59 protein-coding genes and 1 pseudogene (1 of these 60 only partly in view) are annotated in these 57,671 nt (G+C 36.7%); 17 read left to right on the forward strand and 43 right to left on the reverse strand.

The window, feature by feature from the left end:
- The 4 genes from dnaX to amvA form a co-directional block, all read right to left on the reverse strand.
- The coding region (gene dnaX / locus F886_RS20575) for a DNA polymerase III subunit gamma/tau (protein WP_005306438.1) at positions 1-1,321 on the reverse strand (1,321 nt) is incomplete at its 3' end.
- Between the two features lie 122 nt (positions 1,322-1,443).
- The gene (cpaB, locus tag F886_RS13840) at positions 1,444-2,079 is read right to left on the reverse strand and encodes a metalloprotease secretion chaperone CpaB (RefSeq protein ID WP_005306440.1); all 636 of its coding nucleotides are present in this window, start codon (positions 2,077-2,079) and stop codon (positions 1,444-1,446) included.
- Positions 2,080-2,101: 22 nt separating this feature from the next.
- Positions 2,102-3,883, reverse strand: a complete 1,782-nt coding sequence (cpaA, locus tag F886_RS13845) for a metalloendopeptidase CpaA (protein WP_005306442.1) — start codon at positions 3,881-3,883, stop codon at positions 2,102-2,104.
- A gap of 266 nt (positions 3,884-4,149) precedes the next feature.
- Positions 4,150-5,628 carry a multidrug efflux MFS transporter AmvA gene (gene amvA / locus F886_RS13850; RefSeq protein WP_005306444.1) on the reverse strand — a complete coding sequence of 493 codons (1,479 nt, stop codon included), beginning with the start codon at positions 5,626-5,628 and terminating at the stop codon, positions 4,150-4,152.
- 125 nt (positions 5,629-5,753) lie between these two features.
- Between amvA and F886_RS13855 the strand changes: the two genes are divergently transcribed.
- Positions 5,754-6,332: a TetR family transcriptional regulator gene (locus F886_RS13855; RefSeq protein WP_005306446.1), complete on the forward strand. Its 579-nt coding sequence runs from the start codon at positions 5,754-5,756 to the stop codon at positions 6,330-6,332.
- Between the two features lie 47 nt (positions 6,333-6,379).
- Here F886_RS13855 and F886_RS13860 read toward each other — a convergent pair whose 3' ends face one another.
- The 3 genes from F886_RS13860 to F886_RS13870 all read right to left on the reverse strand — a co-directional run bounded on the left by F886_RS13860 (position 6,380) and on the right by F886_RS13870 (position 10,031).
- Positions 6,380-7,639, reverse strand: coding sequence for a serine hydrolase domain-containing protein (locus tag F886_RS13860; protein ID WP_005306448.1), 1,260 nt, complete (start codon positions 7,637-7,639; stop codon positions 6,380-6,382).
- A 71-nt stretch (positions 7,640-7,710) separates the two neighbouring features.
- Positions 7,711-8,565, reverse strand: coding sequence for a MaoC family dehydratase (locus F886_RS13865; protein ID WP_005306450.1), 855 nt, complete (start codon positions 8,563-8,565; stop codon positions 7,711-7,713).
- Between the two features lie 74 nt (positions 8,566-8,639).
- On the reverse strand, positions 8,640-10,031 hold the full coding sequence (locus F886_RS13870) for a 3-oxoacyl-ACP reductase (protein ID WP_005306452.1): 1,392 nt from the start codon (positions 10,029-10,031) through the stop codon (positions 8,640-8,642).
- 235 nt (positions 10,032-10,266) lie between these two features.
- On the opposite strand from F886_RS13870, the gene F886_RS13875 reads away from it, so the two are divergent.
- Positions 10,267-11,838 carry an acetyl-CoA C-acetyltransferase gene (locus F886_RS13875; protein ID WP_005306454.1) on the forward strand — a complete coding sequence of 524 codons (1,572 nt, stop codon included), beginning with the start codon at positions 10,267-10,269 and terminating at the stop codon, positions 11,836-11,838.
- Between the two features lie 66 nt (positions 11,839-11,904).
- On the opposite strand, the gene aceI is transcribed toward F886_RS13875, so the two are convergent.
- Positions 11,905-12,339, reverse strand: coding sequence for a chlorhexidine efflux PACE transporter AceI (gene aceI, locus F886_RS13880; protein ID WP_005073799.1), 435 nt, complete (start codon positions 12,337-12,339; stop codon positions 11,905-11,907).
- Between the two features lie 90 nt (positions 12,340-12,429).
- Here aceI and F886_RS13885 point away from each other — a divergent pair, with 90 nt between their 5' ends.
- From F886_RS13885 to leuE, 3 genes are all read left to right on the forward strand, one after another.
- Positions 12,430-13,323 carry an HTH-type transcriptional regulator AceR gene (locus F886_RS13885; protein ID WP_005306456.1) on the forward strand — a complete coding sequence of 298 codons (894 nt, stop codon included), beginning with the start codon at positions 12,430-12,432 and terminating at the stop codon, positions 13,321-13,323.
- A gap of 131 nt (positions 13,324-13,454) precedes the next feature.
- On the forward strand, positions 13,455-14,444 hold the full coding sequence (tal, locus tag F886_RS13890; protein ID WP_005306458.1) for a transaldolase: 990 nt from the start codon (positions 13,455-13,457) through the stop codon (positions 14,442-14,444).
- Between the two features lie 73 nt (positions 14,445-14,517).
- Positions 14,518-15,168 (forward strand): leucine efflux protein LeuE, encoded by a 651-nt coding sequence (leuE, locus tag F886_RS13895; protein ID WP_034591201.1) that lies wholly within the window; start codon positions 14,518-14,520, stop codon positions 15,166-15,168.
- 51 nt (positions 15,169-15,219) lie between these two features.
- Here leuE and F886_RS13900 read toward each other — a convergent pair whose 3' ends face one another.
- Positions 15,220-15,693 carry an Lrp/AsnC family transcriptional regulator gene (locus tag F886_RS13900; RefSeq protein ID WP_004791690.1) on the reverse strand — a complete coding sequence of 158 codons (474 nt, stop codon included), beginning with the start codon at positions 15,691-15,693 and terminating at the stop codon, positions 15,220-15,222.
- 186 nt (positions 15,694-15,879) lie between these two features.
- On the opposite strand from F886_RS13900, the gene F886_RS13905 reads away from it, so the two are divergent.
- Complete coding sequence (locus F886_RS13905) at positions 15,880-17,052, forward strand: benzoate/H(+) symporter BenE family transporter (protein ID WP_005306462.1); 1,173 nt, start codon at positions 15,880-15,882, stop codon at positions 17,050-17,052.
- Positions 17,053-17,124: 72 nt separating this feature from the next.
- Here F886_RS13905 and F886_RS13910 read toward each other — a convergent pair whose 3' ends face one another.
- The 5 genes from F886_RS13910 to F886_RS13930 form a co-directional block, all read right to left on the reverse strand.
- Entirely contained in the window at positions 17,125-17,844 is a 720-nt protein-coding gene (locus tag F886_RS13910; protein WP_005306464.1) for an MgtC/SapB family protein, read from the reverse strand.
- A 15-nt stretch (positions 17,845-17,859) separates the two neighbouring features.
- A complete protein-coding gene (mgtA, locus tag F886_RS13915) occupies positions 17,860-20,622 on the reverse strand; it encodes a magnesium-translocating P-type ATPase (RefSeq protein WP_005306466.1) in 2,763 nt (920 codons plus the stop codon).
- A 544-nt stretch (positions 20,623-21,166) separates the two neighbouring features.
- Positions 21,167-21,610 (reverse strand): RDD family protein, encoded by a 444-nt coding sequence (locus F886_RS13920; RefSeq protein WP_005306468.1) that lies wholly within the window; start codon positions 21,608-21,610, stop codon positions 21,167-21,169.
- Between the two features lie 261 nt (positions 21,611-21,871).
- Positions 21,872-22,045, reverse strand: coding sequence for a hypothetical protein (locus tag F886_RS19970; protein WP_005306470.1), 174 nt, complete (start codon positions 22,043-22,045; stop codon positions 21,872-21,874).
- Between the two features lie 176 nt (positions 22,046-22,221).
- Positions 22,222-22,449: a hypothetical protein gene (locus tag F886_RS13930; protein WP_004791683.1), complete on the reverse strand. Its 228-nt coding sequence runs from the start codon at positions 22,447-22,449 to the stop codon at positions 22,222-22,224.
- Between the two features lie 290 nt (positions 22,450-22,739).
- On the opposite strand from F886_RS13930, the gene F886_RS13935 reads away from it, so the two are divergent.
- Positions 22,740-23,183, forward strand: coding sequence for a universal stress protein (locus tag F886_RS13935; RefSeq protein WP_005306472.1), 444 nt, complete (start codon positions 22,740-22,742; stop codon positions 23,181-23,183).
- Positions 23,184-23,443: 260 nt separating this feature from the next.
- Entirely contained in the window at positions 23,444-25,030 is a 1,587-nt protein-coding gene (locus F886_RS13940; protein ID WP_005306474.1) for an ATP-binding cassette domain-containing protein, read from the forward strand.
- A 65-nt stretch (positions 25,031-25,095) separates the two neighbouring features.
- Here F886_RS13940 and F886_RS13945 read toward each other — a convergent pair whose 3' ends face one another.
- The 3 genes and pseudogenes from F886_RS13945 to F886_RS13950 form a co-directional block, all read right to left on the reverse strand.
- Entirely contained in the window at positions 25,096-25,524 is a 429-nt protein-coding gene (locus F886_RS13945; protein WP_005306476.1) for a hypothetical protein, read from the reverse strand.
- Between the two features lie 34 nt (positions 25,525-25,558).
- Positions 25,559-25,645: pseudogene (locus F886_RS20675) on the reverse strand (hypothetical protein); the annotation flags it as partial.
- 48 nt (positions 25,646-25,693) lie between these two features.
- A complete protein-coding gene (locus F886_RS13950; protein ID WP_005306478.1) occupies positions 25,694-26,806 on the reverse strand; it encodes an OmpW/AlkL family protein in 1,113 nt (370 codons plus the stop codon).
- A gap of 381 nt (positions 26,807-27,187) precedes the next feature.
- On the opposite strand from F886_RS13950, the gene F886_RS13955 reads away from it, so the two are divergent.
- On the forward strand, positions 27,188-27,694 hold the full coding sequence (locus tag F886_RS13955) for a GNAT family N-acetyltransferase (protein WP_005306479.1): 507 nt from the start codon (positions 27,188-27,190) through the stop codon (positions 27,692-27,694).
- Between the two features lie 91 nt (positions 27,695-27,785).
- Here F886_RS13955 and F886_RS13960 read toward each other — a convergent pair whose 3' ends face one another.
- The 4 genes from F886_RS13960 to F886_RS13970 all read right to left on the reverse strand — a co-directional run bounded on the left by F886_RS13960 (position 27,786) and on the right by F886_RS13970 (position 30,107).
- Positions 27,786-28,148 carry a NirD/YgiW/YdeI family stress tolerance protein gene (locus F886_RS13960; RefSeq protein ID WP_005306481.1) on the reverse strand — a complete coding sequence of 121 codons (363 nt, stop codon included), beginning with the start codon at positions 28,146-28,148 and terminating at the stop codon, positions 27,786-27,788.
- A 248-nt stretch (positions 28,149-28,396) separates the two neighbouring features.
- Complete coding sequence (locus F886_RS13965; RefSeq protein ID WP_005306484.1) at positions 28,397-28,684, reverse strand: hypothetical protein; 288 nt, start codon at positions 28,682-28,684, stop codon at positions 28,397-28,399.
- Positions 28,685-28,953: 269 nt separating this feature from the next.
- A complete protein-coding gene (locus tag F886_RS19980; RefSeq protein ID WP_004643213.1) occupies positions 28,954-29,085 on the reverse strand; it encodes a hypothetical protein in 132 nt (43 codons plus the stop codon).
- Positions 29,086-29,237: 152 nt separating this feature from the next.
- Positions 29,238-30,107, reverse strand: a complete 870-nt coding sequence (locus tag F886_RS13970) for a LysR family transcriptional regulator (protein ID WP_004791662.1) — start codon at positions 30,105-30,107, stop codon at positions 29,238-29,240.
- A gap of 225 nt (positions 30,108-30,332) precedes the next feature.
- Between F886_RS13970 and F886_RS13975 the strand changes: the two genes are divergently transcribed.
- Positions 30,333-31,187, forward strand: coding sequence for a DMT family transporter (locus F886_RS13975; protein ID WP_005306489.1), 855 nt, complete (start codon positions 30,333-30,335; stop codon positions 31,185-31,187).
- Between the two features lie 53 nt (positions 31,188-31,240).
- Here the strand turns inward: F886_RS13975 and F886_RS13980 are convergent, their stop codons facing one another.
- The 3 genes from F886_RS13980 to F886_RS13990 all read right to left on the reverse strand — a co-directional run bounded on the left by F886_RS13980 (position 31,241) and on the right by F886_RS13990 (position 32,839).
- Positions 31,241-31,504 (reverse strand): hypothetical protein, encoded by a 264-nt coding sequence (locus tag F886_RS13980; protein WP_005306492.1) that lies wholly within the window; start codon positions 31,502-31,504, stop codon positions 31,241-31,243.
- Between the two features lie 177 nt (positions 31,505-31,681).
- Positions 31,682-31,924, reverse strand: coding sequence for a hypothetical protein (locus F886_RS20580; RefSeq protein WP_034591202.1), 243 nt, complete (start codon positions 31,922-31,924; stop codon positions 31,682-31,684).
- 600 nt (positions 31,925-32,524) lie between these two features.
- On the reverse strand, positions 32,525-32,839 hold the full coding sequence (locus F886_RS13990) for a winged helix-turn-helix transcriptional regulator (RefSeq protein ID WP_004791654.1): 315 nt from the start codon (positions 32,837-32,839) through the stop codon (positions 32,525-32,527).
- Between the two features lie 110 nt (positions 32,840-32,949).
- Between F886_RS13990 and F886_RS13995 the strand changes: the two genes are divergently transcribed.
- Positions 32,950-33,366, forward strand: a complete 417-nt coding sequence (locus F886_RS13995; RefSeq protein WP_005306496.1) for a carboxymuconolactone decarboxylase family protein — start codon at positions 32,950-32,952, stop codon at positions 33,364-33,366.
- A gap of 85 nt (positions 33,367-33,451) precedes the next feature.
- On the opposite strand, the gene F886_RS14000 is transcribed toward F886_RS13995, so the two are convergent.
- From F886_RS14000 to F886_RS14025, 6 genes are all read right to left on the reverse strand, one after another.
- A complete protein-coding gene (locus F886_RS14000) occupies positions 33,452-34,024 on the reverse strand; it encodes a lysozyme (RefSeq protein ID WP_005306499.1) in 573 nt (190 codons plus the stop codon).
- Positions 34,025-34,039: 15 nt separating this feature from the next.
- Positions 34,040-34,549: a hotdog fold domain-containing protein gene (locus F886_RS14005; protein WP_005306502.1), complete on the reverse strand. Its 510-nt coding sequence runs from the start codon at positions 34,547-34,549 to the stop codon at positions 34,040-34,042.
- Positions 34,550-34,734: 185 nt separating this feature from the next.
- On the reverse strand, positions 34,735-34,935 hold the full coding sequence (locus tag F886_RS14010) for a hypothetical protein (RefSeq protein ID WP_004791647.1): 201 nt from the start codon (positions 34,933-34,935) through the stop codon (positions 34,735-34,737).
- A 107-nt stretch (positions 34,936-35,042) separates the two neighbouring features.
- On the reverse strand, positions 35,043-35,312 hold the full coding sequence (locus F886_RS14015; protein ID WP_005306505.1) for a hypothetical protein: 270 nt from the start codon (positions 35,310-35,312) through the stop codon (positions 35,043-35,045).
- A 291-nt stretch (positions 35,313-35,603) separates the two neighbouring features.
- Positions 35,604-35,978: a TonB C-terminal domain-containing protein gene (locus F886_RS14020; RefSeq protein ID WP_005306508.1), complete on the reverse strand. Its 375-nt coding sequence runs from the start codon at positions 35,976-35,978 to the stop codon at positions 35,604-35,606.
- Between the two features lie 149 nt (positions 35,979-36,127).
- Positions 36,128-36,352 (reverse strand): hypothetical protein, encoded by a 225-nt coding sequence (locus F886_RS14025; protein WP_005306511.1) that lies wholly within the window; start codon positions 36,350-36,352, stop codon positions 36,128-36,130.
- A gap of 268 nt (positions 36,353-36,620) precedes the next feature.
- On the opposite strand from F886_RS14025, the gene F886_RS14030 reads away from it, so the two are divergent.
- The 3 genes from F886_RS14030 (at position 36,621) to F886_RS14040 (ending at position 40,319) form a co-directional block, all read left to right on the forward strand.
- A complete protein-coding gene (locus F886_RS14030; RefSeq protein ID WP_005306514.1) occupies positions 36,621-37,343 on the forward strand; it encodes a type 1 glutamine amidotransferase in 723 nt (240 codons plus the stop codon).
- A 113-nt stretch (positions 37,344-37,456) separates the two neighbouring features.
- Entirely contained in the window at positions 37,457-37,978 is a 522-nt protein-coding gene (locus F886_RS14035) for a hypothetical protein (protein ID WP_005306517.1), read from the forward strand.
- A gap of 151 nt (positions 37,979-38,129) precedes the next feature.
- Positions 38,130-40,319 (forward strand): TonB-dependent receptor family protein, encoded by a 2,190-nt coding sequence (locus F886_RS14040; RefSeq protein WP_034591203.1) that lies wholly within the window; start codon positions 38,130-38,132, stop codon positions 40,317-40,319.
- A gap of 70 nt (positions 40,320-40,389) precedes the next feature.
- Here F886_RS14040 and F886_RS14045 read toward each other — a convergent pair whose 3' ends face one another.
- The 10 genes from F886_RS14045 to pepN form a co-directional block, all read right to left on the reverse strand.
- The gene (locus tag F886_RS14045) at positions 40,390-40,944 is read right to left on the reverse strand and encodes a TetR/AcrR family transcriptional regulator (RefSeq protein ID WP_034591204.1); all 555 of its coding nucleotides are present in this window, start codon (positions 40,942-40,944) and stop codon (positions 40,390-40,392) included.
- Between the two features lie 571 nt (positions 40,945-41,515).
- The gene (locus tag F886_RS14050; protein ID WP_005306526.1) at positions 41,516-42,073 is read right to left on the reverse strand and encodes a chorismate mutase; all 558 of its coding nucleotides are present in this window, start codon (positions 42,071-42,073) and stop codon (positions 41,516-41,518) included.
- A 78-nt stretch (positions 42,074-42,151) separates the two neighbouring features.
- Positions 42,152-42,838, reverse strand: coding sequence for an SDR family NAD(P)-dependent oxidoreductase (locus F886_RS14055; RefSeq protein ID WP_005306529.1), 687 nt, complete (start codon positions 42,836-42,838; stop codon positions 42,152-42,154).
- Between the two features lie 11 nt (positions 42,839-42,849).
- Positions 42,850-43,611, reverse strand: coding sequence for an SDR family NAD(P)-dependent oxidoreductase (locus F886_RS14060; protein WP_034591351.1), 762 nt, complete (start codon positions 43,609-43,611; stop codon positions 42,850-42,852).
- A gap of 7 nt (positions 43,612-43,618) precedes the next feature.
- On the reverse strand, positions 43,619-44,305 hold the full coding sequence (locus F886_RS14065; RefSeq protein ID WP_005306534.1) for a glutathione S-transferase family protein: 687 nt from the start codon (positions 44,303-44,305) through the stop codon (positions 43,619-43,621).
- A 228-nt stretch (positions 44,306-44,533) separates the two neighbouring features.
- On the reverse strand, positions 44,534-45,553 hold the full coding sequence (locus tag F886_RS14070; RefSeq protein ID WP_005306537.1) for a Csu type fimbrial protein: 1,020 nt from the start codon (positions 45,551-45,553) through the stop codon (positions 44,534-44,536).
- On the reverse strand, positions 45,544-48,003 hold the full coding sequence (locus F886_RS14075; protein WP_005306540.1) for a fimbria/pilus outer membrane usher protein: 2,460 nt from the start codon (positions 48,001-48,003) through the stop codon (positions 45,544-45,546). Before F886_RS14075 ends, F886_RS14070 begins: the two co-directional genes overlap by 10 nt.
- A 9-nt stretch (positions 48,004-48,012) precedes the next feature.
- Positions 48,013-48,717 carry a fimbrial biogenesis chaperone gene (locus tag F886_RS14080; protein WP_005306543.1) on the reverse strand — a complete coding sequence of 235 codons (705 nt, stop codon included), beginning with the start codon at positions 48,715-48,717 and terminating at the stop codon, positions 48,013-48,015.
- Between the two features lie 73 nt (positions 48,718-48,790).
- Positions 48,791-49,327, reverse strand: a complete 537-nt coding sequence (locus F886_RS14085; RefSeq protein WP_212749664.1) for a Csu type fimbrial protein — start codon at positions 49,325-49,327, stop codon at positions 48,791-48,793.
- A 581-nt stretch (positions 49,328-49,908) separates the two neighbouring features.
- A complete protein-coding gene (gene pepN, locus F886_RS14090) occupies positions 49,909-52,515 on the reverse strand; it encodes an aminopeptidase N (protein ID WP_005306548.1) in 2,607 nt (868 codons plus the stop codon).
- Positions 52,516-52,834: 319 nt separating this feature from the next.
- Between pepN and F886_RS14095 the strand changes: the two genes are divergently transcribed.
- The 3 genes from F886_RS14095 (at position 52,835) to thiM (ending at position 55,264) form a co-directional block, all read left to right on the forward strand.
- Positions 52,835-53,092, forward strand: a complete 258-nt coding sequence (locus tag F886_RS14095) for a hypothetical protein (RefSeq protein ID WP_005306552.1) — start codon at positions 52,835-52,837, stop codon at positions 53,090-53,092.
- A gap of 152 nt (positions 53,093-53,244) precedes the next feature.
- Positions 53,245-54,402 (forward strand): hypothetical protein, encoded by a 1,158-nt coding sequence (locus tag F886_RS14100; RefSeq protein WP_005306555.1) that lies wholly within the window; start codon positions 53,245-53,247, stop codon positions 54,400-54,402.
- A gap of 34 nt (positions 54,403-54,436) precedes the next feature.
- Entirely contained in the window at positions 54,437-55,264 is an 828-nt protein-coding gene (thiM, locus tag F886_RS14105) for a hydroxyethylthiazole kinase (protein ID WP_005306557.1), read from the forward strand.
- A gap of 29 nt (positions 55,265-55,293) precedes the next feature.
- On the opposite strand, the gene F886_RS14110 is transcribed toward thiM, so the two are convergent.
- From F886_RS14110 to F886_RS14120, 3 genes are all read right to left on the reverse strand, one after another.
- A complete protein-coding gene (locus F886_RS14110; protein WP_034591205.1) occupies positions 55,294-56,145 on the reverse strand; it encodes an AraC family transcriptional regulator in 852 nt (283 codons plus the stop codon).
- A gap of 81 nt (positions 56,146-56,226) precedes the next feature.
- Positions 56,227-56,586, reverse strand: a complete 360-nt coding sequence (locus tag F886_RS14115; RefSeq protein ID WP_005306564.1) for a 5-carboxymethyl-2-hydroxymuconate Delta-isomerase — start codon at positions 56,584-56,586, stop codon at positions 56,227-56,229.
- Between the two features lie 43 nt (positions 56,587-56,629).
- On the reverse strand, positions 56,630-57,671 hold the 3' portion of the coding sequence (locus F886_RS14120; RefSeq protein ID WP_005306567.1) for an AAA family ATPase. The gene runs 671 nt beyond the window's last position; only the last 1,042 of its 1,713 coding nucleotides appear in the window; the start codon falls outside the window, past its right edge — the gene reads right to left on this strand; it ends in the stop codon at positions 56,630-56,632.

A 57,671-nucleotide genomic window follows, 5' to 3' on the forward strand; every position in this document is an offset into this window, starting at 1 on the left:
GTTCAGGTTCAGGTTCAGGTTCAGGTTCAGGTTCAGGTTCAGGTTCAGGTTCAGGTTCAGGTTCAGGTTCAGGTTCAGGTTCAGGTTCAGGTTCAACCATAGCGGGTTGGCTAATAACTTCAACTGGCTGCACAGCACTTACAGGAGCAATATCTTGAGCTATTTGCTGAACTTGCTGATTCACCACAACTTGCTGATTTTGTTGAACAGGCTCTGACACTACAATTTCATTAGGCGCTAAAGGACGGAATGCCAATAAGCGTAAAATGCACATTTCAAAACCTTGTTCTTGCGTCACGGCAAGTTGTAGGTCAGATCGCCCTTTACATGCAATTTGATAATACAGTTGTAAATCTTGAGCAGAAATTAGCTTGGACAGTTGCATGATTTTACGATTGATTTCATCGCTATATTTCAAACTCAAATCAGGCAGATATTGCAAAATTGCCAATTCATGCAATGTCGAAATCAACTGATCAAGTACAAGTGAAACATCGAGCGCTTGATGTCTAAATTGTAATAAAAGCTGACTAACTTTTTCACGTTGGTTCTGATGAATTGCTAGAATCAAATCATAAATAATGGTGCGGTCAATTAGACCGAGCATTTCTTTAACATCTTGATGCTGTACAGCACCCTGACCATAGGCAATTGCCTGATCGGTTAAAGATAATGCATCACGCAATGAACCTTGAGCAGACTCGGCAATTTGCCAAATTGCATCTTGGTCAGAAACAATCTGTTCTTTTTCAAGAATTGCGCCAAGATGCTTTGTAATTTCATCAACAGCTAAAGGGCGCAATGTAAATTGCAAACAACGTGAAATGACCGTAATTGGTAGCTTTTGTGGATCAGTCGTTGCAAATAAAAATTTAACGTGTTCTGGTGGTTCTTCTAATGTTTTTAATAACGCATTAAAGGAATGCGTAGATAACATATGTACTTCGTCAATCAGGTAAACTTTAAAACGACCTTGCGTTGGCGCATAAGGAACGTTGTCTAAAAGTTCACGCGTATCTTCTACTTTTGTTCTTGAAGCAGCATCAATTTCAATCAAATCAATAAAACGGCCTTCGTTTACCGCTTTACAAGTTGCACAGACTTCACATGGTGTAGAGGTCACACCTGTTTCACAGTTTAAACACTTGGCTAAAATACGTGCAATTGTGGTCTTCCCCACACCACGCGTTCCTGTAAATAAATAAGCATGGTGTAGACGACCGCGTTCCAATGCACTGCTTAATGCACGAGAAACATGGTTTTGCCCCACTAACTCATTGAAATTACGTGGACGGTATTTTCTAGCAAGTACTTGATACATGTATGCTCCTTGTTACAGGCATAAGCATACTTTGTTTTTAAAAGAGAGTGAACGCATAAAGCTCATATCCGTACAGATAAACTGCGAACTATACTCTTTTCTCATCGGAACCATTTATTTGACTAAGGGTGATCATGATGTAACTCCTGATCAGTGACTCCATCATCCATCGTCTGTACTAGCCCTACACCATCTTTAACTTCAGCCGAATAATTTCCTTTCTCGGTAAAAATTTGCATGATCGTATAGTGGTCTTTTTGACTTTGGGTGATGGTAAAGAAATTCTGATTTGGATCTCCCTGATCAAATTTCCCTGTCCACCGAACAATATCTTGGTCAACAGGTTCAATCTCTACAATTTTTCCTGTGCGGTTAATTCCATATTCCAACATTTGAAACTTAACAGTATCACCTACTTTTTTGAGTTCAATCACGTTTGGATCATACTTAATCACCATGCCTTGTCCATTTTTAATCAATGGAAAATTAACATTAGAAGGTAGCTGATCCTTTTCTATCTCATTAAAAACAATTTGTTGCTTAGATAATCTTTCTTTCTCTGACGGACTCAGATTCATTGTATTTTGACGAGAAAAACCATTCTGACTTTCAACTTGCTTTAAGCTAACTTCACTTTTCAGGCTATCTGTAGATGATGTTAAAGCAGAAGAACTTTGCTGTGAAAATGCAAGCCAGATGAGAACTGCTAGCGCTAAACAAGCGATAGCAGTTCCTATTAACAATTTATTTTTTTTCATTATTTATAGCTAAGAATAGAGATTAGTTATATAGAGAAATTTTCTGTGCATTTAGGTTAATAACACTCACCGCATCAATTTTTCCTTCCTCACCCAAACGGACACCATATTTAGGGTTGTATAAGTATGGGCTAGAGTAAAAATTAATATTATTACCACCCATCGCAGTACTTCCTAAAGGATGGGCAAAGCCTGAACCAATATTAGTTGAACCATTATGGTATAGGCCAAGATTATGTCCTACCTCATGACGCATCGCAGCAAAAGAACAACCTGCAATATCATTTGCACCAATCATGTTATATGAAGATGCATTAATCCATGCCCAGCCACAACCACCATCGCCTGGTTCATTGCCTTGATAATAGACGCCATCAGCCAATACACGTTTACGCTCATTTTGTACGGTCGTGTCATCACGTCCAAAAGAAATCGCTTCTTTTAAAGTTGCAGCAGGTATTTTATAAGTTAAATAGCCCACATCTCTTAAGTAAAAACGTGCATTCGAATTTTCAGCAGTTAAATTCGTTAAATTTACGCCTTCAATCATTCTCAATTTTGCAGCGCTGTCTCCTAAAATTGAATTTACTTCTGGGCTAGAAACCAACAACATATCAATTGTATAGCTATCTACTGTCCAACCTTGAGCGGTGTAAATAAAACGGCGGTTTTCACCATTTTTAATTGCAGTAGACAAGCCATTAGCAGCATTAATATAGGTGTCGGCCGATGCATTCGACACAATAACCACCTTATCCCCGACTTGAGCTTTAACTGGCAGTTGTAAGGTTGGCTGCCAATTTGTGGTAGAAAATTTTACCTTTAAAGCGGGTTGAGTCATATTCGGTAAAATTGCAGGAATTGTTGCCGATGAATCAATCACCTTCGTTGGTGAAGAGATCAGCTGCCAATATCCTTTATCACTGACATACATAAACTCATATTGATCGCCTGTTTTTAGCGTTAAAGTCGCTTGGCTATTAACATTGGTATTATTAATTTTTGCAGACCAAGTCGCTGTAGACTTGATAATAATTCTATCTCGATCACTTGCACTCGCAGGTAGAGTGAAATTAGAAACCCAATTTCCATCTCCAAATGAAACTTCCGTTAGCGGGCTACTTACCGCAGCTAAAGAAGTTCCAATTTGCTGAACATTTAGCTTCTGAGGTTTTATATATTCTGGCACCCATTTTCCTAAAGCAGAATAATATTTAAACCAATATTCAGAGCCATTTTTTAATGTAAAACTGCTTGGAAATAGTAAATTTGTTTTATCAATCTCCGAGCTTGTACTTGCCGTAGAAACAATTTGTACGGTTGTTCCATCACGTACATCACTCGGTAATGCAATGGTTTGTGCCCATTTGTCATTTTGAATAAGTATTTTTTGCATGGATGCAGTGGTTAATGGAACGACTTCATAAGTCGCACCATTGGTAGGACTCACTGTTGCTAACTGAGCGATCCATTTATTTTGACTGCTATTAAAGATGAATTGATAAACATCCCCACTATTTATCTTCAACACTTCTAAAGGAATATTCGTATTAGAAGTATCTAAATAACTACTATAAGCGGCACTAGAACGAACTGTAATCTTGTCCGAATTATTAGCGCTTACCGGTAAAGAGAGATTTTTGACCCAATTCCCATTTGCTAAAGAAAATTCTAAATCTGAATAACCAGATGGAATTGATCCACTATTATTATTCTGATTTGGTGAAAGTACAGTTGCGGCATATACAAGTGAAGACGCAACAATTGCTCCAATAATGAGTGATGTTTTTAATTTAAAATTCACAGCAGCCTCTTTTATTTGTTTTTAGATTTTCGAATAGCAGATTAACAAACCATTTTTTTACAGTCAATTTTCGATCAACTCATTTTTCATTAAATTTCAATTACATGAATATTGAATCATTTTGAAATAAAAACATGAAACCTATTAAAGAATAATTTATTTATGAGAATTAAATAACCAATTTTTGATATGAAGAAAATATTAAAAAAGATATTTAAGGATAAAAAGAAAGATCATCTCTCTTTTTATCCTCTATTTTGAATTTCTTAATTTACTTTCTTTGGAAAGCTAAACCAGACAAATACAGTTAAAAGGAAGAAACAAATGGCGGAGATTATAAGCACCCAACTATGCGCATAGCTAAAAGCTTGCTGAGCAACTGCTATCAATTGCTCTCCCAAAGGGCTTTCAAGGTTAGAAGCTAATTGCATGGTTTCACCAATCGAGATACTCGCTTTTTCAATTAAGTTCGACGGAAGCTCTGCTGGCAAAATAATTGAGCGACTATAAAACCAAGACAACATTAACCCGAAAATAGCGACACCTAAACCAGCTCCAAGCTCGTAGGCCATACCTTCAATCGCCCCTGCTGCACTTGCCTTTTGAGGTGGGACGGATGACATAATGGCGGCAGTTGAAGCCAATAAGGCAATTTCGATGCTAAAGCCTAAAAAGACCATACACGTCCACGCTAAAAAGTGATCGGTCGAAAAGTTAAGCTGGGCAAGCCCCCATAGACTAAATCCACTTATTAAAATACCAACAGTAGATACAAGTCTTAGTCCCCATTTATTTAAACAGATTCCAGCTAATGGACCACCTAAACTAATCGCGATCATGAATGGAATAATAAACATGGCTGCCTGTAATGGTGAAAACCCATGTACAAACTGCAACTCTTGAGACAAGAGTAATTCAAAACCAACCAAAGCAATCATGGAAACAACAGCCATAACAATGCTGGTAGAAATCACTGGATGTTTAAATAACTCCAAATCAATCATTGGCGTGGTCGTTCTTTTTTGGCTTCGAATGAAATGTATTAATGTACTTACACCCACTACAAACATCACGACTGTAAGTACCGAGAAGTTGTACATCGCCGATTTGATTGAATAGATGAGGCTTAAAATGGCTACAACCAAAATTAAAGCTTGCCCTAAATTAATTGGCTGATCAGTTTTCACTTGTTGTTTTGGAATGATCATCGCGATCATGACTAGAACGACTAAAATAATCGGGATATTGATGAGGAATACTGCTCCCCAATGGAAATGTTCTAGTACAAATCCACCAACCAATGGACCAAAAGCTGCTCCGCCACCACCCACTGTAGACCAAAGACCAAGTGCAAAATTCCTCTGCTTTTCTTCGGTAAAAGCATTACGGATGCCTGATAAAGTGGCAGGAATAAGCATTGCTGCCCCTAGACCTAAAACAGCACGGGAAGCAATTAAGGCGTAAGCTGTTGGAGAAAAAGCCGCAGCTAAGGAACCGACTCCAAAAATTGCAGTTCCAATAAATAATAATTTTTTAAAGCCAATACGATCACCAAGTGCACCCATCGGCAAAATCAAACCCGCCATAATCAGTGAATAAATATCAATGACCCATAAAAGCTGATTGGCAGTTAAATTCAATGCTGCACTTAAAGATGGTGTTGCAACATGCATCACCGTTGCATCAATCGTAACTGGTAAATATATAAGGACGATAATTGTCAGGATTAACCATTTTTTTTGCATAACGCTCTTCAATATCCAAAACTTGGACACGTGTTCAAATCATGGTTATTATATACACAATTGGACACTTGTCCAACTTTTAGTTTTAATGTAATTTGTGTCGAATTCAGTCAGGTGAAAGAAACATGGCCTATCTTAATCGCGATCAACGCAGAGAAATGATTCTGCAAGCAGCCATGCAAGTTGCTTTGGCTGAAGGTTTTACAGCTATGACGGTACGCCGAATCGCAACAGAAGCACAAACATCAACCGGACAAGTTCACCACCACTTTTCTTCGGCATCTCATTTAAAAGCTGAAGCTTTTTTAAAGCTGATGGAACAGCTTGATGAAATTGAACAAACCCTAAAAACGACTAGCCAATTTCAAAGGCTATTCATCTTATTAGGCGCAGAAAATATAGATAGACTTCAGCCCTATTTACGCTTATGGAATGAAGCTGAACTCTTGATTGAACAAGATGTTGAAATACGAAAGGCTTATAACCTTGCCATGCAGAATTGGCATCAAACAATTGTGCAAGCGATTGAATCTGGCAAAAAAGAAGGTGAATTTAAAAATATATCTAATTCAACAGACATAGCTTGGCGGCTCATTGCCTTTGTGTGCGGATTAGAAGGTATTTATCAACTTGGTTTACAAGGTTTAGCTGAAGAAGATTTTAAGCGTCATACTGAAGCGATTATTCGCCTAGAATTATTATAAATATAGAAGCTGGCATTAATTAAAATACCAGCTTTGCAACACTAAAATTAGAACCAGCCTTTACGACCTTTTAAAATTTGGTCAGTGCAACGTAAGGCTTCTTGAGTAAGCCCCCACAAACGATAATCACCCGTGATTGAACCAATCTGGAAGTTATGAGTATAGGCAAAACTCAGGTCGCGCTCAGGATCGCACCACGCCCCTGAACCATTGTAACCAATATGTCCAAAGCCATTTTTAGCGCGTTTACCCATAGTAATAATGCGGTGATATCCTAAACGCCAATTCATTGGAATTGGCATGACTCGATCACGTGCATAACTTTGAATGGTACTGAGTTCTTTAAATACTTCTGGGCGAATGAGTTGCTGCCCTTCCCATTCGCCTTGATTTGCCAGCATCGCATAAATTTTAGCAAGACTATTTGCAGTAAACGTGCCGTTCGCCGCTGGAATGACTGCTTGCAATCCTTCATCACTAAAGAAACTAAAATGCTTCATTCCTTTTGGAATCATAGCATCCTGAAAATCTTGCGGGTCTTGTCCAGTCCATGTAATCATTTTTTCAGAGAGTGAACTCTTGCGTGCTTGAGGCTTTTTAGGTTTTTCAACTTGGGGAGCCGCTGGTTTTTCAGGTTTTGGTTGAATAATTAAACGTGCTACACGGTCTAGCTCACTTGCAGGCGTACCAAAATAAGCGCCGTCTAACTGCAGAGGCTCAACGAGATATTTTTGCATGAGCTGATCTAAAGATTGACCAGTTGCTTTTTCAAGTACTCCACCGACAAGCCAGCCAAATGTTAAAGCTTGATAAGCATTACCCTCTCCTGCAAGGAATCTAGGCTTAGTCGCTGCAATCACATTTAACATATGAGACCAGTCGAGCATTTCCCTCGCACTTTCAAGAATATTTCGAATATCAAACATACCACTTTGATGGCTTAGGACATGACGTAAAGTCATTTGCTCTTTTCCATTTTGAGCAAACTCAGGCCAATAAGTCGCAATCGGTTTGTCGTATTCTAAAAAACCTTCACTTACTAAAATATGCGCTAAAGTTGCAAGTACACCTTTACCTGTAGAATAGCAAACTGCCAAAGTTTCAGGTTGCCAAGCTTCATTTTGTGATTTTAGACCGGTGTAGATATCTACAACTTTCTGGCCTCTAAAATAAACCGCTAATGCAGCTCCACCTTGTCCTGTTCTAGCATCTTGAAGACGGCTAAATTGGTGGGCTAAATCAATAAAACGTTCATCTAAAATACCGTGATAGTTATGGGTATCGGCCAGTAAAATCTCTTTAATCACATGAAGTTCCTTGCATTTTTTGTTATTTTGCTTAAAAGCAGCCCAAACATCTGTTCAGGCTGCTGATATTTTTATAATGCTTTTACAGTTCCTGCAACATGCGGTTTTTGTGATTTCGCATTACGAATCAAGAAATCAGTCTTTTTATCTGCATTGGCAGTTAAAAACTCAACTTTTGATGGTAAGAACATTGGTAGCTTAAACCATACATCTGCTTCATAAGCATTTGGTAATTCGAGGTTCGCTAGTGCTTTAGCTTTACTCCACATACCATGTGCAATTGCTTGCTTAAAGCCAAAAGCTTTTGCAGTAATGGCATGAATATGAATTAAGTTAAAATCACCAGACACTTTCGCATAACGGCGGCCTGTGTTTTCTAAAATATCCCACTCTGCCTTTGGAACATAAGCTGGCGCTTGTTCTTCTTTGGCTTTCTCACCCACTCTTTTCTCGACTTTTTGACGAGATAAATAAGTCGTTAAGCCTTCCATCACCACTTCATTGCCAACTTTAGCCGTGGTAATAAAGTCAAACTGGACACCTTTATCATGCGGCTTTAATTCCCCAAATTTGCATGACAAGGTTAGTTTTTCAGTTACACCAATTGGTCTGGTTTGTTTAATCTGGTTACGAATATGAACTAAACCTAAAATTGGAAATGGAAAGGCTTCTGCTGTCATCATGTGCATTTGCAAACTTTGAGAAAGCACAGCCAAATAAATTGCCGGTACAAAGCCATTATTTTGAAAGCCACATACTTCGTTATAAGCTTTAAGATGACTCTGATCAATTTCTAGAGTATCTACCACATATTCAACTTGCGGTAAGATTTTTGGACCTTTCGGCTTTTTAAAAATTAAACCTTGTACCACTTTTGGGTAAGCTAATGCCGCTTTTGGTAGCTGGCTAAAATGACGAGTATTCATACCTAACCTTTTATAATTTATAGATTCTTGAATAAAAAAGGGATGCACAAGCACCCCTTTTTAGCTAAAAGTGCTTAAGCGCCCAACAAGCTTTGACCACACACACGTACAACGTTGCCGTTTACACCTGTAGAAGCAGTTGATGCAAACCATGCAATTGTTTCTGCTACATCAACAGGTAAACCGCCTTGTTGCATTGAGTTCATACGGCGACCAGCTTCACGAATTGCAAATGGAATCGCAGCAGTCATTTGAGTTTCGATGAAGCCAGGTGCTACTGCGTTAATGGTAATACCATTTTTTAAGATAGGTGCAGTAAATTTCACTAGACCAATCACACCAGCTTTAGATGCAGCATAGTTGGTTTGACCAAGGTTACCAGCAATACCACTAATTGATGATACACAAACAATGCGGCCATTTGCATTTAGACCATCGTTTTCTAACAAGTAGTCATTTACACGTTCAGCAGCAGACAAGTTAATGTTAATTACTAAGTCCCAAAGCTCTGGCTTCATGTTTGCCAAAGTTTTGTCACGAGTAATACCTGCATTATGAACGATAATATCTAAACCGCCTTGTTTTGCCGCAGCAGCCTTAATTTTTTCACCAGCATCAGCAGCAGTAATGTCAATTGCCAATGTAGAACCACCAATGTCAGCCGCTACACGGTCAAGGTCAGCTTGTTGTTGTGGTACGTCTAAACAAATAACATGAGCGCCATCACGTGCAAGCACATGTGCAATTGCTTCACCAATACCACGGCTTGCACCAGTTACTAACGCAGTTTTTCCAGCAAGTGGTTTTGCCCAATCAACATCAACTACATCTGCTTTAGATACACGAATTACTTGACCAGATACATACGCTGAACGTGGAGAAAGCAAGAAACGTAAAGTTGATTCAAGGTTTGCAGCAGCACCTTCGTCAACATAAACAACTTGAGCAGTAATACCCTTTTTAAATTCTTTACCTACAGATTTGATAAAGCCTTCAAGTGCACGCTGAGCAATCGCTTGTTTTACAGTTTTTGCAGTTTCAGGCGTTGTACCAATCACAATCACTCGACCAGAAGTCGCAACTTGACGTGCAATCGGGTTAAAAAATTTATAAAGTTCGTTTAACTGTTCTGAGTTTTGAATACCAGAAGCATCAAATACAACTGCTTTGAATTTTGATTCTTTGTCGCCTGCATTGAATGGTCGTAAATTTAAACCAACTTTTGCAGCTTCTTGTTGTAATGCAACATTATTGCCTACATAGCTGTCAGCATGAATATTGCTAAGTACTTGTGCAATCGCACCAGACAATACACTTGACGGCGCTGCGCCAACCAATACTGCACCATTCACTACTGGCTGAGCACTTTCAAAACGCTCTAATGCAACTGGCGATGGTAAACCCAGATTTTTAACAACAAATTTACCAATAGGAGATTGTGTAAATGCTTGGTATTGATCAGTCATGATTATTATCTCTCAAAGAAATGAATTTTCTACGACAGGCTTCATTATGTTATGAGATGAATAGCAACAATATGAAATCAGTCGTTCATTAGAGTTACTCCAAATCATACTTGAGTTCATCTTTGGATGTCTTGACCTGAATGCTATCTACAATGTCATTCTAGTCAATACAGGTCTATTTGAATTGTGTTAATGTAGCTTATAAGAATATCGTTAATATGCTTGGAAAAGCCTTATGAGCAAGACAACTCAAGAAAATCCAGCAGTCGAGAATTCTGCTGAGGAAAAAGTGTCAAATACATCAAAGCCGGCTTCTAACACGGCTAAGCGTAACAGCACAACTCCTAAAGCAGCAACTAATACTCCAAAAACGACACGTACTCGTTCAACGACTGCACCTGCACGTAGCCCTCGTAATAAGAGCGCTGCTACAGCAACCCCATCTACATCTTCTAATAATGTAGCTGCAGCACCAAAAGCAACAAAAACCAAAACTTCTGTTCAACAGGATAAAACCATGAGCCAAAACACTGTTCGCCGCGTTGCAATTATTGGTGGCAACCGTATTCCATTTGCACGTTCAAATACTGCTTATTTTAAAGCGTCTAATTCTGACATGCTGACAGCAGCATTGAATGGTTTGGTTGAGCGCTTTAACTTACAAGGTAAGCGTATTGGTGAAGTCGTTGCGGGTGCTGTTTTAAAACATAGCCGTGACTTCAACATGACTCGTGAAGTTGTATTGAGCACAGATCTTGCTCCTGAAACTCCTGCTTATGACATTCAAATTGCTTGTGGTACAGGTTTACAAGCAGCTTTTGTTGTTGCAAACAAAATTGCACTTGGTCAAATCGACGTAGGTATTGCAGGTGGTGTAGATACAACTTCTGACGCACCGATTGCTGTAGGTGATGGCTTACGTAAAGTTTTACTTGAGCTCAATGTTGCTAAGACTGGTAAAGACCGTCTTAAAGCATTAACAAAAATTGATTTTAAAAAGCTACTTGATGCGCCAAGCAATGGTGAACCACGTACTGGCCTTTCAATGGGTGAGCACCAAGCAATTACTGCTTTAGAATGGGGTATTACTCGTGAAGCGCAAGACGAGTTAGCTGCAAGCAGCCATCAAAAACTTGCTGCTGCTTATGAACGTGGTTTCTTTGATGACCTAATCACTCCATTCTTAGGTCTTAACCGTGACAACAACTTACGTGCAGACAGTACAGTTGAAAAACTTGCCAAATTAAAACCAGTTTTCGGTAAAGGCGAAACTGCAACAATGACAGCAGGTAACTCAACTCCGTTAACTGACGGTGCTTCTGTTGTATTGCTTGCTTCTGAAGAATGGGCAAAAGAAAACGGTCATGAAGTTTTAGCTTATCTTTCTTTCTCTGAAACAGCGGCTGTGGACTTCATTGGTAAAAATGGCCCTAAAGAAGGCTTACTGATGGCTCCTGCTTATGCAGTCCCTCGTATGCTTAAGCGTGCAAACCTTAAACTTCAAGATTTTGATTTCTACGAAATTCATGAAGCATTTGCATCTCAAGTGTTATCTACATTGAAAGCTTGGGAAGATGAAAAATTCTGTAAAGAACGTCTTGGTTTAGATGCACCTTTAGGTTCAATTGATCGTTCTAAACTGAACGTAAATGGTTCATCTCTAGGTGCAGGCCATCCATTTGCTGCAACTGGTGGTCGTATCTTGGCAACTGCTGCTAAATTGATTAATCAAAAAGGTTCAGGTCGTGCATTAATCTCGATCTGTACAGCAGGTGGTGAAGGCGTTGTAGCAATCGTAGAGAAATAATTTTACGATTCACCTTTAAAAAAAAAGCACCCTGATGGGTGCTTTTTTAGTTTAATAACTTAATTTTTAATGAAGTGATGCTGCTTTAGCATCAGGGAAAAATTTGTCTTCGATATGGTCATAACACCACTGGAAAATAAAGGTATAAACCAAAATACATAAAGTTAAACCAATATCTAAAATAAGTGCATCAATGACACTCATCTGGAGCATATATGCAATCATCGGTACTGTTGCAATCAACAAGCCACCTTCAAAACCAATCGCATGTAAAATCCGTACAGGGATCGTTCTTTCCCAATTATATTTATGCTCTACTTTTTCGAAATAGTGGTTAAAAATCATATTCCAGAAAACAGAAACAACTGCCATAAACACACCGAGTGTACCGGTTACATCCATTGGCATATCAAAAATAAAGCTTAATGCAATCGCAATGATGACCAATAAAATTCCTTCATAACTGATTGCATGAATGAGCCTTCTCTTGGAAATCAACATTTTTAAATACTCAATAATAACTTGGATAATGTGCATTTTATTTTTATAATATTGATTAATCCAATCAGGTTCTTTCAGTTTTTTTGACAGATGAATATTAATCAAGAACAACTACTCATGTTTCAGGCCGTGATTGAAACCGGCTCTTTTTCAGCAGCAGCACGTAAACTTGGAAAAGTTCCTTCGGCTGTAAGCATGTCTATTGCCAACTTAGAAATTGATCTGGACTTAACTTTATTTGACCGTAAAGGTCGTGAACCCGTCCCTACTGACCAAGCACGGGTGTTATACGAAAAGACATCTCAGCTTTTAATTGAGATGAATCAATGGAAACAACATGCTCACGCGTTAAGTACAGGGTTAGAAGCCAATTTAACTCTTGTGATTGTCTCTGAACTTTTACACACCAATTGGACCGACTATATTTGTCTTTTAGAGAGTCGTTTTCCAGACTTACAAATTAATATTGTGTCTGCTCCTCAAGAAGATGCACTTCAAATGTTATTAGATGGCTCTGCCCAACTTGCACTGATGTTTGAACGCGAACACCTAGATAACAGAGAACAATTTGTAGAACTTAAACGTGAGGCTCTAATTCCGGTTATTTCAAATAGCCATCCCCTCGCAAGTCAAAATCAGGTTTCTTATGAACAAATCCTTACTACACGACAAATTGTAGTTGCAAGCCGAGATGAGACTTTAAAACCTGAATTGCTATTTTCGAAACATTATTGGCGTACAGACAACCACCACTCTGCTTGTTTAATGATTTTACGCAATCTAGGTTGGGGTGTTCTTCCTCAAGAAATGTTTAAAGAAAACCCCGAACTAAAAAACAAGCTTAAAGTATTGGATTTATTAGATTTCACCCCAAGATTTGAATATTACGTCGACTTAGTGTGGAGCCGTGAAAGTGAACTCGGTGCGGCTGCCAGATTTCTAATTGAATATATCCGTAAGCAACGAATGCAACAGGTTCCTTAAAATTATTTCAATTGAGATGCAGAACCTAAACGTTTTTCTTTGAAATATAACAATTGATATATCGACAGCATGAATAGACTTTGTGCTATAAAAGAAAACATAAGATTTATTACTGAAGATGTTGAATATCAATGACTCATACAGCACTTGACCAATTAAAAACATTAACGACCGTTGTTGCCGATAGTAGTGACCTTGATGCAATTCGTAAATTTCGTCCATTAGACGCGACGACAAACCCTTCATTGATTACGGCAGCAGCAGAACAACCTGAAAGTAAAGAGCTGATTGAAGATGCTTATTATCAAGCCAAAGAAGAAGGCTATAGCAACGATGAGTTAATCGAAAGAACCATTGATATTTTGACTGTAAAATTTGGCGTAGAAATTTTAAAACTCATTGAAGGCCGAGTTTCTACAGAAGTTGATGCTGCCCTTTCATACAACATTGAAGCCACCATTCAAAAAGCCCATGAATTATGTGAACTTTACAAAGGTTATGGTATTGATCAGTCACGTATTCTGATTAAAATTGCGTCAACTTGGGAAGGTATTCAAGCTGCTAAAGTACTCGAAGCTGAAGGAATTGCTTGTAACCTCACTCTCCTTTTCGGTTTACATCAAGCTCAGGCATGTGCAGATGCAAAAGTTACTTTAATTTCTCCGTTTGTAGGCCGTATTTTAGACTGGTACAAAAAAGCCGAAGGTGTAGACGCTTACCCAATCGAAAAAGACCCGGGTGTGGTTTCAGTTAAGAAAATCTACACTTACTACAAACAGCAAAATATTCCAACTCAAGTGATGGGTGCGAGCTTCCGTAGCATTGATCAAGTGCTTGGACTTGCAGGATGTGATTTGCTAACGATCTCTCCTGGTCTACTTACTCAGCTTGAGCAAGATACACGTACAGTTGATGCAGCTCTTGATGCGACTAAATCAAAGCAAGCAGAGGCTATTGTTAGACCAGCTCAAAATGAACAAAGTTTTAAAGATGAACTTAATCATGACTTAATGGCATTCCAACTTTTACAAGGTGGTGTTGATGGCTTTATTAAAGCCCGTGACCAATTAAGTTTTTTATTACGTCAATCTTTCGGAATTGATGCGGAAATTAAACCTTAAAAAACTGCACTTTTCATACAAAATCACCGATTTTTGTTATCATGGCAAAAATCGGTTTTTTATTGGGTTTCTCGTGTTCGGCATAACAGATATAACAACATATATTATTGGTACATTCCTAATTGTGTTATTGCCAGGGCCCAACTCTCTATATGTGATGTCAATTGCTTCACGTTACGGCATTAAAACTGGATATATGGGCGCATTAGGTATTTTTACTGGCGATCTCATTTTAATGCTGTGTACCGTACTAGGAGCAGCCTCTCTACTTAAAGCATTTCCATGGGTATTTGTTATTCTTAAATTAACAGGTGCACTTTACCTATCTTATTTAGGCTTTAAACTCTTACAAGGCAGTATTCAACGCTGGAAACAACGTAATCAACCACAACCAGAAATGGCTGATTTACCTGCTTTAGATAAAGTTCATCCTTATAAAACAGCACTCAGTATTAGTTTACTCAACCCTAAAGCGATTTTATTTTTCCTATCTTTCTTTGTTCAATTTGTTGAACCCGACTATGCCTACCCCGCTCTAAGCTTTTTAATTTTAGCGGTTATTTTGCAGATGATTAGTTTTAGCTATTTAACGGCATTAATCTTCTCTGGAATTAAACTTTCAGCATTTTTTAAACAAAACCATAAAATTGCAGCGAGTAGTATTTTTTTAGTCGGAATTTTATTCTTCGGATTCGGTCTAAAACTAGCAACCTCAACAATCTAATCATCTTTACCTATCCATTTTTGCACTATAAAGTTAAAACATGATGAGCTGTTAAAATGCCAGCATGCCATCTGTTTTAACTTCATTGAGCACAAAAAATGTTCTGACTTGTCTTACTCCAGGTAAAGCAATAATCTTTTCACTATGGAATCGGTTAAACGCAGCTAAATCTTTAACACGAATTTTTAGAAAATAATCGACTTCTCCCGCCACCAGATAGCACTCTAAAACATTTTCCAAATCACCTGATGCTTGTTCAAATGCCTGAAAGCTGTCTGGGGTTGAGCGGTCTAAAACCACACCAACGAGTACCACCGTATCACGCTGCACCATGCTTGGATTGATCCTAGCGCGTACATCTAAAATTGCCCCAATCTTAAAAAGACGCTGAGTATGATTCCAACAAGATGACGTACTTATGCCTACGAGCTTAGCCAATTCGGCATTACTTAAGCGTCCATTTTCTTGTAATGCACGCATAATTTTCAATTCGAGTGGTGATAAATTTTCAGCTTGCTCTTCCATAAAACAATATTCCAAATTTAGTGTTATTTGTGGAAGGAATAATATCATTATTCAATATTTTAAAAATATTATTTCCATTTTAGACTAAAAATAGAAAGCACCTTCTTTAAAAAAATTGTTAGATTTAGCGAGCTGAAAACAAAGGCAGAAACATATTAATTTTTCAGGGATTTAGAACATTTAGCTATGCAAAAGATTCTTCAAGATTTTTCTATTCCAGCCGTATTCGCGGGTTTCATTACCTTTCTTATTGGTATTAGTGTTTCGGCTATTTTAGTGATTCAGGCTGCCCAAGCTTTAGGTGCTTCACCTGAACAAATCACCTCATGGTTTTGGGCTTTAGGTTTGGGTCTTGGTTTATCAGGACTTATTCTTTCGTGGAAATTTAAATACCCTGTAGCAACTGCATGGTCAACCGCTGGTCTCGCTTTAATTATTGCAACTGGTGGTGGATATAGCATAAATGAAGCAATTGGTGCTTTTTTAGTGGTTGGTGTACTGACAGCGATTTTAGGTTTTTCTGGAATTTTTCAAAAAGCGCTTTCCTATATTCCGCAAAGCTTGACCAGTGCCATGCTTGCAGGCGTTTTACTTAAATTTGGTATTTCACTTTTCGCAAGTTTGCAAAATGATTGGGTATTCGTTTTATCTTTACTCGTCATTTATATCATTACAAAAAGATTATGGCCGCGTTATAGCATCGTGTTCACAGCTCTTGCTGGTGTTGTGCTCTGCCCTGTGTTTTTAGACTTTCATATACCTACGCTTCACTGGTCTTTGGCTAAACCTGTTTGGATTAATCCTGTCTTTAGCTGGTCGGCTCTTTTGGGCTTAGCCTTACCTCTTTTTGTGATTAGTATGGCTTCGCAGTATTTACCCGGTATTGCCATGATTAAAAGTTATGGCTATAAACCACATGTTAACCAACTGATTGGCTGGACTGGTTTAACCCAAGTTTTGCTTGCACCTTTTGGTTGCTATAGCGTTAATATTGCTGCGATTAGTGCAGCTGTATGCCTTGACGATCAGGTTCATCCTGACCCAAGTAAACGCTATATTGCTGGCATAAGCTCTGGTTTTTTCTATGTATTGATGGGACTATTTGCAGCAACACTGACAAGCTTGCTCATGTCTTTTCCTCATATTTTTATTGTAGCTTTAGCTGGCATCGCATTACTTGGTACCATAAGCCATAACATTGCGCTTGCCTTTGGCCCTGTTGAAGACCGTGAAGCTGCATTATTTACCTTCTTATGCAGTGCTTCAGGCATTCAATTTTTTGGTATTGGCTCAGCCTTTTGGGGACTTATTGTCGGTCTTATTGTATTTATCGTACTTAAATTGAAGGTAAAAAAATAGACTTAGAATAAAGACTTTGCTTTTAAGCATTTAGAGAATTTCCTAAACAGTTAAGAGCAAAGTCTAATAATGTTAATTAATTGTATTTTTATCCCAAAAAGCTTGTCGTATTTGTGGCATAGCGTTTAAGTGATTAATGATATGTTGCGCTTCTTCTGCTTCAATTGAAGTCGCAATCAAGGTTACCTCTATTTCGACTTCTTTCTCCCCAAAAGGTGTGACATCAATATCTTTGGCAGGATAATTATGATGCTTCAACGTTAGGTTCAATTCATCCATGACCACTTTGCTCTGAATACGATCACAAATAATATAAATCACATGCAAAACTTCTGAGTCATCATCTAATGGACGGCGGTCAATTATATGTACAATCGGTCTTAATAACGTATTGGCAGATAAAATAAAGGCTGTTGCCAGTATCGCTTCAATAATTAAATCGGAACCCGCGGCAGCGCCCACTGCCGCAGAACACCATAAAGTCGCTGCGGTATTTAAACCATGGATGTTGCCTTCTTGGCGCATAATGACACCTGCACCCAAAAAACCGATACCCGAAACCACATAAGCAATTACTCGAACAGCTCCATCTGCTCCTGTAAGATTAATTGCAATGTCTACAAAAATTGCTGCACCTACAGCGACTAGAACATTTGTTCGAAGGCCAGCCGTACGTTGTCTATACTGACGTTCAAACCCAATTAATGCTCCTAAAACAAAAGCAACTGAGAGACTAATTAAAGTATCAACAATATTAGATAAATCTGCATGTTGTAGAAATTGCAACTTCATCTTGCACCTATTATTTTATTGCCAGCCATAACGGCGGATATAGATTTTTTTTACCCATTGAGTGATACCCATATAAGCAATTAAAATTAAAGGCAAATATAAGAAATAACTTAATGGTAAGGCTTGTAGTTTTAAATAACTTGCTAAAGGCCCCATTGGTAGGAAAATACCAATACACATAATTACGGCAGTCATTACTAACAATGGAGTTGCAGCACGACTCTGAATAAATGGAACCTTAGAAGTACGGATCATATGAACAATTAATGTCTGTGTGAGTAACCCAACAACAAACCAACCTGACTGGAACAAAGTCTGATGTTCAGGGGTATTTGCTGAAAAGACAAACCACATGAGACAAAAAGTAATAATGTCAAAAATTGAGCTAATTGGTCCAAAAACTACCATAAAATGGCCAACTTCTTCAGGCTGCCAACGCTGTGGTTTTGCAATTAACTCGTCATCAACGTTGTCAAAAGGAATTGCAATTTGTGAAACATCATAAAGCAAGTTCTGAATCAGCAAATGAATAGGCAGCATTGGTAAAAATGGAATAAAAGCACTCGCAATTAATACCGAAAAAACATTACCAAAATTTGAGCTAGCCGTCATTTTGATATATTTAAGCATATTGGCAAAAGTTCTACGCCCTTCAATTACACCTTTTTCAAGCACCATCAAACTTTTTTCAAGCAAGATTAAATCAGCCGACTCTTTAGCAATATCCACTGCAGTGTCTACAGAAATACCGATATCAGCAGCACGTATAGCAGCGGCATCATTAATACCATCTCCTAAGAAGCCAACCACATGACCATTTGCTTTTAACTGCTCAACAATACGTTCTTTGTGTACCGGACTTAACTTCACAAAAATGTGGTATTGCTCTACGGCTCTTTTGAGCTGTTCATCAGTTAAGGTTTCAATTACGCCACCCAATAGAACTTGAGCATAATTCAGACCAATTTCTCGGCACACTTTTTGAGTTACAAACTCATTATCACCCGTAAGCACTTTTACGGTTACACCATGAGCATGCAAACTCTCTACCGCTTCTCTAGCAGATTCTTTAGGTGGATCAAGAAAAGTAACATAGCCAATTAAAATCAAATCACTTTCATCAACAACCGAATAATTTTCCTGATTATTATCAAAATCAAACTCACGATACGCTACAGCAACGACTCTTAGACCATCACGATTATAACGTTGAGTTAATGCTTCAATTGCCACTTCACGTTGTTCTGTTAAAGGCTCTACTTTGCCATTCACCTCAACATAACGACAAACTTTTAACATTTCCTCAACCGCGCCTTTGGTAATCATACGAACTTTTTCTTGAGGCGTTTGTACAACAACCGACATACGGCGGCGATCGAAATCAAAAGGAACTTCATCTAACTTCTTGTAACGTAACTTTTGAGTTTTGATCTGATCATCAACAGCTTCTAAAACAGCCACATCAAGCAAATTTTTTAAACCAGTTTGATAGTGACTGTTTAAAAATGCCTGCATAAGTACAAAGTCTGATTTCTCACCATGAACATCAATATGTTGAGATAAAAAGATTTTATCTTGAGTCAGTGTTCCAGTTTTATCCGTACATAGAACATCCATTGCTCCAAAGTTTTGGATGGCATCTAGACGTTTAACAATCACTTTCTTTTTAGATAAGAAAACCGCACCTTTTGCTAATGTTGAAGTGACAATCATCGGTAGCATTTCTGGAGTTAGGCCTACAGCAACTGATAGTGCAAATAGAAATGCCTCTGTCCAGTCACCTTTGGTGAATCCATTAATGAAAAGTACAACAGGTGCCATCACCAGCATAAAACGAATGAGTAACCAACTTACTTTGTTGACACCCATTTGAAATGCTGTAGTACTCCGATCATTAGCAGTAACTCGATGAGCCAATGCACCAAAATATGTTTGGATTCCTGTATTTAAAACGACTGCTTGAGCCGAACCAGAAACAATATTGGTCCCCATAAATACAATGTTATCTAGCTCTAGAGCGCTAGTTTCTCCGAGGTTTTTCTGCAAAGAAAATTTCTCTACGGGCATTGATTCACCAGTCATTGCAGCTTGAGAAACAAATAAGTCTTTAGCATTTAAAATTCTGCAATCGGCAGGAATCATGTCGCCCGCAGATAATAAAATCACATCACCTGGAACCAAATATTGAATTGGCATTTCAAATTGGTGATTGGACTGATTTTGAATGTCAATACCATAGCGCTGCTGCATTAGCTCTAAATCATCAGCACTCACTTGGTGGCGCAGTACCGTGGCTGTATTACTCACCATTGCCTTTAAAGCATCCGCAGCTTGATTTGATTTTGCTTCTTGCCAATAACGAAGTAGTGTTGAAAGAATTACCATGACACTAATAATGGTTGAACCAGTTAAATCATCGGTGAAAAAAGCAATTAGTGCCAAAAGACTAAGCAAAATATTAAATGGATTACGATAGCAATACCAAATATGCTGCCACCAAGTTAATGGTTTTTCATGGGTAATTTCATTTAAACCAACCGCTCTTTGCTGTATGTACGCTTGTTCTTCAGTAAGCCCTGTGAACTGAGTGTCGAATTGTTTTAGTAAATCATTCGTTTCAGCTCTAGAGGCATTAAGTAGGCGCATAGATAAATTTTTGCTAATTTCTTGGGCATAGCTAGATTGATGTAATTCTTTAAAAGATCGATTACGACCAAAAAAACGCATCAAATGAAATCTTTGTAAAAATGCTGTGAAGAGTCGTTGCCAGAATTTCATCACGAAATCCTCCATTTTTTAGGCGTACAAAGCTCTCGACCTTATTGAAAAATAAAGTCTTGTAAAATTTTAAATTTAGAGAGGAATAGGGGTTCGTAGACTTACGATGAAGACGAGAAAATCAATCCAAAGCCAAACCAACGCTGACGGAATGTCACAAGCTTGAACATGGCTCTAATGCTTTGAATAGTATGAGACGAATTGTTTACCAAAATTGAGATCTGGTAGTTATAGCAGTGTGTGGAAGCATATAAGAACATTGGCTTCTCCCCATTTCTAGTGAGAAACTAAACAGATAAGTGCTTGAAGTACTTAATTAAAAATAAAGTATTTTGTATAGGTTTAATCTAATTTTTAACAAAGCTATCTCATTGCAAGATAGCTCCTCCTAAAGGTTATCTTGCTCAGTATTGGCTTTGGTTTAATTGATAATTAAACTCTAACCTCGAACAACTACCCATTTAGGATCTCCATTAAATAAACTCGCGGCAAGTATATGTATTACTTTGCAATGCTCAAGATTTTTTTTGTAATTTTTTTATTTTCATAGCTCTCTCACTACAACTGACTTCGCCATTTTGTCATGCCAGCCTTGTTTTTTAGCATCAAATGCGACCCAAAAAAGACCAATACCAAACACTAAAATTGACGGAATATAGCCAACATATCGAATGATACTCTGCGTGACTGTTAACTTATTACCTGTTTTTTCATCTAAAACTTTTAATCGCATCAATCGTTTACCCGGCGTTCCTGCAAAATACAGCCAACATAAAACTGAATACAATAAAGGAAATGCATAGTTCACAATCAAATCGAACCAATAATTTTGTGGCTTAGTACTTAAACCTGTGGCAAAGACTAAGTCGTAATCCCCTTGATAAAAAATCCATGCTGCAGGAATAACAGCCAAAAAAAGAATAAGAGTATCAATGATCATTGCACCAAATCTTAACCAGAACCCTGCATACTCATACTTATAAGTCATGCTCACCTCGCTTTGTTATTGTTTAATCGCTAAAAACGCTTTTACAATTTTACTTTCATCCTAAATGAAACTTTTTTATTTTTAAATACTTAAATAAATTTAAAATATTCTACTTTTATATTTTATTGTAATAATTCCGATCAAAAAAAACGTTATTGCATAAATATTCATCAAAAAACTAATATTTTTAGAACTGAATTTTTTCATTTCAGTTCTATTGGACAATTTTACAGGAAATTAAAATACAAACTCACATTATATTTATTTCCAAAATAAAATATCTAATTTAAACTCTTTCTTTAATAATAATGCTGCAAATAATAGAGCTAATCCAATAACAATTAAAAAAACACTTAAACTGATTACTCCATAAACAATAGCTACACTGCCTAATATAGCTAAAACATAAAATATAATTACACTGAATGTCGGCATTTCAATTTATTCCACTACTTAAAATAAAAGCAATTTATTCTATCGAGTTTATAAACGATTGCTGTTTTCAAATGTTGGCTACACTATTAATTTGTATCATCATACAATAATCATGTTATTAAACATATTTAGTGTTACTTTGTTTTAATAACAAGTGATGTAGTTCACATAATTTTTTATTTAATTTCAAAGTAATGTTTCTCAGTGACGAGTTTAATTTTTAGATTTTTATATAAGCGTTCTTTTGAATCTTCAAGTGAAGGGACAACTTTTTCTGCAAATTTATCTTCGGTCATCAGTCTGGCATAAGTTTTATAGCCAATAACTAACTTTTCGGGTTCTTTACCTGTTTGACGGAACTCTTCAATAAGTTTATTAACTTTCTTTGCTGTTAAATCAGCCATCTTCCTCACTCTCCCCTTAATTCACTATTTTGTTATACGTTTTCTATATGACAGAAATATGAACAGTAATTTTTTGTAATTTTCATGTAAAAATTATCGATTATTTAGCAATGCCACCTAAACGCCATCTCAACCAATAGAAAAATAAACACAAAACCATGATTTAAAATAAATTTATTTAATTTTTCTTTCCTATGGCCGAATAGATGTTTACCGTGAATGAAATATGTTAATCTTTAATTAATAAATGCTTCATACATATAACAACTGTAAATAAGAGGAATAACATTATGAATTACCAACATATTATTGTACCAGTCGATGGTTCGGAAATTTCGTTAGCGGCAGCAAGACAAGCAGCTCATATTGCAAAAGCTTTTGGGAGCAAATTGACCGCTATTAGCTTAGTTGCGGTAGATCCTTTTAGCGGTGTAGATTTTTATTACATCTCACCTGTTGTAAAAGATTATTTTGTTGAAGCACGAGCAAATGCAGAAAAAACACTCGCAACAGTAAAAGCTTTATGTGCTGAAGAAGGTATTGATGCCGAAACTCAAATCATCCAAGGTGAAATCTCTTCAGACGGTATTTTGAAAGCTGTAGAAGACTTGGGTTCCGATTTGATTGTGATTGGCTCTCATGGTCGCAAAGGCTTCCAAAAACTTATTTTGGGTAGCTTTGCTCAAGATGTTTTAAACAGTACCAAAATTCAGGTATTGGTTGTAAAAGAATAAACTTTTTAGATGCAAAAAACCCAATCCAACGATTGGGTTTTTTAATAAAATAGATTGCATAAATTTTACACTAATCAAAAACCCAGCTAGAATAGTTTCTTATTCTTCCAATTTCGTGAGTCACGCCAATGAAGTAAGTCTTTTTTCTCATCAATTTTTCTTTTTTTTGATGTGCAAAATAGACTATTTTTTTGTGATTTAACGTCTCTGCTTAAAACTACTTTTCCTATTTTGTACATCCTGTATTTATGAGGTTTTTTATGACTCAGCAGGCATGTGTAATATCACAACTCTCTTTAGAATTTCCATCTAAGGACATGTTTCAACAACTAAATTTTAGCCTTGAATCGCATCAAGTATCTGCTTTAATTGGCCGTAATGGTCAAGGTAAATCTTTGCTTATGCAAATGTTAAATCAGACACTTAAATCAGATTCAATTCTGACGTCTGGGCAAATATCTTGGCATGTAAAGCATGCATATTTAGCTCAGTTGCATCGTTTAGCAGCACAGACCATTGCCGAAGCATTAGATATCTTAGATGTTTATCACGCTTTTAAAAGAGTTGAGCAAGGTGTAGCCAACTTCGATGATTATGATTTGTTAGAAGGTAAATGGGACCTCCCCATCTTATGGAATAATTTATTGGAGTCTGCGGGTTTACCAACAGATTTAGACTTTCCAGTGAAAAATCTAAGCGAAGGTCAAAAAACTAAATTGGCATTAAGCTGTTTATTTCTAAAATCAGATCATTACTTGCTGCTTGATGAACCTAGTAATCATCTAGATCAGGAATCTAGAAAATGGTTAATTGATCATTTGAGGAAACACCCAGCAGGTGCGCTTATTATTAGTCATGATCGTAGTTTGCTGAATGAAGTAGATCATATTTATCATTTGAATGAACATGGTTTACATCACACAACTGGAAACTATGAAAAATTTTATGACCAGTACCAAACTCATGTTGCAGCTTTAGAGCAATCTGTTCAACAAGGCCAACGCGACGTTAAACACATGAAGCAAAAGCAGCATGAAGTATTAATGAAAGCTCACAAACGTGAACGTGCTGGAAATAAATTACGCGAATCAAATTCTCAAGCCAAAATTTTGCTCGATTTTAAGAAGGAACAAGCAGGCCAAAGTATTGCTGCCATACAGTCTCAGCACCAACGACAAATTTCGAACAGTCAAAATGATTTAACAGACAAAAAAAAGCGTCTTGAAACCGTCAAGCCACAACAGTTTGTCTTCCCTACTTTTCATAAGAAATCTGGAGAAATCCTTCGCATTAAAAAACTTAAACTGAAATATGGAACGCAAAAACCCATAGATTTAGCTGTACAGGCAGCCGAAAAAATTCACATAACGGGTCAAAATGGTATTGGTAAATCGACACTATTCAAAGCAATTCAAGCTCAAAACAAACAGCCATGTGACAGCATTCACTTATCTGTAGAGTGCTTTTATCTGGACCAAAACTTTAGCTTTTTATGTGATGAAATGACGGTGATTGAAAATCTAAGCCACATGAATAGTGAGCTTTCAGAACTAGAATGGCGAAATCTATTAGGTCAACTTCGAATTCGAGGTGATAAAGGTACACAACTTTTATCTCAGCTCAGTGGTGGTGAAAAACTCAAAGTAGCCTTATTAGCGCTTAGCCAGATACATCCTACCCCTGAACTCTTGTTATTAGATGAACCAGAAAATCATTTAGATATTGAATCTAGAGAACTATTAGCTACTGCTATTCAAAGCTATGAAGGCGCTGTATTGCTCATTTCACATGATCAAACTTTTGTTGAAAGTTGTGCTATTCATGAGTCTTTTTCTTTAGGCGATTAATCTTTATTGATATCTTTTTCAAATTTACTAGTTCTCTTTTGAGAGCTAGTAAATTCTAGCAACCATTATTTTTTTACTTTATTTAATATTTCAATATCTAAACTATATTTCACAGTTTTATTTTTACGAGCACTATTACGCATTTGATAAACCTGAACAATATAATCACCATCGACTGGTAAAGTAAGTTCTCCTTTAGATCCCACAGTTGAACCAATTAATAATGCCTTATCCTTACCGGGCTTTTTACCTGGGGCAAAAATATTAACATAGGCTAAATTACCAAGACTATTAATATTGAATTTCAATATTTGACCATTCTTTGCATAAACTCTATATCGCACATCATCATAACCCTGAAATTTCCCAGTTAATGTGGTATGAGTTGAACCTTGTAAAAAATTAACTTTTTGCTCAACATTTTTAGCTAAAACTGTGAATGATGCAGTTGAAATTAGGGTAGATAATAATAAAGTTTTAATGATTTTTTTCAATTTCTAATCCTCAAAAATATTTTAAATTATTATATTAAAAATATTTTTTATAAAATTTTACTTTATGTATGAGTTTAACAAGTAATAGTTGTTTTTTATAATTAGTAACAAATAAGGTATCTCAAAGTTTAAATATGATTAACTCCGAGATACCCTTCTTTAGAGAATATTAGAATCGATAACCTACCCCTAAATAGGTAATCAGTGGGTCAATATCAACTTTTGTTGTGGCATGTATTAAGCGAGTCCCCGTATTTTGATTGACGACATCAATTTGGGCATTGTTGCTTAACTTTGCATAAGACACAGAAGCTACCGTATACCATGAATCATTAAAATCATAGGTAAAACCAGCAGTAAAAATAGGCGCTATAGCATCATCTGCATCGACATCAACGACCATTTTTCCACTCGATTCTTTTCGGTCTAAAGCCGCTCCAGCTTTGCCATCTAACACATTTTGGATCATATGGCCTGCGGACACTAAATCAGAACGAATTCCATCATTGAGTTTAATATCATTAAAATGAGCATACATTAAACCCACTCCAACATAGGGTCTAAACTTATTTATCCCACTTTTACCAAACTGATATTGTGCTTCTATGGTTGGCGTCCATGCGCGAATAGATGCAGCTTTAGATTTATTGCCTAAGTTAGTAATCGGAATCGCCTGACCTAAAGTAAAGCCATCAGGGAAAAGGTATTTCACTAAGTCATTAGGAGACATTGCGACTCCACTTAATGGCGCTAGGATCTCTCCTTTTCCTTTAACATCAACTTTAGGCGGAATTCCGCCAATAAATTGTAAAGACACATTGTCATTCAGATAATAGTTAAATGTTAAACCTAATGTGTCTACATCATCGACTTCTAGTCCCGCATCTTGCTGTTGCCAATTTTCCAATCCCTCAATTCGTGCTGTACCAGCAACTTCAGCTAGAATATTACCCTTACCATCGGTAAGTTGATCTTGGATTTCGGGTTGGGCTAGAAACTCTGTAAGGGTTTCTTTTAAATTCCAAACCTCTCCCCCCATATCAGTCATAGTGGCATTGGGATCAATAGAATTTAAAAAACTGGTTGTTGAAATAGTGCCGACTTTAGCTTCTGTTCCATTTTTAACAGCGGTATTAATATTAAATGGATTAGCTTTACCCTGTGGCATTACATGTAGCCAACCAGCAGAGACAGAGAATCTTTTAAATTCCTGCGCATAACTCATGCTTGTGATTACAGATAATGAACTCAATATTGCTATTTTTATTACTCTTTTTTTCATTTTTATTCCATCCTAGAAATATATTGCTGATTTTGCAATATAGATATGGAATATAGCCAAGTTGCCTTTTTTATCAATCGGTATAATTTTTAACCGAAATTGATTTAGATAAATCCATCAATTTATCTCATTAATTACATGAAATAGTTATCCAATTTTTCTGACGAATGACATAATAAAAATTAAAAACAATTTAACGAATGGTAAAATAACCACATGGAATTAATCTTATTTGACTAGCTGTTATGCTTGAGTTATTTAAATTAGAATCTAACTAGACATTTATTTTTCGTTCATAGACATTTCAATAAAAACCAACGAAGGGAGCTTATCTAAAAAGTTATATCGTATAGCTAATCAATAAATCTGGAAGAATTTTTAATGAATATTATTATTCGTGATGAACAAGTTGAAGATATAGAAGCCATCGAAAACCTAACTAAAGTAGCTTTTCAAAATGCCGAGCACACGAGTCATACCGAACATTTTATTGTGAATAGTTTAAGAAACCACGGACAACTGACTATTTCTCTCGTGGCAGTTGAAGATGGTTCTATTATTGGACATGTTGCTATTTCTCCAGTTCAAATCAGTTCAGGAGAAATAGGTTGGTATGGTTTAGGCCCTATTTCCGTTCACCCACATAAACAGGGGCTGGGTATTGGTTCCCTTCTGATGAATAAATCACTAGAAAAATTAAAAAACTTAGGTGCAAAAGGATGTGTTTTATTAGGTGATCCCAACTATTACAGCCGCTTTGGTTTTAAAAACTATCCTGAGTTAATTTTACCTGATGTACCGAGCGAGTATTTCCAAGCCTTAAGCTTCTCAGGTCATTTTGCTAAAGGCTATGTAAGCTATCATGAGGCATTTAATTCAACGCAATAATAAAAAGTTATCGTCTTTCAAAAGAAAACTCCTAAAATAGGAGTTTTCTTTTTTGTTTGCTTTGAACAATATTAATATAAATAATCTAGTTTTATTTAATACGCTCAATCTTAAAAACTTCAATATCGGTAGGCTTAACTCGATGTGTATCCACCTCTCCTACAACACGCACTTTATCGCCAGCTTTTAGTTGTAGAGGCTTCCACAAGTCATCATCAATATCAATTACAATCGAACCCGTAGCATCTTTAAACTCGAAATGATCACCAGCAATATGCTTTACGATCGTACCCGTCAAAGTTACTCCAGATTCATCAGCCAAAGTTTTTGCTTTAGACACTGTGACTACATTTTTTGTCGCTTCTTTTATTAATGTAGCATCGGGTTTAGCTAATACCGCATTACTACCCAATAAAGCCAACCCAGTGAAAGTTGCTAAGAATATTTTTTTCATTACCATGACCTAATTTTAATGTTCTTAGTTATATAAACAAATTCTTTTAAAGTTATAGATTTAGGTTTTGTGGTTTTTTGTATCTTATAAGAGAGTTTCTTTAATCATGTCATGTAGAAACACCAAATAATTTCTTTAGGTTCTCTTTTCCATAAACAATTTTATAGTCTTTAGTTTTGTCATGAATTTACTTAAGAAAGCGTGTTTCTTAAGTAAATTAAACTCAGCATTAAAATATCATTTAATTGTTAAGCAACAAGTTGGCCTAAATTCAATAAAATATTTATGGCTTCTGACTCATCCTCTGTTTGCCCAACAATCATTCTGTCATATGAAATTCCACCAATCTCAATATAAATTTTTGGATGAGGAAGCTGAGGGATATAAACTTTGAGTGGTTGATAAAGAGCAAGAAGATAACCAAATGAATCATAAGGATAATGATCATCTTTTAATGTCTTCTTTATCACCATATAAGTGTTCAAAATGTCTAGAATAAAACCATATTCATTTTCAGAATGAAATTTAGCGTCCATACTTACCTCCTTGATTAATTAATATTTTTATAATCAAATTTAAAGGTTAAATTTCTGATCTGATGGTGTAACCAATTCACTTTAAATATAGAGTTATATTTAAAGTGATTCCTGTTGAATTAAATATATTTAAAACCAAGTATATTAGTCAACATATTTTGAACAGTGCCATTAAAAATAAATATTTCGAGTTACAAATCACACTTTAAGTTTAAAATAAAAAGATATAAAAAAACCCATCTTCCGATGGGTTTCGAAATTCATCTGGATTATGAATCTTTGTCCATTGAATGAGGAGTAGTCGTTTTATCTTGCTGCTTTGTGTCATTTTCACCTTGGCAGGCACTCACACTTAAAGAAATAATGGCAGCTAAACCTAAGGTAGCCATAATTTTTGTCATATTTCACCTCATGAATTATTCAGATAGTGAGTTAATAAATACTTTTTATTAGTTTTACGATCAGCATAGGTTTCTAGGCTTTTTTGTAGATTTAACGCAAAAATGTAAAGCGCTTTAGTTTGACCTTGAAATATCGACTTAAGATTTGAACATTAAACATTAACTGAGTGTCTGAGCGTTTTAATGAGTAATTCATATAGGTGGTCTACAGCTTTTGACTCTAAAGAAGATCTACTCCGATAAACAGCAGCCTCCATAGGCTCTAATGGCCCAAGTCCATGATCTGCACCTAATATGGTTAAATGCTCAGGTGCACTGCATTGTGTGAACACAGCGATAGCTAAACCGCTTTCAACTGCTGCAATCTGACCAGCCAAACTTGAACTGTTGTACACAACACGGTAACGGCGTCCTTGTAATGCTAAAGAATGAATAGCACTCTTTTTGGCTTGGCTGGTACTTTCGTAAACTGCAATTGGAAGCGGATCTTCTCGCCAGAGTTCAAATTGTGGAGATCCAACCCATACCATTGGTTCATGAAATAACAGTGTCCCTTGACGAGCGTTATCTCTTGAAATTAATGCCAAGTCTATATCACCACTTTCTACTCGTGGAATTAAAGAAGTCGACTGTTCACAAATCAATTCAATTTCAACCCCTCCGTAACGGGGTGCAAAACGTTTAAGTACGGGCGTTAAATATTTAGCAGCATAGTCATCAGGTACACCAAGACGTATACGGCCCTTTAATTCATCTCCGTGAAATGCCATTTGAGCTTCAGCATGTAAGTCGAGAATTCGGCGTGCATAACCTAAGAGTAACTGTCCTTGCGACGTTAATTCAATTTGTCGATGTGTTCGTATTAAAAGTTGGCAATGCAGCGCTTCTTCTAGTTTTTTCAGTTGCATGCTAACCGCAGACTGAGAGCGATATAACTCAGGTGCTGCATTCGACAATGAGCCTGTATCAACGACTGTGACAAAACACTTTAACCAATCAATCTGTAAGTTTTTTATATTCATTACGATTTATCTATTCGATTTTCAAATAGTATATAAAAGAATTATGCGCTTTTCTTTATCTATTCTCTCTCCCATACTGAAATTAGAAGAAGTTAAAACAATTCATTTTTCTAAAAGAAGCTATCCGTGAATTGATTAATGTCTGAATAACACGTTAATAGCGACGCTGACTAACAATTTCATCACTTCGTATTTCTTAGGTATTACGCACTAGGAGGAGGTTTTATGCGCCTAAATAAACAGATGCTTGCATCACAAAGTGCGACATCTATTTTCGTTTTACTTTGGGGAAGTGCTGCAATTTTTACTCGTTGGGGACTCGATAGTGCCTCACCCATAGCATTATTAATTCTGCGCTTTTCAACTGCTTTAATTGCTCTGTCGCTACTGGCTATTTTTAGAAAACGACTGTTACCCAAGCATGGAACCCGTAAGCAAGTTTTACTGACTGGATTACTCCTGATCGCAGGTTATTCAATCTGCTATTTTAAAGCAATGGCTCATGGGGTCACGCCTGGTTTGATGGCCACAATTATGGGAATACAACCTATTTTAACGCTCTGCCTTTTAGAAAAGAGTTTACAAAAAGAAAGGTTTTTCGGTTTACTCATTGCTTTAGCTGGACTCATTCTTTTAGTCTGGAAAAGCCTAACAATGTCGTTTATTGCGCCAATCGGCATATTCTTTGCCTTGGCTGCCCTGATCTGTATAACCTTTGGGGCCATTATGCAAAAGAACATTCAACAGGCTCCGACAGATGTCTTACCACTACAATATGTAGTTAGCCTTGTAGTTTGCCTATTTATAGTTCCCTTTGAACATTTTGAAATAACGTGGAATTCACAACTGATTATTTCTGTCTTATTTCTAGGAATTTTAATTTCTGTAGTTGCGCAGCTTTTACTTTACCGACTTTTAAGTCAGGGCAATATTGTCAACGTGACAAGCCTGTTCTATTTGGTTCCCATTGTTACTGCGCTCTTAGATTTTCTAATTTTAAAAAATACATTACCTCTGGCAGGTTTAATTGGAATGATTGCAATTTTACTAGGCTTATTGCTTGTATTTAAAAAGAAATAACTCATAGAAATAATATAGAACCCTCAACTGAGGGTTTTATTTTGAATAAAAATTTAATCTAAATTTTTCCAGTCTGTACCAATTTGAGCTAATGCTGGAAGCTCATCACTATTAAAAACATTAGAATTACGGTCAATAGCAAATCGATAGATAGGCATAGAATCAGCTTCAGTTTTCTTAAAGAAACTGAAGTTTTCATTAAGATGATAATTACCCCCTTCTGTAGATTTTGCTGCTGTTCCTGAGGGTATATGAGTATAACTTTCACATTCTACTTCAACATTATTTCCGGCAAGATCTAGGTAGGAAAATTTCATGTTTTAATCCTTTCTAAATTTTTATGATTGAGAAAAACTTAACATGCTATCGGGCTAGATTACTGAAACTTTTTTAACTAATTGTTTAAGTGTGTATATTTGGTTAAAACTAGATTTTTTGTAAAACAGATGCTCATCCTTGTAATGCATTTTTTATAAACGTACCTTAAACCTAATCTAAATAGGATCTTTCCTGCTGAGTAAAACAGCATTACTCGGAATACTTTTAAGTATTTTCTTTTGTTGTTTAAGCCATTTTTTACAAAATTTCTTATCAGATTGTTCCGAAAAGTTATCTCTAGGCTTGTTATAGGAAGCATCACGCATATTTTCAGATCGTACACACGGCCAATTATTTAATTGGGGAGTCAAAACAGCATTACTGATCAATGAAAGCTCTTCTAATCTAATCAAATTCATCTCTACTTCATTACTTCCCTCTAGCGACCTCACTCTTCAATTGATTCATACAAAACTTTATTTCGAATAATCTATAGACGGCTATTGTTTATTCCCTAAACCGATCCAATGAGGGCTACACACAAATAACATGCCTTCAAAAATGCAAAGTGCAAATTTTGTGTATTGATTTATCAAACATGTAAGTTGCTATAGGAATGAATAAATTGAGTTTAAATAGAGTGATGAAGATATTTAGAATGTTTTCTTCTTTGTTACTTCAATTTCAGATATACTAAACTTAGTATGAGATGAGCCTTATATAGTTCATTGCTAGATCAATGAACGACTAAGCCCTTCGCTTTCGAGCAAGGGCTTTTTTAATGCCTAAAATTTGAGAAAACTTATACTTATATGAACTGTCTGGTCGGCCATTGGTTTGCCTTTATAGATCAGGTCTGTTAGATTGGTCTTGTTCATCAACTCCTATTGTCGATGAATACTGAAGCCTGATTCGTAGCATCAGGCTTTTTTTATGCCTAAAATTTGTATAAATGATCCTAACAAAATGATGACATGCGATCTGAAACAACGTAAATCAAACTATAAAATTAACTAGCCTTATCTTACTTTTAGCCAAGTGCCTACTTCTTTTAGCACATCAACTAAACCGTTTAATTTCTTGCCATCTTCGGTTAGTGAGTATTCAACCTTAACAGGAACTTCCGCAAAAACCTCTCTGTTAATAAACCCTTCTTCTTCAAGAAAACGCAACTCTAAAGTTAACATTCTTTGAGAAATATTAGGTATTGCGCGTCTGAGTTCATTAAAGCGCATAGGTCTTTCGATGAGAAATGAAATAATTAACATTCTCCAGCGGCCACCCAATACTGTCATTGCCTCTTCTACAGAACAGCCAGAAATATTATCTTTCATTATTTAATTAGGTATAAAAAATATACCTATATAACAAAATAGTGCCTAATTTACAATCTATACCTAGTGGTAAATAATAGTTTTTTATCACCAAAAGACTGGCCTATATTATGGAATATAAAGAAGTTGCTAAAAAAACGATTAATCATTTGTACTCAGCACATGCATCTATCCGCACCTCAGGCATCGACCCTCAAATCATTGCTTTAGCTGAGTTGTATGTGTCCCAAATCAACGGCTGTGCTTACTGCTGCGCTTTTCATGCTCAGGAATTAAGAGATATGGGAGTAAGCCAAGAAGTGATTGATAAAATTCCGGGCTATAAACATTCGAATGCCTTTTCAAAGAAGCAGCACCTTGCTCTTGAACTTGCGGAGGCAGTCACTTTTCTATCTGACAAAATTGAAACTGTAAAAGCTCATTTAGCTGAATATTTTAGTGAAAGAGAGATTGTAGAGTTAACGACCAGCATTTCGCTCATGGGGGCTTTAAACCGGCTTAGAATCACTTTAGGTGATAAAAGTTAATCTATTTTCTTCCTAACATGAAAAAGCCCTAATTATTTGGGGCTTTTAATGAATTTTTGACAAAGTTTAATAAAAATTGAAAGCACTATTTTGGCGATAAAAATAATTTCTTTTCGATTGCTCGGCGATTCACTAGCCCCTGCAACCGCTTACCACCAGCATTGACCCAGACATCAAACTGGTTTCCAGCCTCTTTATAATCACCTAAATTTAAATTTTTGAGTAAGGTCGAATTTTTAAAAGCCCCAACTCCAATGTTATAAGCTAAAGAGACTAATGCATCGAATTGATTCTGTTTTAAAGGCACTTTTACAACACTATTTACTGCGCGCTCAAATATCTTTAAATCATGCTGCATATAAGCTTTAGCCTGTTCAAGTGTGCATCGGTCTCCTTCACTTACACGCTGGCCATTAGGATATCGCGTCGTGCCATATCCAATAGTCCATACCCCAGTACCATCGTCATAAGCACTAAGTTTTAATCCTTCAAAATTACAAATTAGGTTTACACCTTCTAAACTAAGAGACATCTCATCAACAGCGACACCTATCAATTCATCACCATAATCAGTTGCTGTAGCAATCTGATCCACTGCTGCATCTTGCTGAGGCTTAGCAGTAAAAAATTTGCGGAGATAATCCAATATTTTTTGCATTTAATGCCCTGTTATTTACTTTTTCTCTGTAACCCAAAGCGTAATATACCCTTGAACTACAGGCTGCCCATCCGCTCTATAAGCATTAACTTTTACTTGCATATCTCCAACTTTCCACTCGTCATCAATTGTTGCCACTAACTTAATATCAGAATCTGCCTTCGCTACATAATTTACGTTCATACCTTTAGGTAACCATCTTAAATGTTGAGGTACTGATGCTTCAGCTAATACACCCATGACAAATTCCAGCCCATTACATATGGCAATAACGTGTACAGTCCCGATATGATTTTCGATTGATTTATTTTTTTTGATTGAGGCTTCGCACAGGTTCAAATCTAATTTTTGAATCATTGGATTTACAGTCTGAAAATATGGAGCAACTCGACTAACAATCTTTGATAATAGCTTTAATCCACCCGGTACATTTTTCAAAGTCTTAAATGCGAGCAGAACATCATTGACTGGTGGAACAGCTTTATTTTTGATTTTGTTGGTAAATGTAGAAATATAATTACTCATAGTTTTTCTTCAATTCGAGAATTAATCATTCAATAAATATATATGTACCCACTTCTACACTCATTGCTTAGTTCTCAATTTTTTGAGTCATTAATGATAATAATTAAATAGCCTTGAACGTACCGTGCTGTTTGACTAGAAATTCTAAAATATTAAAAATGCCCAATATTGAATTGGGCTTTAAATTATTCTTCAATTTCGATGGGATCGCCATCTTCAGGGCGAATGTGACGCTCACCATCATCGGCCGGATCTACACTCGAACCATCTTTGGTAATGCTGTTATACAACTCATCCTCTTTTTTATCATCGATAAATTCTTCATCGGCAAAATCAAGAGGCTCTTCATCATCGTCAAAATTTAAAGGTTTTTCTTCATCTATCATGAGATTCATCCTCTACTTAACTTGTGTCATTCCATGCTTAAATAATTAACGGCTACATTCAACACCAAACCATCATCATTTGTGTAACTGACACTTTCGGATACGTTTTAGTTTTTGTTATTTTCAAGATGGTTCAAAATACTACTAATTTTTAAAAGTAAGTAACCAAACAGTAGCCCATTAAATATAATGAAAAGACCGACTGTAACCATTTCTTTAGACCAGACTTGAATAATATCTAGATTATCATTTCTTGTTTCAACTTGCCCATATGACAAAATAAAGGCTATTCCCAAAACAATTCCAAATAAAATTACGCCCCACGCGACAACTGTGGTTGCCTTACTTTCACTATGGAGTTTGTTTGCTTGACTCATACTTTTTCTTGTCACATTTTAGGGTTCATATCATTTTTTTATATTAATTTAATGCCTATTTAAAGTTTTGTTTATGTTATGTTTTGATAGCAATGTAAGTAATCTTTATATTTTGTTTACCTCTCCATCAACTATCTTATTTTCAATTTAAAATGATATGTTTCTTTTACTTTTTTCAAAGAAATCTATATCCCCATTAAACTAACTACCTCCACTTTTTCATAAGGTAAGAGAGCAAATTTATATACATTAAAAGTTTTAAATTTGCCCCCACGCTGAAGAAAAACTTACTTATTTAGCCTGAAATTTCATATTGAATTTTCTTGCTTGCTTTCTTACTTCAGGATTTGAAGGCAAAGCAAATGGGCTTGCACGCCAAATCGCCTTTTCAATACTAGTTTTAAATTTTTGTTCTTCTTTATCTAAAAAGATGATTTGTTCAATTTCTCCACTGTCAGTTAAAAATACTTTAACGCTTGCACTCATACCAGCTGAAGATGCTGGAATATCCCATATTTTATAAATTTTCTTTTGATATTGCTTTTTATATTTTTCAGCTTCTGAAGTAATTTTATTATCGGTCACTTGAACAGGTGTAACCTGTTTATGGCCAGTCGCACACCCAACTAATAAAAATAAAGAAGCAATAATAGTGAAGTTTTTCATTTAAAATACCTTTTTTCAATAATTAAAATTTAACAGTTTAAATTTTAAAAAACCACCCGAAGGCGGTATTAATCACTGATTATCCCTAGTCAGCAAAGGTAGTAGGCCATCCTGATCTACCTTTGTTTAAATTTATTTTTTATTTTTCTTTAAAAAGGGACTTCATAACGAAAATTCATATTTGAATTTTCCGGCACATTATAGACATCTTGATCAGTAAAAATTCCGTGTTCAGGTGTTTTAAAACTATTAAATGCCTTATTAACTGGAACAGTTGGAGCATTATTTAAATAGTTTTCTTGAGAATTATATGGAGATAAAGCACAGCCAATCAGCCCAAAACCCAATAAAGATATAAGTAGAAATGTCTTCATAAATTTTGACTACCGTTATAAAAACCACACAACTTAACAAATTGAACAGCTATTGTCACACCGCAACTATTTAGTAATACTTAATAATAAACCAATAAGACCCGCATTAATAAAATAAGTAACTCTATTTAAATCATATAAAAACCCATACATCTGGACCATATAACTTTTAAAAACTGGATGTATTAGATAAAGCCTACCACTCTTAATCTATCCTCGATTTATCACGAATGATTTATTAATTAACGCTTAGATTTTGAGGACTAACATGCGCCTACATTTTATTGTTCATGAAGATTTTGAAGCACCCGGTGCATATGAAATATGGGCTCAAAATAATGACTTCAAAACTACATATTCAAGAGTATATTTAAATGAAGCTTTGCCATCTTCTGCTGAAGATATAGATTTCCTTATTGTGATGGGTGGTCCACAAGATCCAGATACGACACTAGAGATGTGCCCTCACTTTAATTCATTAGCTGAACAATCAATCATTAGAAAAGCCATTGAAGCAAATAAAGTAGTTATTGGGGTATGTTTAGGATCGCAATTGATAGGTCAAGCTTTAGGGGCCAAATTTGAGCATAGCCCTGAAAGAGAAATTGGCAAATTTCCAATTATGCTTACAGAATATGGCATAACAAACTCTAAGTTTTCACACTTAGGAAAAATGACCGAAGTTGGGCATTGGCATAATGATATGCCGGGTTTAACTCCCAACGCAAAAATCATTGCTTTTAGCGCAGGTTGTCCAAGACAAATTATTCAATATTCAAAATTAGTGTATGGATTGCAATGTCATATGGAATTAACTACAGAAGTTGTTGAATTGCTAATTCAACATTCAGAAGCCGAGTTAAATCAGGCTCAACATTATAAATTCGTGAATGGTCGTGAAGAATTACGAAATCACGATTACCAAGAGATGAATCAAAACCTCTTTATTTTTCTGGATAAATTGAAAGAAGAATACTCAAAACAACATTAAAAAAATGAGTGTAAAAAGCCTTCTCAACTTGGCTTTTACACTCGCCTATACATCTTATTATTTACTAGATGATCAAATCCACTCAAAATTTAATCTCCAAAAAATCAACTTTAATGTTACAATACAGTGATTTACTCAATTTCAATTGGACTTCAAAAGAAATGAATAGATTGTTATTAATTTTTTTATCTTTAAATATTAGTCTTTTTTCTCCCGTAGCTTTTTCTGAAACAAACACATTTCAAATGAAACAAGAATATAACCCTCCTAACTTTAATCAGCATAAGAGCATGCTTGCAGTAAATGCAAATTCCCAAGAACATAAATTTAATGGGCAACCAAAAGAGTTTTCTAATTCTGGTACTAATCATCAAAATGTAGATTTTTTTGAAATTGCAAAACAATATCAAGAAAAGGAAACTAAGCCGTCTTACTCTACTGAAGAAACAGTCAATATGAGTGATCATGAGCGTAGTCTTTACTACATTAGAAATCACGATAATGTTGGCATCCAAAGAGAATTTAATGGTCAGCAGTTTAAATCGCTAAAACAACAGCGCGATAAAGGCGTGATTTCAAATGATGTATATAAAGAAAAGGTCTACAAAATCTTAAGCCAACCTTCTATTAGATAAGTTAGAAGCCCTCACTTGAGGGCTTTTTAATAAAATGATTAGATACAAGCGATGTTTAGTTTTTCTAAAAAAATTAAATAACATTTATAAAATTTTGTTACTTTTTCGCTATAATGATTATAATTATCGTTTAGGATTTCGATACATCAACATGGACCGCTCAACCCGTCGTTCACTCCCAAATTTTAAGTTCAAAGTTTCTACGCTGAGCTATGCAATCGGACTAGCTTGTAGTTATTTAGCACTTCCTGCACATGCCGAAGATACAACTGCCAGTGCATTACCGACCATCACCATTAAGGCACAAGGTAACTGGTTAGAAGAAGCAAATGCTGAAACTGTTCACAAACATGCTGGCGCTCGAACTATTGTTGACCGCAAGCGTTTAGATGAAACAGCGGCAACCTCAATTCGAGAAGCTCTAAAACAAGTTCCCGGAGTTCAGGCGCAAGACAGTAGTGGAACGGGTGGTAGTGATGTGTCTCTCAATATTGGGGTTCGTGGTTTAGCATCTCGCCTATCACCTCGCTCAAATGTTCTTGTTGATGGTGTTCCGCTTTCATTTGCACCTTATGGCCAGCCACAATTATCTTTAGCACCTGTTTCAATTGGTAATATTGAATCAGTCGATGTAGTACGTGGTGCAGGATCTGTCCGTTTTGGGCCTCAAAACGTAGGCGGAATTATTAACTTTGCAACCCGATCAATTCCGCAAGATTTTAGTGGAACTGTTAGCCTAACTTCAGAATATGCATCTGGTACTGACCAAGTAAAGTTCAGCCCTAATCTATTTGTGGGTGGAACTTTAGATAACGGATTAGGCCTTGCTCTCTTGTATTCAGGGACTAAAGGAAACAATTATCGAGAAGCAAATAACAAGATTGATATCGATGATGTAATGTTAAAGTCTGCTTATCAATTTAATGATAAAGATTCAGTTGCTTTAAATCTGCATCATTATGAAGGTCGAGGCGAAATGCCAGAGGGTTTAACTCAAGCCCAATACGCAGAAAATCCGTATCAATCTTCTGGTGAAAAAAACTATTTTGCAGGTCGACGTACTGATGTCTCTTTACGTTATAATCATAAAGATGAAAAAAATAACTTCGAAGTTCTGAGCTATTACATCGACTCTTTCCGCACTAGTAATCTTGAGACCGTGTTAGCGAGTGGTGACAAACGCCTCGACTCTGCTCCACGTGATTATAAAGTCTATGCAATTGAACCGCGTTACTCTCGTATTTATCAACTAGGTAATACTCAAAATGAAGTAACGGTAGGCTATCGCTACTTAAAAGAAGAAAGTTCTGAGTTTGCTGGACGTACTGCATCTTATGGAGCAGATTCATCAGCTCCAGATTTTGCCCCACGTAGCAGCAGCGAAGGTGGTACAAAAGCGCATGCGGTATATATCGACAACCGTATGGAACTGGGCCGTTGGACCATCACACCGGGCGTTCGATTCGAATCAATTGAAACCTATAATAACTTCACAGGTTATAACAAAGGACAACCTAATACTGTTTATCCAAAAATTGATTCAGACGAATTTTTGCCAAGTTTATCTGTGATGTACTCGGCAAATGAAAATTGGAATATATTTGCAAACGCTGGTGTATCTTTCGGTCCACAGCAATACAGCCAATTAGCACGTCTTGAAGGAACAACCGCAACGGCTACAACCGAAGGTTTACATCCTGAAAAATCAAATAACTATGAAATTGGAACCAAATATCTAGGTAATGGTTTAAATGCCGAATTTACTGTGTTCTATCTAGACTTTGATAAAGAGCTTTCATTGGTACGTGATGCTGGTAATAACGGGATCTGGACAGACTTAGGGGCAACCAGCCATAAAGGTGTCGAAACGGGTATTAGCTATGATTTCGGTCAATTATCCGATGCACTGGAAGGCTTAAAAGTATATGGCAACTATACTTTCACCAAAGCAGTAGCTGAAGCTGGGCAGTTTAAAGATAAAGACCTACCGTTTTACTCACGTCATGTCGGTAATGTTGGGTTAGGTTATACAGTAGATAAATGGTCTTTAAATGCTGACATGTTTGCACAATCTAAGCAGCATTCACCAGATCTTCCTGATAGTAATGTCTATCAAACAGAAGAAACTGCTGATGGTAAATATGGAGATATTCCAGGTTATACCACTTTTGCGCTACGTACCTCTTATGACTTAAGTTCACAAGTTAAAGGTTTAAAAATCGCTGGCGGAATCAAAAACGTCTTTGATAAGCAGTATTTTACGCGCTCAACAGACTCTACTGGCGGTAAGTATGTAGGCCTGCCGCGTACTTTCTATCTACAAACCTCTTTTGACTTTTAAAGCCTAATTAAATTAAATAAAAAGCCCTCTTCGGAGGGCTTTTTATTTAAGCGTTAAAGTCTTCGCCAATTTAAGTAAGCATCGACATAAAATATTCTAATAACTTATCTCTTTCATCGACCTTATTTGCACTTAAAAGTTGAACCATTGCCCCATCAATCACGAATAAAAACATGTAGGCGTCTTCAAGTGTAGCGGTAACTTTTACGGTTAAAATCAGCTTATAAATTTCTTTAATGAACCAATTTCGATAGTCACTAACGACCTTATAGGCTGTGGGATAAAGTTTTTCAATTTCAAAAATGGCTTTAAACTGCAAATGGTAAAACCCTTCTAAATCAGCGTGTAAAAAGAAAATTTTCTTTAATTTATCGAAAACCATAAGTTCACGGTACGAATGAATAATAGAAAACACCTCGTCTTTTAACGCATCTTTTTGAAAAGTCAGACACATCTCAATAAGTTTTTCTTTAGATGAAAAGCAGTTATAAAAAGTGGCTTTGGGTATTTTGGCATCGTTAACAATTCGGTCTACACCGACATTATTAAAGCCATATTGATTAAATAAATTTCTTGCCACGTGTAGCACTCGTAGTGCTTTAAATGATGCTTCTAAAGTTGGCATAGACATACCGTTTAAAATAATTTTTTGTTGTATATAAATGAGATAAAAATGCCGTCACTCTTAAATTGAGTGCTAAAAACAGGCACATCAAGGCAGCACAAATCCTGCCTTACATATCTCAGGCTTTATTGTTGATATGATTTTTTAGTCGTAATGATCTAAAGGTTAAAACCTATAGTCGATTAAACTGTTTTAAATGCCAGTGAGGTATAGACGTAAAGACTTTGGCAAGGACTGCCAATGAGAGAGATGAAATAGTACGCATATGCGAACTCCTAGATGAAATAGAAGTTCTGCCAAATCACTGCTAAATGATTATGGTGGCAGAACGAAGAAGGGTTAGCAGACCAGTCATCTAGGAACCGGCACGCCCGAGGGCGTCCCTCCTCCGTCCTACCGCTACGAAGGGAGACGAACGAGTTCGACACCAAAAAATTACTTTTTTGATGTCCTAGATGAAAACGGTCTGCTAAAACCGACTGGCAATGTGGCCAGCAGGCAAAGGATAATCGGAGAGATTTTGGGTGTCAATGTGATATTGACTAGAAAATGGTTAAATAATTATTGTTTTTCATTCTCTTAACTTAATTTTATTTAATGTCATACATAAAGCTTTTTTATCGGCCTCTTTAAGTTGAGGGTGCTGTACAGTCCACATGTAGCTACAGCTATGAGGCGCTTTGTTATTATTTTTCTTGAGTTCATAGGCTATATTTTTTAAAAGCTCAGTATTTAGCATACTAATTTTTAAACGTACTTCGGCTAAATCTTGTAGTTTCCAATTAGTTTCTGGACTCGACAACCAATCTGCACGATATCGATACTGAATTGCTTTGGCAACATTCATTTGAGTCACAATAAATGGCTTCACTGTTTCACTATTTAGGCCAAAAGAATCGGCTTCAGAAAGTGATTGATCAAGAACTTTCTTCTCTTGAGTTAAATCTTCAATCGGTAAATGCTGTTCTGCTTTATAACCCGCGACATCTTTCATATAAGATAAACGCTCGTTAATTAAACGAGCAGCTTGATCATATTGATATGCTTGCGCTAATGAAGAAACACACATGAAAGCTGTCAACGTACAAACCACTTTAACAGCTGGCTGAGCACTCTTAATTTTTGTCATGTAAATACCTATCGAAATTATTGTTCTGTCGTCATTCCAGATCAGTACTGTATTTTAACAACATGCGAAAGTAAAATTTCAAGATAGGCTAAGTTCTTGGCTCCATGCCGAATTAGGCTGCTGATAGATATGTTGGCACACTTGCTTAACAGATGAAATAAAGTGTTGGTTCTGTCCATCCCATTTTTCAACCATGCAATAGCTAATATGAATGCCTTTAGGATGAAACTCTCTTGCTAATGACTGCGCTAAAGCACGAATACCTGCAAACATGCTTTGGCTTAACACATCGTAATGGGTCGAGTTGTTAAATGGTGCGCCAAGAAAAATAACAGTGCCCCGCTGCTGCTTTAACATCGGCTTAATCACAGCTTGCGCTACACTTACTGCACTTAAACCTGTGGTCTGCCAATTGTGCTCAATCTCTTCTAAAGATAAAGCCTCAATATTTGGCGAAGATGAAAAGTTCGGCTGAAACACACAGAGTTCAATTGTATGTCTTTGATTGGAAATATAACGCACCAAGCTTTTTAAATGATCTGCATTTACTAAGTTCAAATGAACTGCTGTCACGCCATCGTTGATGGAGTGAACTTGGATTTTTTGCACAGCTGAATCATGTACAACCTGATAAAGATGTAATGGAAATTGTGCGTTTTTATCTAGAATTACAAAATCACGCTCGATTAGGTGTAAATCATGACCAACAACAACAACAACACAGCCCTGCTTTTTTTGAAATCTCTGACATATTTTTTTTAGCATTTTAGTCTCTCTCAAAATTTTTCTTGGTAAGGGCGTAAATCAAGTTCATGTGTCCAAAGCTTCGGTGTTTGTTGGTAAAGCATCCAATAGTTTTCTGCAATGGCATCAATATTGAGGCCACCCGTGCCACGTGTAAGACGGGCTAACCGCCCCAAACCAAATAACGCTTTATTTACCCTATCGCCATCGACCATTCCATCAATAATTATATGAGCAATATGTATGCCTTGTGATTTATAAATTTGAGCTAGATTGAGTGCATAAGCCCGCAAAGCAGATTTACCCATGGTAAAAGCTGCAAAAAAAGGTTTCCCGCGCAAAGAAGCGCTCGCTCCTGTAAAAATAAGCGTACCGTAGTTTTGATCTTTAAAGATTTTCAGACAGCTTTGAGAAACTAAATAAGCTGATAAAAAAGTGGATTGCCACATTTGCGTAAAAAATAACAGCGGACTTCGTAAAAAGATTGACGGAATATTTCCCCCCACATTATGAATGACAGCAGTAATGCGCTCATTTTGACTGGTGATTGTGTCAAATAAAGCTTGTACTTGTTTTATATCTTCTGCATCCAAACGGAACGCTACAGCATCCCCACCTTTCGAATGAATTTCGGCAGCCACTGCTTCAATTTTCTGGAAAGTGCGCCCAGCGACATAAACTTTTACACCTTCTTTTGCAAAACGATGGCAGACGGCTGCGCCAATACCTTGTGATGCCCCAACGCCAATAACAACTGCACAATCTAATTTTTTATCTGGTGTTGCTAATGTCATGGTCATTTCACCCTGTTTGTTTTTTATACCATAAAGCAATAAACGGACGATCCAAAATTTCTTTACCAAATTTTTTGCTTGTGCGAACCACTTCACCAAGTTGAGCGACCACAGCAATGTCGGCAATTGTCTGAGAGTCTCCAACTAGCCATTCACTTTGCGATAAAACTTGTTCGATACGGTCGAGGTGCCTTATAAACTCTGCTTCAACATTTTCAGCTTTCATTCGGCCTAAACCTTGAAAGAAAAGCTGTGTTTTTAACTCGGCTAAAATAAATCCTTTTACCATTGGTCTTTCATACGCTGGGCGGCCAATACTGCTAATGCGAATTGCTTCTTCTAGCGCATCTGGGTCATTTACGCGTAAATAGACTTCATAAAAATAGAGAGCTTCATCTGCCCAGTCTTCCCACAGCTCTGCAAGTGCTTTTTGACTTGGATCTTCTGGATAAAGCCGAGGTGTATCTGGATAAGTTTCTTCTAGGTAGCGAGCAATTCGGGTACTGTCTTGAATTCGCTGTCCATTATGGTCAATTACAGGTACTTTACCCACTTTACTGAGCAAAGGGACCTTAGCTCCCAGAATGCCGTTATAGTTAACTGTGTCAAATGAGATTCCTTTAAACTTCAAAATTCTTGAAACTTTCTGACAAAATGGGGAAATTTCCCATTGATGCAAAATAATATCCGACATTTATTCACCTTTATTTTAATTGCTTGTTTTGCTCACTAGTTCTTTTTTAGAACTATTCAATAAATATACAGAATGTATTTTTAAGTCAAACTGTTTTTGATGACGAATAAGCTTTAAAAAGCCCAAATCATTTGATTTATATCGTTTTATGTTCAGCCATTTTTAATGAATATAATTAAAATTACGCGGAACCATGCGACTAACATAGAACCGCGTATATTTGATAAATTAATAAGTCACTGTAACAACAACACTATCAGAATAGTTTCCTGGTGTACTTGCAATGGAAGTACCTTGTGGAATTTTTCCATAGACAGGTGTGCTTTGAGCACTACCTGTTCCCGTACCAGACACTCCACCAGTTCCCCCAACATTGGTTACGCCACCTGTAGCATCCCACACCGTGCTATAGTTAGAATCTTTATATAACTGATAGGGAATATATTCATTATTACCATTGGTCATACGCCTGAATCCGCCAGCAATACGGTTATTGCCATCGCCTAAATAAATGCTATATGGCGTTCCATAATTACAGGTCGAATTTACAGCTCCTTGTGCTGTGTAATCCCGCTTAGTCGTACTAATATCATTAATATTGCTGAAATCTACTGTTGAGGTTGAGTTTAATTGGCACATACTTGGTACCACAAAGTTTGCTGTTAGTAATGTATCACCTGAATCCCAGCCACCAAGTAAATCACCACAAGATAAACCCAAAAGATCCATATCCCAATACAACCGAACTGAAGCCGTATATGTTCCTTTAGGATATGCAATGAGTGACCCCGTTCGAGCTGGTACTTTCACATTTACCGAGTAACTCACAATATTATTTGATGCGATTGTTGCTACTGGTCCATACCACACATTGGAGGTTTGATTCGTGGTAGAAGACCCAGCTCCACCTACAGTTGCAGTGACCGTATATGGTAAAGTCACACTATTATTCGCAGTGGTTGCTCCCGTAAATACGGTTTTCATACACATGAAATTAGAAATCTGGGGAAGTCCTAAATTCGTGCAAGTAATTGTGCCTGAAAGGTTTACAGTTGCATCACTATTAATATTTGCTGCCGTGTAGGTAAAAGTACTATTAGTTGTTCCGCTTACTGTACAAGCAGCATGTGCTGGACTAAAAAATGCATAAACAAGATAAAATAAGCAAATGCCTATAAAGTATTTTAAAGACAATGAAAATTTCTTATAGCTCTCTATTTGAGCCTTATTCATAATATTTAATGACATACATAAGGTCCCAATTTCTTAGTTGAGTACTGATTACTGTTATATGTGAAGTCAACTTGGCATGAGCCATGATCCAGAAGATCGACTTCAAGCTTGTTTTGTTTTAATAGATTTTGAATAAATACTTCACCGTCGTAGCCAACTACCCCCTCTTGCTGACCATTAATTCGAACTGTATAACCCGGTAATAAAGGTGAATTGTTGGCATCAACAAGTTTCACTAATCCTGAAATGACCTGATGAGCACCAAAGTCAATAAGACCACCTTGGCGATAACCTACAACTGTTTTCTGATCTGTAGACTTCACGCTCCAATTCAAAGGCAGATACGATGGATCTAAATAAATATGGTTTTCCTTGTATGGCATTAGACTAGGAATCAGAAATCTTCCAGAATTATCGGTTACGCCTAAATTTACCCCGCCATTTATAATCTGACTTTTCGGCCCAGCATTGGTCACAACTGCGTAACCGTCACCAATTTCATTGGCTGCAAAGACCCGTCCTGCTGCTGCAACCAATGATCCTGTTGCTGAAAGTGCAACTTGGTCGTTACCCCCAATTCGGTTGTATCGACCTGTTAGATAAGCTGCCCGAGCACGGTAAGAGCCATAGATCGATGCATTGTTTTGATTCGCATCCTGATCATGTTCAACATAACCTCCCCATCCAAATGAACCGATTTGTGGTTCTGACAAGCCGAATATTTCTTGACGGTAACTCAGCCTACCAGCATCGCTAGATACACTTGTAATCGCATTCACTTTACTGGACGGTGTATAGCGCAGCGCAAAGTAAATGCCATAGTCTTTTTGGTTTTCATAATCTTTATACGCTGAGGCATAAAAGCCCCAGTTATTGTTCAAAGTTCCGCTTAAATTGGCAGATACTAATTTATTCGCGTTATCGATATATTTGATCTGGTTATAACCCAGATAGGCGCTATACCCTTCGTAAAAGTTATAGCTCATTCCTGCCCTAAAAATCTCATCTGCCAGTGCACTGTAGCTCAGGTAGTTCTGCGGCTCAGAAGTCATCTGGTTATCTTTTAAATATCGAACTTGAGACACACGGGCAAGGTCAAAGTAATTATCAAACACTTTGCGGTAACTGGTATTAAACGAAATATTCTTACTAATGCGTCCTTCTAATCCAAGCAAAGCAGAATAACCGTTTTCATCTTTATACTGACTGGCTGCAATATCAGCATTAATCACCCCAAAACCAAACAGATTCTTGGCAAAACCCGTGCCTAAATTTGATAAACCATCTGTTGAAGCCTCTGCACCACCACTTAAGGTCAGCGAGTTGCTGTAACCGTATCGAATCGCACCCGAAGCAAAAGTGGCATCATCATAATTGTTTGAATATAGTCCATAGTTATAGCGTGGAATACCAACATCTACTGAGAATTCATTAATGCCTTTTGCCAAAATTTTGGATGAAAAATAGTAAGCCTGTTTGGTAATGCTCTGCTGACCCGTTGAATCAGTAGTCACAAGCGTGACTTCATTGCCTGAAATAAACGGGAGCTGCTTAATGTCAAATGGGCCTGATGGCACCAGTCCTGAATAAATCTTTTGCTGGTTAACGTATAAATCTAGTGTTGAAGGAAGTGCTGCCGAACCGGAAAATTGCGGTAGTGCCGAGGTAACAATATCACCTCGTTGAGTATAAGCACTCGACCACTGGAAACCTGCCAGACGTACACTACTCCCCCAGTCAGAACTATTGGAAATAAAGTCTCCTAAGGTATATATCCTGACTTTTTCAGGGTCTACATATTGCCACTTACTTTCTAGTCGTACCCATTTTTCATGACTATAACTCGTTTCATTACTACCGTTGTATAAAACACCTGAAGAAAAGTTACCAATTGCGCTGTTAAAGATCCCTTCTGCCGAACCTGAGAAAACATTCTCATCATTGGTTATGGTGTTATACAGACTATAGTTCAGAATAGCCGCGTTTAAGGGCTTCATTTTCAGCAAATGAGGACTGGTGATCTGCTGACCACTTAAGTCGACTGAGTAACCCGTCAACATGTTCGATGGAACCTGTAAATTTAGAGCCTGCTCATTCTCTAAATATTTGAACCGGATTCCTTTTAGTTCATCAATACACACCCATCGGTTATCAGGAATGTGCTCATCCATTTTTATTCTTAAAGTTTTTAATGCACCAGAGCGGATATATAACTTTCCATCCTTAGATTGCTTCACCGCAACTAAGTCTTCAGAAACATTTGAGTTAATCGAAATATTTAAAAATAGATGAATAAAATCAATATCTTGCTCATTTACATTCGCTCCTACTTGTGTATATTCACTCTTGCTACCTACAGATTTAGGAACACTGGGAACTGCAGTATTCGTATGATCTAGTAACTGTTCGGCAAAAGAATATGCAGGAAAATACGCAACACATAAGACACCTATAATATATTTCATATAAGCCTCTTAAAGTGTGGTTTTCTTACCATTAACTGTTAGAGATACGCTGTATTTATGATTTGGTTGGTAGGTAAAGTTACTAATCGAGTAACTTTTCGACTTCTCCGCAAGAATATAACCATTCACAGTATTTACTTTAATGGGATAACTTTTATTCGCAGTTGTATCAACAAGCGTTAGACTATTTAACAGCGCATGTCGGTTACCGATATTGCTAATATTTAAAGAAGGTGTGTTCTGATTAACATCAATTTTCCAACTAAGTTTGGTAATTGCATCTTTATTGACTACAAATACAGGTAATGATGAGCGAAGTAATACATTTACTCCCTGAGCTGCTTTACGGCTATCAATTGGTTTTGGTAACTCATCAATAATAATACGATAGGTTTTTTCACCAGAAACAGGTTCTGGGTTAACTCTAACTACACGTAAATTATAAGAGTCACTAGGTTGTAGTTTTAAAAATGGTGGGCTAACTACAATCTCATCCGTAGGGATTAACTGATCTTGCCCAGCATTTTGTCTCCACTCAAATACACGCACCTGCAAATCAGCACTTTCATTTGACTGGTTATATAAACTAATTGAAGCAGCATTTTGATGACTTAATATTTCTACATTTACAGGTGAAAGACGGATTGTTGCGGCGTTAATAGAGCTAGATAAAGATAAGAATAATCCCGTAATAATAAAAATATTTTTTTTCATGATTTGCTCAAATATAACTTTTTTAATGTATTAGCCCTTTCAAAAGGGCTAACGTATTTCTAATTTATGCAAATTAATAAGTTACCGTTACAGTCACACTGTCAACATAGCTACCTGCACTTGGTAAAGTTGTTCCTGCAGGAATACGACCATACACGTTAACCGTTTGAACATTACCCGTTCCAGTTCCACTGTAGGCTGTCGTTGCAATACCAATTGCTGTAGCACGTCCTGTGTCAGAAAAAAGGTTATAAGGAATATATTCGTTGCTGGTCGCCCCGCCGATCATACGACGTTGGGTTGATAAAACATTCTGACCACCATCAAATGACAAAGTCCATGGCACAGTATTATTACAAAGGACTTTAATTGAGGTACCACCTGTCGTTGTGGTGTCTGCATCGACATTACTGGTGAGCGAACTTAATGTCCCAAAGTCTAAAACTGCATTTGTTGTCGTGCCAGTTGCCGAGGTATTCAATACACAACTATTCGTTACTGTTGCTCTAACAGTTAATGTACCCGTTGCTGTAGCTGCATTTGCTGCATTGATAGAAAATACTCCTGCAACAATTGCTGATAAATAAATAAAAGTCTTTTTCATGGCCAAAACCTTTTAAACTAAATTGTCGAATTAATAGATATAAAAAATTTAACCCTTATTCTTACAATCATTTTTATTTGACTGCTCTTTTAAAGCTTATTTTTTTACCCTACCTTTGCTCATAATACATAAAAACAATTAAAATGCATGATCACATTATTATTTCAATTTCCAATTAACAAAATATAATTACTAGAATTAACCACATAGATACAAAAACCAACATTCAAAAAACGCAAACAATTGATTTAAATAACTTAACCAAAATATTTAGAAAATTTATTAAGTAAAATTTAAATAAATATGTCAAAAAAAAAGCAAATTTTATGACCTTAAATACTAATTACACTGGTGCTTAGCTTATTTTTATTTCTATTTTTTAAATACTCCTTTTATATTTTTGCTTAAAAATACATCTCAAAAAAACTATCAAATATCTTAATTTAAATAAAAGTAAAATGATGAACAGTAGAGCTAAAGATGCTTCCCTATAAGGAAAAATTTATTTCTTTCACACTTTAAATCTCTATAGAAATATAAAAAAATAAAGGCCTCTTACGAGACCTTTATTTAGTAAGTTTAAATAATTAAACGCTCAGCATGCTATTTAAAGTTTCAGAAACATTTTTCGATTTCACTTTAGGCTGCAATGCTTGTAAAGCCTGTTGAACTTGAGTACGTTGCGGTTCAGCAAGTGTGTACCAACGTGACAATACCTGTAACAGACGTGAACCTAAAATTGGGTTCTTTTCATCAAGATATTGTGCAAGATTAATAAAGTGAGCTACACCAAATCCCCAAGTGTTTTCAGGGTTATTTGACAGCCCTCCACTCACCGCACGAATACGGTTTGGAGTTGTTAAATCATAGTCAGGATGTTGAGTCAGGTACTCGATTGTTTCTGCTGTCGCATTTGGGTTTGCTGCCTGAATCATGAACCATTGATCTAAAGACAAGGCTTCATCTTTAAAGCGGTCATAGAAATCAGCAAGTGCATCTTGAGCTTGAGGTGCATTTTGCCAAACCAATACACGTAATGCCCCTAAGCGTTCAGACATATTACCTGTGTTTTGATATTGCACGTGTGCAAGTTCAAATGCAGTTTGATCGCCCTGACGAGCCATCATCATCATCATAATATTCTTTAATGCACGCACACCCATAGCCAACGAAAACTCTTTTTGCAGTTCTGGGTCAAGTGTAAGGTAAGTATCTTTCCAGAATGAACCTAACTCTTGTGCCAAACGATTCAGCAAGGCTTCACGTTTTACATGAATATCAGATGGCGCATAGTTCTGATCGATGCGACTACCCAAATAACCTTCACTTGGCACATCAAATAAACGCGATGCTAAAAGCGGGTCACGACCAACTAGCTCAGGTAAAGTGCTTTGAATAGCTTGAATGTAAGCATCAGCTGAATGGTCTTCTAACAAGATACGCTCAAGCAAGGTTTGGGTGGCTTGCCATTGGTTAAAACCATTCGTTTCGTGCTGAATTAAGAAAGCTAATTCTTCATCAGTATAATCAAATACAAGATTTACAGGAGCTGAGAAATTACGAAGTAGCGATACCACGGGTTGCTCAGTCACGCCAGTAAATTCAATACTTGCCTCATCTTGGTCAAACAAGTACACGCCATCTTTAACATCGTTTACAAATAGGCTGTCACTGTGCAATGTGTATTGCTCGCCTGTTTTAGCATTAAAGAGTGCTAAAGCTACAGGAATCGGAACAGCTTTTAAATTTGGATATTTAGGATGTGCTTTTAGGCTTTGTTTAAAGCTTAAACGGTAAGTTTGTGCTGCTGCATCATATTCACCTTTTGCTTCAAGCTTTGGTGTACCTGGTTGGTTATACCAAGTTAAGAACGCAGATAAATCTACACCAGAACCCGCAGTTAAAGCAGCAACCCAATCTTCTACAGTTACAGCCTGCCCATCATGACGGCGGAAATATTCGTCGGTTCCTCGACGGTATTTTTCTTTGCCAAGTAAAGTCGACATCATGCGGTTAATTTCCGCACCTTTTTCATAAACAGTTGCTGTATAGAAGTTATTAATTTCGACAAAGTGGTCTGGACGTGGCGGATGCGACAATGGACCTGCATCTTCAGGGAACTGATGAGATTTCAGCACAGCGACATCATCAATACGTTGAACCGCAGCAGATTGTAAATCTTCTGAGAAAGATTGATCACGGAATACCGTTAAACCTTCTTTTAAGCAAAGTTGGAACCAGTCACGGCAAGTAATACGGTTCCCTGTCCAGTTATGGAAATATTCATGGGCAATCACAGACTGTACACGCATAATCGCTGCGTCAGTTGTATATTCTTCGTCGGCAAGTACACATGACGTGTTAAAGATATTTAAACCTTTATTTTCCATTGCACCCATGTTGAATTGGCTTACCGCAACAATCATATAGTTGTCGAGGTCATAAGCACGGCCATAGTGTTCTTCATCCCAACGCATTGAATGCTTTAATGCTTCCATCGCGATACGACATTTTGGAATATCTTTCTCAATCGCATAGATTTCTAAAGCAACATCGCGCCCTTCAGAGGTCGTATAACGATCTTTAAGTACAGCTAAATCACCAATGACACAAGCAAACAAATAGCTTGGTTTTTTAGTCGGGTCTTGCCAGATCGCAAAGTGGCGGTTTTCACCAACTTCACCTGTTTCTAGCAAATTACCATTGGCAAGTAACACTGGATATTTTTTGTCTGCTTCTACACGTGTAGTAAAGACTGAAAGTACGTCTGGACGGTCTGGATAGAACGTAATTTTGCGGAAACCTTCAGGTTCGTTTTGGGTTACAAACAACTCATCGGCTTTATATAAACCTTCTAATTGAGTATTAGTTTCAGGATGAATAATGACCTGTGTTTGTAAAATGACTTCAGCTGGTGCGTTAGTGATCACCAATTGCTCACTATCGAGTGAATATTGTGCAGAAGTAAGAATTTGTCCATTTAACTGAACAGATTGCAACTCAAGATCACGACCAAGTAAAACTAGATCGCCGTCAGTTTGGCGCTTCATCACCAACGTTGAATCAACAATCGTTTTATCATCATATACTTGAATATCAAGATTAATTGATTCAACTAAAAACGCAGGTTTTTGATAATCTTTTAAATAAACTGTTTGATCTGCCTGAACTGGAGGCTGCGCCGCAATATTCATCTTTATTCCTTATATACTCGTCTAAAACGGCAGTATGAGTCGCCATGAAATATCATACGCCAAGTCATACATACTGTATTTGCTTACCTTTATAAAATTAATGGGACTTCATTGATACATTTCAAATTAGAATCTGGTTTTATTAGCACAGATTAGACCAAATTTACGATAATCGTTGTTTATATAAGCAATCTATACAATAAAAATAAAACACCTTTAGCTTTTAACATTTTTTAGAGTCAGCTTACATTTTGGGCATGGTTCTTGCCTATTTAAATAGACCAATATGGGTATTTCAATAAGAGCAAGAGGTGTCAATATGGAATTAAAAGCACATTTTCATCGTTTAGAAAATATTAAAGCGATTCATGATTTACACGCAGCAGGACTCGATCACCATGTGATTGCGGTGTTCTTAACTGCGGAAGGTATTTCTATGACGACTCAGGAGGTTAACTCCATTGTGAATACTTACGATGCACTAGGCAAAGTAAAATTACCAAGTAAAAAAGTACAGGCACTTATTAATGCCAAAAAACTTGGACAGAATGATGAGAACTTGCCGTGCCCTGTTTAATCAACAATTTAACTCGAGATGAAGACCTAAAATTCTCACATAGATTTTAGGTCTTTTTATTTTAACAACAAACGCAACTAGCAATCTCAGCCATATACAGTACGGCTGTGTATAATAGCCCCCATCATTTTTTATTTTATGTTCGGAGCAAGATGGTCTTACAAATTCTACAGAAACAACTGGATGAAAGTAGCCATTGTCCTCTCTGCCAAGCTTCAATGTACTGGGTAGATGCCGAGCAATTTGAACAAGACATTCAATTTCATGAATGCAGTCATTGTCAGCACCGCATATTTAAAGATGAAAAAATGACGTGCCACTGTGAGACATGCACAAAACAACGGAAAAAGCTTTTACAGCAAACCCGTTTACAAGAACAACGTCAATTTAAATCAAAAGAACAGCCACAACGCAGTCTGGAACAGCTCAGCTTCTTACATAAACTTTTCTTGCTGAGTCTTTTAGATGAATATGCACGTGAAGAAATCACTCATGATGAATATATTCATTGGGACAAAATTAAATATCATCAGATCACTCCTAACTGGATGTTTCAGAGCTATTTAATTAAACAGCTGTATAAAGATGGCATTTTGAATGCAAATGATCAAACAGAAGATCCACAGTGTTTTTATTTAAATATTCGTTTAGATGGCTACAGCGATCCAAGTTTATTTAGTGTGGCTCAGCAACTACGTAATTGGTTTTATGAAAATTTAAGTTACGGCGTTCCCTTTCATAGTGCAGATGAAGTTAAAGATGTACTTTTTCAGGTGCTCTATCAAGAAATTATTCAGTTCATGCAATTTTATTGTCGAACTTGGGGCATCCAGATTGCTGGGAATTCAAATTTCCAAAGCTTCTGCTACCGCCTAATGGAATCATTGGCGATTGGACAGATCTATTATCTGATTCAGACGGCACTCGAATATCTTTATAAACAAAAAGCTTTACAGCCTCGCAATGAGAAATTTATTAACACCAATTTGTTAAAGAAAACATTAGAGCAATATCGTGAGAGAGCCTTAACTGAAAAGTGGGAAACCTCCATGCTACCGCGTCCGCACAACATTCCTTATAGTAAAATGAGTTATATTTTGCTTAACCGTTTCTTAGGTTATGACGAACAGATATTTGTACAACCTGTATGGAAAGCATGGCGCAAAATTGAACCACGTTTAAATTTTTATTCTGTCAAACGTTGTATGCATTGTGGTTCAAATGATTTAACCGTTGATTATGATGCGGCAGATTATGTTTCTTTGATTTGCCAAAAATGTAAGCATCAAGACCACTATTTTACCCACTAAATCTATATCACTTTAGCTTACTAGGGATAATAATATGACATCGACATCTAGTTTGATTGAACAGGTCATTGAAGCTTGGCAAAGCATGCAGGCAAAAACGCCTCTTGTGCAATGTATTACCAATAGCGTTGCGGCTAACTATACAGCTAATGTGTTACTCGCTTCAGGGGCTTCACCTGCGATGATTGATAATCCTTATGAAGCAGAAAGTTTTACCAAAATTTCATCGGCTTTAAGCATTAATTTAGGCACTCCGACTTCAGAACAAATGCAAGCCATGCAAATTTCTGCAAAAACAGCACAGCTTAATAACATTCCGTGGGTACTTGATCCAGTGGGTTATGGGCCAGTTTTAGCTTGGCGCAGTCAAATGACAGATGAGCTTCTACAGTTTAAGCCTAGCGTTATTCGTGGTAATGCATCAGAAATCAGTACACTTGCAGGTAATCAAGTTCAATCTAAAGGTGTTGATAGTACCCTAAGTAGTGATGATGCCTATCGACAAGCTTACGCGCTATTAGTACATACCGACTGTATCGCAATTTCAGGTGAGTCAGATTACATTTTATCTAAAGAGCTAGATGTCGTTATCCAAGTTAACGGTGGCAGCCCCTTACAACCCAAAATTACAGCAACTGGTTGTGCTTTAGGTGCATTAATTGCTGCATATAGTGCTGTAACGACTCCAACCATTGCAGCGCTTTCAGCCCATGTACATTTTGCAATTGCGGGTAAACTTGCTGCCAATCAGGCACAAACGATGGGAAGTTTTAGTACCATTTTTATGGACTATATCCATATGTTAGATGACAACCTGATTGAGCAATATGCAAATATAAAGCTATTAGGTTTAAAGGCATAACCGCAATTTATGCCTTTATCCCACTACTCTTATTTTAAAAGTAAGTAGATATCTGTAATAAGGTCACACTCTTTCACATCATGCACAAAGTTATGATAGTGAAAGAAAACTGGATATTCCCCTGCTTCTTCGGCTTGCTCAGGTAACCAGTTTCTAAAGATGTAATAAACACTATCTTTAATCTGGTCGTGGCTACCCAAATGTCTTACGGTCGCATAACGACCGGCAGGAATTTCCCCTGTTAGTACGCCGTAACTATTTTCCGGTATAGCCTTTTCAATTGAACCAGCAATATCAAATCGAAACTCGTCAGACGGAGTCTGCTCAGGGTCAGCAAATGGAATACCATAAGTTCTAGACTTGGTCACAGGCGATAGACCTGTTTCTTTGCGCCAAGCAATAAAACGTGCAGCGGTTTCAAAGACTTTATCTGGACTGCCTAAATGAGACAGATAGGCAATCTTTTCAGCAGGACGCTCAACAATATTTACATTCATTTTTAGCTCACTTTTTGGAAGTGTAAAAACAAACTTCTGGTGCCAAGATTCCCAGTCCGGTTTATCTCTAAAAGCCCGAGGAGTTTGATCAAATGAACGCTTAAATGCACGAGTAAATGCCTCTGGACTATCAAACCCTGCTTGCAATGCTATCTCAATAATTTTGAGATCTGGTTCAAAAGCCAATTGAAAAGAGGCCCGCTTTAAACGAGAAAGTTGAATAAACTTCATCACATTTAAACCAATATGAATGGCAAAAATACGATGAAAATGAAACTTAGATAAAGCGGCAATCTGGCTCAATCGGTCAACATCTAAATCTTCATCTAAATGTCTTTGAATATAATCGCAAACCAGTTGCAGCTTTTGTATATATACAGCCATACATTTATGTCTGTTCATTCGATAGCACTACTTTTACATAGTGCCGATCTCTATTCTTGATCGAAATTGCGATTTTTAGTGTTATACAACTTGTTTGAAATAATCTTCTCTTGGCATATCGACAAGCTCAACACACAATTGAATTTCTTTATTAAACTCTTGTTGTAAATAATTTTTATTGCTGAGTGCCGTTAATAGCTGGTCACCCATTAGCTGTTTTTGTTCGTCAGTTCTTCCCGACAAAATATAAACTTTTACATGAATATAAGCTTGATCAGCCCCTAAGCCAATGAGGAAAACCTCGTCTTTACGCGCACGGCTTTTAATGTCTTCTGGACTAAATAGCTCTGTCTCAATCAGTGTGGTATTAATTTCTTCAAGTAATTGTTTTGCGTTTAATCCAGTTAAGTTTTCTGAATAATCAACTACAACGTGCGGCATAGCCACCTCAATTTATGTAATAAGTAATTAAGCTAATTAAACTTTACTCAATAAATAATAAAGCTAATCGAACCTGATCATATCCCATTCGAGGACTGGTTGCTTCAACAATTGGTCTTAGTTTGATCGAACCATCATCAGAAAAATGATCTGGATTTTGACGTTTTTTCAGCTTCTTATAAATTTTACGAATTTCTTCAACCACTTCTTCACCCGGATGGGCAACTGAAATATCTAGCTTTTGTTCTTTATGAAGTCGAGCCAAATGATTAATGATGGTTGCTGGTGTTAGACCACGCTCATGCGCGATGTCTTCAATTTCATAGCCTTCTTCAAACAACGCACGTGTCTCGTCTAGAGTGGCCGTAGCGTAATTTTGTTTTCCACCTTTTGCGAGTTTCTTCTCATTACGAGAAATCTCAGTTTCATTTAAGGTGCCGCCACAGTGACGAATAAAGGCTTTGTGCTGAGCGGTTAAATCTACATCTGCAAAGTTGTCTTCAGCTTCTTTAGAAAGTTCTTGGAAACGACGATCAGCTTTTACAGCTAAACTATCTAACTCTAAAGCTTGCTCGTTAATCCCTAATAACTTAAGACCAGTTAAAGATTTTAAACGCGACAATGCTACATAACCCTGACCTTTTTCGAAGGTATTCGTGAGGTTAATTTCAGCAGCTTCTAAAGTCATGCCTTGGCTTTTATGAATGGTAATTGCCCACGCTAAACGAAGTGGAATTTGCTGAAAACTTGCAATCACCTTGCCTGCTTCATTTTCAACTGACCATGTTTCAGGAGCAACCAGCAAAGTCGTACCATCGGTTAGTTTTACCTTTGGTAATAAGCCATTTTCATCATCTTCTTCAAAGCCAATAACTTCGCCTAAACTCCCGTTGATATACCCCATATCAAAGTTATTTTTTACAAACATAACTTTGGCATGTTTTTTCAGTGTGAGTTCTTCTGGCGCACGAACTGAAGATTTTAAAGTTTCTAATAACTTTTCATTACCATCTAAAACGGCATTGAATTGATGCCCTTCATTATCAATTTCATTTAAGTGCTGATAATTGATATTGTCGACATCC

This window comes from Acinetobacter sp. NIPH 542, from assembly GCF_000369825.1.
Lineage (GTDB): Bacteria > Pseudomonadota > Gammaproteobacteria > Pseudomonadales > Moraxellaceae > Acinetobacter > Acinetobacter oleivorans.

Excerpts from the sequence above, each read along its gene's own strand:
- F886_RS14110 (WP_034591205.1), bottom strand. The coding sequence starts at position 56,145 with ATGGCTGTATATATACAAAAGCTGCAACTGGTTTGCGATTATATTCAA.
- F886_RS14065 (WP_005306534.1), bottom strand. The coding sequence starts at position 44,305 with ATGTCGGATATTATTTTGCATCAATGGGAAATTTCCCCATTTTGTCAG.
- F886_RS14015 (WP_005306505.1), bottom strand. The coding sequence starts at position 35,312 with ATGAGTCAAGCAAACAAACTCCATAGTGAAAGTAAGGCAACCACAGTT.
- F886_RS13930 (WP_004791683.1), bottom strand. The coding sequence starts at position 22,449 with ATGGCTGATTTAACAGCAAAGAAAGTTAATAAACTTATTGAAGAGTTC.
- F886_RS14005 (WP_005306502.1), bottom strand. The coding sequence starts at position 34,549 with ATGAGTAATTATATTTCTACATTTACCAACAAAATCAAAAATAAAGCT.
- F886_RS14070 (WP_005306537.1), bottom strand. The coding sequence starts at position 45,553 with ATGTCATTAAATATTATGAATAAGGCTCAAATAGAGAGCTATAAGAAA.
- F886_RS19980 (WP_004643213.1), bottom strand. The coding sequence starts at position 29,085 with ATGACAAAAATTATGGCTACCTTAGGTTTAGCTGCCATTATTTCTTTA.
- F886_RS14095 (WP_005306552.1), top strand. The coding sequence starts at position 52,835 with ATGGAATTAAAAGCACATTTTCATCGTTTAGAAAATATTAAAGCGATT.
- F886_RS14115 (WP_005306564.1), bottom strand. The coding sequence starts at position 56,586 with ATGCCGCACGTTGTAGTTGATTATTCAGAAAACTTAACTGGATTAAAC.
- F886_RS13920 (WP_005306468.1), bottom strand. The coding sequence starts at position 21,610 with ATGACTTATAAGTATGAGTATGCAGGGTTCTGGTTAAGATTTGGTGCA.
- aceI (WP_005073799.1), bottom strand. The coding sequence starts at position 12,339 with ATGTTGATTTCCAAGAGAAGGCTCATTCATGCAATCAGTTATGAAGGA.
- F886_RS14050 (WP_005306526.1), bottom strand. The coding sequence starts at position 42,073 with ATGACAAAAATTAAGAGTGCTCAGCCAGCTGTTAAAGTGGTTTGTACG.
- F886_RS13980 (WP_005306492.1), bottom strand. The coding sequence starts at position 31,504 with ATGAAATTTTCCTACCTAGATCTTGCCGGAAATAATGTTGAAGTAGAA.
- F886_RS14035 (WP_005306517.1), top strand. The coding sequence starts at position 37,457 with ATGTTACAATACAGTGATTTACTCAATTTCAATTGGACTTCAAAAGAA.
- F886_RS13910 (WP_005306464.1), bottom strand. The coding sequence starts at position 17,844 with ATGAAGTTGCAATTTCTACAACATGCAGATTTATCTAATATTGTTGAT.
- F886_RS13955 (WP_005306479.1), top strand. The coding sequence starts at position 27,188 with ATGAATATTATTATTCGTGATGAACAAGTTGAAGATATAGAAGCCATC.
- F886_RS14075 (WP_005306540.1), bottom strand. The coding sequence starts at position 48,003 with ATGAAATATATTATAGGTGTCTTATGTGTTGCGTATTTTCCTGCATAT.
- F886_RS14060 (WP_034591351.1), bottom strand. The coding sequence starts at position 43,611 with ATGACATTAGCAACACCAGATAAAAAATTAGATTGTGCAGTTGTTATT.
- F886_RS19970 (WP_005306470.1), bottom strand. The coding sequence starts at position 22,045 with ATGCCGACATTCAGTGTAATTATATTTTATGTTTTAGCTATATTAGGC.
- F886_RS13875 (WP_005306454.1), top strand. The coding sequence starts at position 10,267 with ATGAGCAAGACAACTCAAGAAAATCCAGCAGTCGAGAATTCTGCTGAG.
- F886_RS13975 (WP_005306489.1), top strand. The coding sequence starts at position 30,333 with ATGCGCCTAAATAAACAGATGCTTGCATCACAAAGTGCGACATCTATT.
- F886_RS13885 (WP_005306456.1), top strand. The coding sequence starts at position 12,430 with ATGAATATTAATCAAGAACAACTACTCATGTTTCAGGCCGTGATTGAA.
- F886_RS14080 (WP_005306543.1), bottom strand. The coding sequence starts at position 48,717 with ATGAAAAAAAATATTTTTATTATTACGGGATTATTCTTATCTTTATCT.
- F886_RS13940 (WP_005306474.1), top strand. The coding sequence starts at position 23,444 with ATGACTCAGCAGGCATGTGTAATATCACAACTCTCTTTAGAATTTCCA.
- F886_RS13900 (WP_004791690.1), bottom strand. The coding sequence starts at position 15,693 with ATGGAAGAGCAAGCTGAAAATTTATCACCACTCGAATTGAAAATTATG.
- F886_RS14045 (WP_034591204.1), bottom strand. The coding sequence starts at position 40,944 with ATGCCAACTTTAGAAGCATCATTTAAAGCACTACGAGTGCTACACGTG.
- F886_RS13865 (WP_005306450.1), bottom strand. The coding sequence starts at position 8,565 with ATGAATACTCGTCATTTTAGCCAGCTACCAAAAGCGGCATTAGCTTAC.
- thiM (WP_005306557.1), top strand. The coding sequence starts at position 54,437 with ATGACATCGACATCTAGTTTGATTGAACAGGTCATTGAAGCTTGGCAA.
- F886_RS13970 (WP_004791662.1), bottom strand. The coding sequence starts at position 30,107 with ATGAATATAAAAAACTTACAGATTGATTGGTTAAAGTGTTTTGTCACA.
- F886_RS13965 (WP_005306484.1), bottom strand. The coding sequence starts at position 28,684 with ATGGACGCTAAATTTCATTCTGAAAATGAATATGGTTTTATTCTAGAC.
- F886_RS13905 (WP_005306462.1), top strand. The coding sequence starts at position 15,880 with ATGCAAAAGATTCTTCAAGATTTTTCTATTCCAGCCGTATTCGCGGGT.
- F886_RS13935 (WP_005306472.1), top strand. The coding sequence starts at position 22,740 with ATGAATTACCAACATATTATTGTACCAGTCGATGGTTCGGAAATTTCG.
- mgtA (WP_005306466.1), bottom strand. The coding sequence starts at position 20,622 with ATGAAATTCTGGCAACGACTCTTCACAGCATTTTTACAAAGATTTCAT.
- cpaB (WP_005306440.1), bottom strand. The coding sequence starts at position 2,079 with ATGAAAAAAAATAAATTGTTAATAGGAACTGCTATCGCTTGTTTAGCG.
- F886_RS13950 (WP_005306478.1), bottom strand. The coding sequence starts at position 26,806 with ATGAAAAAAAGAGTAATAAAAATAGCAATATTGAGTTCATTATCTGTA.
- F886_RS13855 (WP_005306446.1), top strand. The coding sequence starts at position 5,754 with ATGGCCTATCTTAATCGCGATCAACGCAGAGAAATGATTCTGCAAGCA.
- F886_RS20580 (WP_034591202.1), bottom strand. The coding sequence starts at position 31,924 with ATGAATTTGATTAGATTAGAAGAGCTTTCATTGATCAGTAATGCTGTT.
- F886_RS14025 (WP_005306511.1), bottom strand. The coding sequence starts at position 36,352 with ATGAAGACATTTCTACTTATATCTTTATTGGGTTTTGGGCTGATTGGC.
- F886_RS14000 (WP_005306499.1), bottom strand. The coding sequence starts at position 34,024 with ATGCAAAAAATATTGGATTATCTCCGCAAATTTTTTACTGCTAAGCCT.
- F886_RS13995 (WP_005306496.1), top strand. The coding sequence starts at position 32,950 with ATGGAATATAAAGAAGTTGCTAAAAAAACGATTAATCATTTGTACTCA.
- tal (WP_005306458.1), top strand. The coding sequence starts at position 13,455 with ATGACTCATACAGCACTTGACCAATTAAAAACATTAACGACCGTTGTT.
- F886_RS13870 (WP_005306452.1), bottom strand. The coding sequence starts at position 10,031 with ATGACTGATCAATACCAAGCATTTACACAATCTCCTATTGGTAAATTT.
- F886_RS14040 (WP_034591203.1), top strand. The coding sequence starts at position 38,130 with ATGGACCGCTCAACCCGTCGTTCACTCCCAAATTTTAAGTTCAAAGTT.
- F886_RS14030 (WP_005306514.1), top strand. The coding sequence starts at position 36,621 with ATGCGCCTACATTTTATTGTTCATGAAGATTTTGAAGCACCCGGTGCA.
- F886_RS14010 (WP_004791647.1), bottom strand. The coding sequence starts at position 34,935 with ATGATAGATGAAGAAAAACCTTTAAATTTTGACGATGATGAAGAGCCT.
- pepN (WP_005306548.1), bottom strand. The coding sequence starts at position 52,515 with ATGAATATTGCGGCGCAGCCTCCAGTTCAGGCAGATCAAACAGTTTAT.
- F886_RS14055 (WP_005306529.1), bottom strand. The coding sequence starts at position 42,838 with ATGCTAAAAAAAATATGTCAGAGATTTCAAAAAAAGCAGGGCTGTGTT.
- F886_RS14100 (WP_005306555.1), top strand. The coding sequence starts at position 53,245 with ATGGTCTTACAAATTCTACAGAAACAACTGGATGAAAGTAGCCATTGT.
- amvA (WP_005306444.1), bottom strand. The coding sequence starts at position 5,628 with ATGCAAAAAAAATGGTTAATCCTGACAATTATCGTCCTTATATATTTA.
- F886_RS14020 (WP_005306508.1), bottom strand. The coding sequence starts at position 35,978 with ATGAAAAACTTCACTATTATTGCTTCTTTATTTTTATTAGTTGGGTGT.
- F886_RS13960 (WP_005306481.1), bottom strand. The coding sequence starts at position 28,148 with ATGAAAAAAATATTCTTAGCAACTTTCACTGGGTTGGCTTTATTGGGT.
- F886_RS13990 (WP_004791654.1), bottom strand. The coding sequence starts at position 32,839 with ATGAAAGATAATATTTCTGGCTGTTCTGTAGAAGAGGCAATGACAGTA.